Raw genomic sequence first — 57,671 nt, forward strand, 5'->3', positions numbered from 1 at the left:
GGTTAATTGCAAAATAAAAGGCTCTAAGTTTTGGGAACTTAGAGCCTTTATAAGCCATCTGTAGGATCGTTCAACCGATCATTTATCTCTTAACTGATCGGCATTAGCCGCGTGCTCTCTTTTTTTATGTGCAGTGTGCAAGCGAAGAACAAGCTCTTATCGGTTGTTGGCTCATCCTTCACTCAATCGTTAAAAATGAATGAAGGCGAATTTAGTCACGGATAAGAAAGAACATTTGGAGGATATGCTCTTGGCAGTGGAAGAACCCATTCTCGATATTGATAACATTCTTGATTCATTGTCAGGTGACGAGGCGGCCGTTCGCTTTTTGCTTGAACTTTTTATTCACGACCACTCCGGTGATGGAGGGAAGTTCAGGCAGTTAATGAATAATGACGACCGAGAGAGAGCTCAACGACTAGTGCATAGCCTGAGGGGCGTATCTGGTAACTTAGGGGCGATGGTTCTGTATAGCGTATCTAGCGATATTGAACACTTAATGAAGCAAGGTATTGAAGTTCCAAAGGCTCTGATTGCCAAGTTGAGCAATGAACTTAAACGAACGGTCGATTTTGCCCAGCAAGTTCTCAATCTTGAAAAGATGCGATAATTACTAACGGGTTGAACTCTCTCTGGCTTAAAATAGCCGCGATAGCCAAGTTACTTCTGTGACTTGGTTATTTCTTTTTTGTTCTGTAGATTTTGACCATAGGTAATTTCATGTCTATCCGCCGACTATCCTCATTGATGGTGGCTTGTTTCGTTTTGACGCTTTCAGGCTGCTCGCTGCTGGAAATCAAAATTGATAGCCAAACGGTTCCGCTGACCAAGCAAGAATTAAACATGCGTATTATGACACGGGAATACGCTCAACAGTTTTTTGCTCAAGTCGAGCAAGCCGCAGATGTGCTCCACGAACGTTACGAGCCGAGAGATAAAGTGCATCAGTCTTACATTTTACTTTGGAAAATTAACGCAGAAGAAGGCTTGCAAGCTGCGGCATACCAAGTTTCTCCTATGGCCGCGTTGATTGATACTTGGGTGTTTACACTGCAAATGAATCAGTTTTACTCTCAAGGCGCTGGGAAGGATTTGTTTGCCACCACAGAAGCCCAGCAAGTTTCCGCCCACCTTGCGAAAGAGGTCGATAAGCTAGCGCAATCGTTATTGAAGAAAGACGTATACAACAAGACCAAACTCTTTGTGGCAGACTTTGTTGCACAATACCCGTTTGCTGATTTAAGCATGATTCGTACACCGGCTTATCGAGCGTGGTTAGAGGCGAGCAAAATCAGTGAAGAGGAGGCGGTGACGACGTTAGGTACGATGCCAGAAGCGATTGGTGATGTATCTGACCGGCTAAGCCTCGTGTCTGAGCAAACGCCAAAAATTATGACGTGGAAAGCACAGTTATTAGCGTTGAACAGCGCGGCAAGTATTGAACACGTTAATGCCGCATTGAATAGCTTAAAAGTGACATCAGAGTCTCTTAAAGACTTTATCGACAACAATCCTGAGTACATGCGAAATCTGGCACAGCAAATGGCCGTGCAGTTGCAGCCACTGGTTGAAGATATTGATGAAAAAGCGGAAGAGCGTTTATCTCAGCTAAGTGAAGAGCGACAAGCACTAGAGAAAATGGTGGCGAGAGAGCGTCAAGAGATCGCACAAATCATCTCAAGTGAGCGTGCTCAGTTTGCTAAAAACTTGGACCATGTTTCACAGGAAGTGGTGAGTTTGGCGATGGACAAGCTGATTGAACTGGTGAAGAGCACCATTATCTACTTCATTTTATTCATCTTGGTGATCTTCTTTGCGCCTCTAGCATTAGGCTACATGTTAGGTAAACGCTCTGCGGTGAGAGTGAAACCAACGTCAGTCTAAAGAGAAACATTTAAACGTAAGATCAAAAAAGAGCGCACGAAGCGCTCTTTTTTTGTTTGGCTGACGAGATTAAGCGGTTTGCTGTTTTAGTTCGCTTTCTTCTTGTTCTGCCCTGTCCACAGTTGGTTCACATTTATCAACAAACCAACCCATGTAAGAAGTGAATATAGTTACGATGATACAAACAAAACTCAGCCACATGAATGGTGCGTAAGATAGGGTGGCCACACCAAGAATGCTTGCCATGTAGATACCGTTATCACTCCATGGCACCATACCTGATGTTAGCGTTCCACCGAATTCAGCGTTGCGTGATAGATTCTTACGTTTGTAGCCCAAGCGGTCATAGTTTTTCGCACAGATTTTTGGTGTCAGGATGAGCGATACGTACATTGCAGAGCCAAAAACGTTACCCATGAATGCTGTACCAATGGTGCTGGTAGCGAGTGAGCCCGCACTTTGGACTCGTTTCTCGCACAGTTTCGCAATGGTGTCCAAAACACCGACTTTATCGAGTAAGCCACCAAAACCCAGACCGAATACGATTACCGCAACCGAGCTAAGCATGGAAGACATCCCGCCACGGTTAAGAATCGAGTCAATGAACTCCACACCAGAAGAGATATCAAATGGAGCCCATGCGGTATTAAATGCGGTTAGGAAGTCGACATCCTGAATCATGACTGCCCAAATGATACCCAGCAGTGAGCCAAAGCTGATGACCGGGAAAGAAGGCATACGCATCGCAAGTAGACCTAACACGATGATGACAGGCACAAATGAATAAGGGGTGATATAAAACTGTTGCTCCATCGCCAGAATGACTGACTCCACTTGGCTCATGTCGAGTTTACCTGCGTAGTGGAATCCGAACGCAGTAAACATAATGCCAGTGATGATGTAGCTGATTAGGGCGATCGGCAGCATGCCTTTGATGTGCTCTACCACTTCAACGTTTGACATTGAAGAAGCGAGGATGACCGAGTCAGAGAGTGGCGACATCTTGTCACCAAAGTAACAACCTGAAAGCACCGCACCTGCAGTAATTGACGCGGGTACACCAAGACCTTGTCCAATCCCCATCATTGCGATACCAGCCGTACCAGCCGCGCCCCAAGACGTACCCGTAGCAAGAGCGGTCAAAGAACAAATGATCATGGTTGCGAGTAAAAAGATCGATGGGTGAATCGCATTTAAACCATAGTAAATAATGCTTGGCACAATGCCACCAGAAATCCATGTCCCCACGAGTGCGCCAACAGCCAAAAGAATAAGTACCGCACCTAAGCCATTAGAAATGCCGTTTAGTGCCGCTTTTTCTAGGTCTTTATACTGGTGACCAAGTTTTAGGCCCAATAGCATAATAATGAACCAACCAATATAGAGTGCGAGCTGAATTGGCAGGTTTAATTTGGCAGTAAATGAAAACGCCAAAAAAAGAAACAAACCTAGTGCGATCAATACCTGTATCAGACTAGGAAGGCGTGGTGTAACTTGCTTCATATGTGCCTCTGTCGTTCTTGGAGCAATAGAGGAAGGCGCTCCCTGTTGTAATCGGGCCTAACATACATTAACAAAAATTATATTTCGAACATTTGGTGATTTATCTTGCCTATCGTCCATATAAACGTTTGCTTGTAAAATATATACACTGTAATTATTAATCAAAATGGACTTAAATGTTTTGTAGTGTAAATGTAGCGTGCTTCATATGTTCATTTTCTCATTTAGTGGTAAGACCATAACCAAACACCCCTCGGCTTTTGTTCGTGAATGGCCGTTTTCATAGAGAACAAAAGAAAGGAATGCCTCTTTGGATGACATTTCTAAGCATAAGTGCCGAAAAGTTGTACTTATTTTCAAATTAGTGCTTGAGATTTTGTGTCGAAAATTGAACTATGGAGAAAGTTTCAAAAATATACATGGAGAGTTAATGCGATGAGAGTAGGTTTAGTTGGTTGGCGCGGCATGGTCGGATCGGTTTTGATGCAGCGTATGGTCGAAGAGAATGACTTCGATTTGATCGAGCCAGTTTTCTATAGCACGTCTCAAGTGGGTATTCCTGCACCGCTATTTGTAAACAGCAAAGATGCGGGCCTACTGCAAGATGCTTTCGATATTGACAGCTTAAAGCGGCTTGATGCCGTGATTACGTGTCAAGGTGGTGGTTACACAGAGAAAGTTTACCCGGCGTTACGTAAAGCGGGTTGGAAAGGCTACTGGATTGATGCCGCTTCTACACTGCGTATGGCAGAAGACTCCATCATCACGCTAGATCCGGTAAACTTAGCACAAATTCAGCAAGGCATTCACGGTGGTACCAATACGTTTGTTGGTGGTAACTGTACAGTGAGCTTGATGCTAATGGGCCTTGGTGGTCTGTTCGAGAAAGGCCTAGTTGAGTGGACAAGTGCAATGACGTATCAAGCGGCGTCTGGCGCAGGTGCACAAAATATGCGTGAGCTGATTTCTCAGATGGGTGTGATCAACGACGCGGTGAGTTCCGAGTTGGCGAATCCTTCTAGCTCTATTCTTGATATCGACAAGAAAGTGGCTGACATCATGCGCAGTTCTTCATTCCCTACTGATCAATTCGGCGTGCCGCTAGCGGGCTCTTTGATCCCTTGGATCGATGTGAAGCGTGATAATGGTCAAAGTAAAGAAGAGTGGAAAGCGGGCGTTGAAGCGAACAAAATTCTTGGTTTCCAAGATGCGCCAGTGCCAATTGATGGTACTTGTGTTCGTATTGGTGCAATGCGTTGTCATTCTCAAGCATTGACGATCAAGCTGAAGCAAAACGTGCCAATGGATGAAATCGAAGAGATCATTGCGACGCACAATGACTGGGTGAAAGTAATTCCAAATAATCGTGACATTACCGCTCAAGAGCTAACGCCAGCGAAAGTAACAGGCACGCTATCTATTCCGGTAGGGCGCTTACGTAAGATGGCTATGGGCGATGATTTCCTAAATGCCTTTACGGTCGGTGACCAACTACTATGGGGGGCGGCAGAGCCTCTACGCCGAACTCTACGAATTATCCTTGCTGAAAAGGCTTAATCTATCCCAGTTCTAAGATATCTATTTTGAATGCGCCCAATTGGGCGCTTTTTTATCATGACTGATTTTTAGTCTCTTCATTTCTGACAATGCGTTTATCAGGGTCGGCAAGTTCACTACCACAATGCTTACAGTGCATTGCATCTGAATCATGACCTGAGCGATTGCAGTTCGGACATTTTACTAGTTGTTTGTGAGCGTTCATTTCATTACTTAATTCTGCAGTAATAATACCGGTCGGTACGGCGAGAATTGAATAGCCCAGCAGCATGGTCAGTGCAGCTATCGCTTTACCTAAATCTGTTTGTGGCACCATATCCCCGTAACCAACAGTCGTGATGGTTACAATGGCCCAGTAAATACTCTTCGGAATGCTAGTAAAACCGTTGTGAGGACCTTCAATCACGAAGATCAGTGACCCCAAAATAGTAACGAGGATCCCCACGGTACTAAAGAATATGAGGATCTTGCGGCGCGCCATCAGCAGTGAGCGTAACAGGATATTTGAGTCTTGTAGGTAACGAACCAGTTTTAGAATACGGAAGATGCGCATCACGCGCAGTAAACGCACTACCCCCATAAAGGACGCACCAGGGAAGAAGATGGCCAGATAAGTGGGTAAAATCGCGAGCACGTCTACCACACCATAAAAGCTAGTGGCATATGACTTAGGTTTTGGTGAGCAGTAGAGTCTTAGTAGGTATTCAATGGTAAATAGGGCAGTGAACGTATATTCAATGTACCGAAGCTGTTGAGACCACTCTGTCATCACGCTTGGTAATGACTCAAGAATAAGAACCACAAGTGATGTAATGATGGCGATAATCAGCGCGATATCAAAGGCGCGCCCGGCACGGGTATGTGTACCGAAGATAACGACGTATAAATGATGCTTAATAAACTTGCGAGGCATGATGTTGCACTGTCATTTTTGAAAATGAAATCAATCACAACATCATACCAGAAGTTTATGAACTTACGCTAAGCCAGGGAATAGGTTTCTTAAACCGTTAGCAATGAACTCAATGCCCAGCGCACCAAGGATCAGACCCATGATACGTGTAATGACGTTGATGCCTGTTTGGCCAAGGAAGCGAACGATCAAAGGAGCGGAACGGAATAGCAACCAAGAGCATAAACAGAACAGCATAATAGTGATACTAATGCCGACAGTATCCATCATGCTCGGGTAACGCGCACCGTATACGATGGTTGAGCTGATTGCACCAGGACCAGCCATCAGCGGCATAGCCAGTGGCACAACACCAATCTGCTCACGGCTAACGTACTCGGTTTTTTCCTGCTTGTTCTGTTTATCTTCACCTAATTTACCGCTCATCATTGAGAAAGCGATACTTAAAAGCAGCAAACCGCCAGCCACACGAAATGAGTCTAGGGAAATGCTGAACATGTCTAGCAGTAACTGACCAGCAAAGAGTGAAATGATCAAAATAATCGCAACCGCTATGTTTGCTGTCGTTGCGGTTTTGTTCTTTTCTTCAGGTGTCATATGACCGGTTAATGAAACAAAAACAGGCATGATACCGACTGGGTTAACAGCGGCAACTAAGCCTAGGAAAAACTGCAGGAAAATCGCTAGCTCAAAAGTCTGCATATCGCGTACTCATAAAGGATCACAGTAGTGAAAAAGGGAAGGAGTAATTTAGTCGCTAAATGTAAGGCAAAAGTCTAGTAGGAAGAAATGAAAAAAACTAACGTATCTGGCCTACTATTTGTGAGAAAAACTAATTATTGAAGAAAACGTATGTAATCTGTAAGTGATTTGTTACGTAAAAAGATGGTGAGAGAATGAGCTGTTTTATACAAGCGTTAACATTCGCACACTTTTGATAAAAAAATAGAGGGATTGTAGAGAGATAAGGTAAAGCGGATATACTCTCAGTGGCACATAAACTTGGCACTACATGTAATTTTGTTGGCCGAAAATGAAACTTTTTTACACATTATTGTTGTTTCTTATAGTTTCAAATCTGTATGCTGTTTTTTTGTACTGAAGTTAAATTATTTTAATTTTTATATTTATCAGTTATTTAGCTTGCTTTGTTGTGGTTAACCACTACTTTTGAGGTATTTCGAGAGAGAGAAGTGATCCAAGTCAATTTTTTTCACACTCTGAAATATTATACTCAGTCCTGAAAGCAATTTACTAAGACGGTTGTTTGCTAAATAACTGATGAACAGTAAAAACGAAACACAATAGCCTTACTAAAAAGTTTTTAATATTTGTTAATTTTAGGAGATTCCCTATGCCTGTAACTAATTTGGCTGAACTAGATGCTCTAGTAGCTCGTGTTAAAGCGGCTCAAGAAGAATTCGCTACGTTCTCTCAAGAGAAAGTGGATGCAATTTTCCGTGCAGCATCTCTAGCAGCTAACCACGCTCGTATTCCGCTAGCACAACAAGCGGTTGCTGAGTCTGGTATGGGTATTGTTGAAGATAAAGTAATCAAGAACCACTTCGCGTCTGAGTTTATTTACAACAAATACAAAGACGAAAAAACGTGTGGCATCCTTGAAGAAGATGACAACCTAGGCACGATGACTATCGCTGAGCCTGTAGGTATTATTTGTGGTATCGTACCAACAACAAACCCTACTTCTACCGCGATCTTTAAATCTCTAATCTCTCTTAAGACTCGTAACGGTATCATCTTCTCACCACACCCACGCGCTAAAAACTCTACTAACGACGCAGCTAAACTTGTTCTAGATGCAGCAGTAGCAGCGGGTGCTCCAAAAGACATCATCGGTTGGATTGACCAACCATCTGTAGAGCTTTCTAACGCGCTAATGAAGCACGACGGTATTGCTCTTATCCTTGCAACTGGTGGTCCAGGCATGGTTAAAGCCGCTTACTCTTCTGGTAAGCCAGCAATCGGTGTAGGTGCAGGTAACGTTCCTGTCGTTATCGACGAAACCGCTGATATCAAACGAGCTGTTGCTTCTATCCTGATGTCTAAAACATTCGATAACGGTGTAGTATGTGCCTCTGAGCAAGCTGCAATCGTCGTTAGCGAAGTATACGACGAAGTGAAAGAGCGTTTCGCTTCTCACAAGGCTCACGTTCTATCTAAAGCTGACGCTGACAAAGTACGTAAAGTACTTCTTATCGATGGCGCGCTAAACGCGAAAATCGTAGGTCAACCTGCTCCAGCAATCGCTGAAATGGCTGGCGTTAAAGTTCCTGCTGACACGAAAGTGCTTGTAGGTGAAGGTCTAGGTAAAGTATCGATCGATGATGAGTTCGCTCACGAGAAACTATCTCCAACGCTAGGTCTATTCCGTGCTGACAGCTTCGAAGACGCGGTTGCTCAAGCGGTAACAATGGTTGAAATCGGTGGTATCGGTCACACCTCTGGTCTTTACACTAACCAAGACGTAAACGCTGACCGCATCCGTTACTTCGGTGACAAGATGAAGACTGCACGTATCCTTGTAAACATCCCGACTACTCACGGTGGTATCGGTGACCTTTACAACTTCAATGTAGCACCTTCTCTAACTCTAGGTTGTGGTTCATGGGGTGGTAACTCTATCTCTGAAAACGTTGGTCCTAAGCACCTTATCAACAAGAAAACTGTAGCTAAGCGAGCTGAAAACATGTTGTGGCACAAACTACCTAAGTCTATCTACTTCCGTCGTGGTAGCCTACCAATCGCAATGAGCGACCTAGAAGGTAAGAAACGCGCGTTCCTAGTAACTGACCGTTTCCTATTCAACAACGGTTACGCTGATGAAGTAGTTAAACTGCTTAAAGAGCAAGGCATCGAAGTTCAAACGTTCTTTGACGTAGAAGCGGATCCAACACTATCTGTTGTTGAGAAAGGTGCAGAAGCAATGAAGAGCTTCCAACCTGACGTAATCCTAGCTCTAGGTGGTGGTTCTCCAATGGACGCTGCTAAGATCATGTGGGTAATGTACGAGCACCCAGAAACTCACTTCGCGGAACTAGCAATGCGCTTTATGGACATCCGTAAACGTATCTACAAGTTCCCTAAAATGGGTAAGAAAGCTGAGCTTGTATGTATCACTACAACTTCAGGTACGGGTTCAGAAGTTACGCCATTCGCGGTTGTTACAGACGACAAGACTGGTGCTAAGTACCCACTAGCGGACTACGAAATCACGCCAAACATGGCTATCGTTGATGCTAACCTGGTAATGAACATGCCTAAGTCTCTAACAGCGTTTGGTGGTTACGATGCAGTAACTCACGCTCTAGAAGCTTACGTATCTGTTCTTGCGAACGAGTACTCAGATGGTCAAGCTCTACAAGCACTTAAGATGCTTAAAGAGTACCTACCTTCAAGCTACGCGAACGGTGCAAACGACCCAATCGCTCGTGAGAAAGTACACAACGCGGCAACTATCGCTGGTATCGCTTTTGCGAACGCATTCCTAGGTGTTTGTCACTCTATGGCGCACAAGATTGGTGCTGAGTTCCACCTACCACACGGTTTAGCGAATGCACTACTAATCTCGAACGTTGTTCGTTACAACGCGAACGACAACCCAACTAAGCAAACTGCGTTCTCTCAATACGACCGTCCACAAGCACGTCGTCGTTACGCTGAAGTTGCTGACCACCTAGGCCTAAGCCAAGAAGGTGACCGTACTGCTCAGAAGATTGAACGTCTACTAGCATGGTTGGACGAGCTGAAAGGCAACCTAGACATCCCAATGTCTATCCAAGCAGCAGGTGTTTCTGAAGCTGATTTCGTAGCGAAACTAGATGAACTAGCGGTTGAAGCGTTCGATGACCAGTGTACAGGTGCTAACCCACGTTACCCTCTAATCACTGAGCTAAAAGAAGTGTTACTTGCTTCTTACTACGGTAAAGCGTTCGTTGAAGGTGAAACTTTCGAAGGTACAACGGTTATCAAGAAGAAAGCAGACCAAGAAGCAGCGAAAACTGCGCCAAAAGCAAAAAAAGAAAAAGCTGACGCATAATTAAGCGTTGCTTATGAGATAAGGTTTTCGCTAGCACGAAATCTTAATCGGGAAACTTAAAGCCCCAACCTAAAGGTTGGGGCTTTTTTTTGTTCAGCGAGAATGACCTTGCTTAGCAGAAGAATTTCATATCACACTTCTGTCGTGACCACGCGACCACTAAAGTAATCGTTAGTCACGATATAAGCCGTATTCCTCACCAATTCGTCTTGGACCTCTGCCCAGTGACTTTCTTCCACGTTTTCACTGCTATGGCTCACCGAAGGGATGACACCACCGACCCGGATATTGAAAGGGGTGAGCTCTTTTGCCCAACTATAGGTAAACCCTGATACTAAGGCAGCTATGCTTTCTACACCTGACAGATTTACGTGGTTGTCATGTGAGATAACGTTGACGATGACGCCCTTCTTTTTTCTAGAACGAAAACGTTCTGCACTCACTTGGCCATAGGTATACAGGCATCGTGCCGCGGAGGAGAGATGATCAATGTAGGTGCTCATTGGCTCTGGCGCCATTAAACTGGGCAGCGTGGAGCAGGTCCAACAATTCACGACAACGTCCGGTGTCGTGCCTAGTAGCGACTCTATTTTATCAAACAGTAGGTTGACTGACGTTGTGTTAGCACTACAAACATTTATCTCGTATACCTTGTCAGAAAACACGCTAATTTGATGATAGGTTTCATTTAAGGAACTTAAGTCTTCGTCACACAGAACCACGGTCGCGCCAAGATGGGCGAAATGACTAGAGCAGGTTCGGCCAAGAACGGTTCCTGCAGAGGTAATGAGAATGACTGAGTGTTTAATATCCATAGCATCTTCAGTGTATGTGTATTTGTAAACAATACAAGAAAGGGTCGTGCTAACAGCATGGATGAAATTTATTGATTATGTGTGAATACGTTCAAACTACGCTTAGTCAATGGTAGGTAATGTTTAGGAATTAGTAAGCAGTCACATTTCTTACGTCCTTGAAATGCAATTTTTATGATAAACATTGAATCGCTACGCTTGTACTTGGATCTGATACTGGCGTTGTGCCGCAACCAATTGGTTATAGAGGCCTGCTTCAGGAATCAATTGCTTATTACGTTCACCTAAGCTGCGACGTTCATGACCGGATAAGTTGTGGTAGATCTCTTCTGGTAGGTTAAAGGTATCCTGAGGCATGTAGGTTAGCGCATCTGGCTTTAGGTAGTGACTGAGCTTTGCCGATGGCAGCCCAGCGTGATGAAACTGTTTTGTTTGCTCTGCGGCGATCTCATAACTGCTGCTGTCTGAACGCAATGCTTGTGGGTGAGATAAACCAAATTGATGACGAAGAATATCGTCGCTTGTTTTAATTTCTGGTACTTCTTCGACGGGAACGACATCACGCACGTCATTTGAAAACATCGACATTATTAGCGCAAAATCAGCACGACGACCATCATGTACAGCATGGTTAATCCCATTGCCGAACTGAAGCTCGTTGATGATTGCTGCTTTGTCTAAAGTATGAATTTGCATGATGCTCCCCGTTGATGCTTCTATAACGGCACTAAGAGGGAGAACTTTAGGGGGAATTACACGATAAGAGGGGGAATGAAAAATAAAAAAGCCCGCGAAATCGCGAGCTTTTGCATAAAACTAAATTGAACTTGGGAGAAGAGGTTACTTCGCTAGGTTCTCTGCTACGAAATCCCAGTTTACAAGTGCCCAGAAGCCGTTCATGTAATCAGGACGTACGTTGCGGTAATCGATGTAGTACGCGTGTTCCCATAGGTCAACAGTCAGAAGTGGAGTAGAACCTTCTTCTGTTAGTGGCGTCGCTGCGTTAGAAGTATTCACGATTTCTAGAGAACCGTCAGCTTTCTTAACGAGCCAAGTCCATGAAGAACCGAAGTTGTTGATCGCTGAATCAGTGAACTTTGCTTTAAACTCTTCGAAAGAGCCAAAAGCTGCATTGATTGCTTCCGCAACCGCGCCAGTTGGTTCACCGCCAGCGTTTGGCGCTAGACAGTGCCAGTAGAACGTGTGGTTCCAGATTTGTGCAGCGTTATTGAATACACCACCAGTAGAAGTTTTAACGATCTCTTCTAGTGTTTTGCCTTCGAACTCAGTACCAGGGATAAGGCCGTTTAGCTTAACAACGTAAGTGTTGTGGTGCTTACCGTGGTGGAAATCTAGCGTTTCTGCCGAGATGTGTGGTTCTAGCGCGTCTTTCGCGTAAGGAAGAGCTGGTAGTTCAAATGCCATTGATTGATTCTCCATAGATATGAAAGGATTACCTTTCGATTGCTTCCAATGTTCTTATTGATTTGTAGTCATGGCGACTGACTTGGAAAGTATCTTAGCAAGTTTTTACTTTATTAAAACCCCGATGTGAAAATATTTTGAGGTGGCTAAGTAAAAGGCGTATCAATTATGTGGTTTTTATTCTGCATTTATTGAGTAGAATGTGGCAATAATTAAAGTTCACATCCATGAATGAGGAAGCGATGGAAACTATCGACAAAATCAAACAACAGATTTCAGAAAACTCAATCCTGTTGTACATGAAAGGTTCACCGAAACTGCCTAGCTGTGGTTTCTCTTCTCAGGCAGCGCAAGCGTTGATGGCATGTGGTGAGAAGTTCGCTTACGTAGACATTCTACAAAACCCTGATATCCGCGCAGAGCTACCAAAATACGCGCAATGGCCAACATTCCCACAACTATGGGTTGAAGGCGAGTTGATCGGCGGCTGTGACATCATTTTGGAAATGTTCCAGAAAGGTGAGCTTCAGCCTCTAATCAAAGAAGCGGCAGCACGTGTTGAAGGTGACGCTGAGTAATTCGTCAATACTCACATTTAGCGATAGAATATCAAGGAGCCGAACTGGCTCCTTTTTCTTTTTTAGGTTAGTGGAATGAATATAAAGCTTTACTACGTACATGACCCGATGTGCAGTTGGTGTTGGGGATACAAGCCCACAATAGAAAAACTGAAACAACAACTGCCAGGTGTGATTCAATTTGAGTATGTGGTGGGCGGCCTTGCGCCAGATACTAATCTGCCAATGCCGCCAGAAATGCAGCAAAAAATTGAACAGGTTTGGAAGCAAATCGAGTGTCAGCTTGGTACCAAGTTTAACTACGATTTCTGGACGTTGTGCACACCAGTACGTAGCACTTACCAATCTTGCCGTGCCGTTATCGCTGCAGGCTTCCAAGATTCTTATGAACAGATGCTAGAGGCGATTCAACACGCTTACTACTTACGTGCGATGCCACCTCATGAAGAAGCAACCCATCTGCAACTTGCAAGAGAGATTGGTTTAAACGTTCAGCAGTTCAAGAACGATATGGACGGCTCTTTGCTAGAAGGCGTATTCCAAGATCAGCTAAGTTTAGCTAAGAGCTTAGGAGTCAGTTCTTACCCTAGTTTGGTATTGCAGATTAACGATGCTTACTTCCCTATCGATGTTGATTACTTGTCGACGGAGTCAACCCTTAAGTTGATCCGTGAACGTATTATCGACAACATGCCAGCACAATAAGCTGTCATCTAAAGTCAGATAACAAAAAGCCGCTGAATTCAGCGGCTTTATCGTAACTAAGTGCATCAATGTATAGGCAATACTAAAGCACCATTGCGGCAATCCAACCGAAGATGATCAGTGGAATGTTGTAGTGGATAAAGGTTGGCACAACCGTTTCCCAAATATGCTCGTGTTGGCCATCTGCATTTAGGCCTGATGTTGGGCCTAATGTTGAGTCAGAAGCTGGAGAGCCTGCATCACCCAGTGCCGCAGCAGTACCGACTAGCGAAATCGTTGCCATCGGTGAGAAGCCAAACGCCAATGCAAGTGGGACATAGATAGTGGCTAGGATTGGAATGGTTGAGAACGACGAACCGATACCCATTGTGACCAATAGACCAACGACAAGCATAAGCAGTGCAGCAAGCGGTTTATTGTCACCAATACTAGTTGATAGCGATTGAACGAGCGTTTCTACGCCTCCGGTTTGCTTCATTACTGCAGCAAAACCCGCCGCCGCAATCATGATGAAGCCGATCATCGCCATCATGTGAACACCTTTAGTGAACACGTCATGCGTTTCTTTCCACGCAATCACACCACCAAACGTAAACACCATGAATCCAGCAAGCGCACCGATGATCATCGAGCCAGTGTAAAGCTGAACACTAAGAGCCGCGATAATACCGATCGCCGCAACAATAATGTGTTGCTTGTTAATGGCGTGTTCCGTTTCATGTACAACAGTCAATTCATTTTCTTTGTATTCTCTAGGCTTGCGGTAGCTAAAGAAAATTGCCATGAATAAGCCAAATAGCATACCTAAGCCAGGCAATAACATAGCCGTAGGAACTTGGCTCGCGACCACGCTCTCCAAACCATTTTCATGAAGGTTTTTTAGCAAGATATTGTTCAAAAATATACCGCCAAAGCCGACGGGTAGAACCATATACGGTGTGATCAAACCAAACGTCAGTACACAAGCGATCAGACGACGGTCAAGCTTGAGCTTGGCGAAGACACCAAGAAGAGGCGGGATCAAAATGGGAATAAAGGCGATGTGGACAGGAATTACGTTCTGAGAAGACATGGTGACTAATACCAGCGCCACCAATACTGCGTATTTCAAACCAGTGGTCGATGTCGAACTGTCTTTACCATTTATGCGTTTGATAACGTCCTTAGCCAGTAAGTCGGTGATACCAGATTTGGATATCGCAACGGCAAATGCACCGAGCATTGCGTAGCTTAGTGCAATCGTCGCACCACCACCAAGGCCACTTTCAAATGCAGCAACGGTGTCCCCAAGGCTCATTCCAGCAACAAGGCCACCAATAATGGCACTAAACGTGAGGGCGACCACCACGTTTACGCGCATCAATGCTAATACCAACATGACGCACACAGATATAACGACAGGATTCATACTTTTCCCAATATGTTGTGTTTATTTATTATTTTTCGTCAACAAGCGGCCAACCGCCTAGGGCCTTCCATTTATTGACAATGCCACAGAATAACTCTGCTGTCTTTTGTGTATCGTAAAGTGCTGAGTGCGCTTCACGATTATCGAATTCCATCTCAGCGGTTTTACAAGCTTTAGCGAGAACGGTTTGGCCATAAGCTAGTCCACTTAACGTTGCGGTGTCAAAAGTGGCAAATGGATGGAAAGGGATTCTTTTTAGTTTGCAACGCTCGTTTGCGGCATTAACAAAGCTTAAGTCGAACGCGGCATTATGAGCGACCATGATTGCACGAGAGCAATCTGCCGTTTTTTGCTCTTTACGGATCAACTTATAAATTTCTTTCAGTGCTTCTTGTTCAGAAACGGCACCACGAAGTGGGCTGAATGGGTCACGGATGCCATTGAATTCCAGCGCTTCTTTTTCTAAATTCGCGCCTTCGAAAGGTTCGATATGAAAATGAATGGTGGAGGCCGGATGTAGAACACCGTCTTCATCCATGCGAAGTGTTACTGCGCAGATTTCTAAAAGTGCGTCAGTTTGAGCATTGAAACCTGCGGTCTCAACATCAACTACCACTGGGAAATAACCACGAAAACGTTTTTTCAAGGTTAGAGCTTCATTTTCTATTGTCATGTTGGCTTATTTTAGTGTGACGAAGGCTGCATTATTGCAGATTCTGACGATGAGAAAAACTGCAATGTAGGAGAAAAATTGAATTCTGTATTGCTATTTGCCAATTACTGTTATGACCAAAAGAAGGCAATGGTCTCCTGCTATTCCTGTGATGTTATCTACCATTTTACACGCTTGCCATATCTTTATAACCAAGCATTTCGAGGTTACTTGGGTGTATCTAAGGCTATTAATCATGATGAAATCGGTATGTTGGCGGGTTTTTTGCATCTGTTCGCTTGTTTTTAATTGATTCAGAATAGCGGCAATTGACTGCCGTTTGAGAGATAGTACCTAGATGAATAAATGGCTAATAACCAGCGGTGTCATACTGTCATTACTTAGTGCAAGCAGTTTTGCGACAATGAGTAAGCGTTATGTCGCGATGCCGCAGCAGTCACAATGGGAAATGGTGGTAAACACGCCGCTTGAGTGTCAACTTGTACACCCAATCCCAAGTTTTGGTGACGCGGTATTTTTATCTCGTGCAAATAAGAAGATCAATTTGGATTTTGAGTTGAAAATGCGTCGCCCGATGGGAGAGACCCGTGATGTCAGTTTGGTGTCTATGCCACCACCTTGGCGCCCAGGTGATAATGCTGATCGTATTACTAATCTTAAGTTCTTCAAGCAGTTTGATGGCTACGTTGGCGGTCAAACCGCTTGGGGTATTTTATCTGAATTAGAAAAGGGACGTTACCCAACGTTCAGTTATCAAGATTGGCAGAGTCGCGATCAACGAATAGAAGTGGCACTTTCATCGGTACTGTTTCAGAGTAAGTTCAATGCATTTAGTGACTGCATTGCGAATCTACTGAAATACAGCTTTGAAGATATTGCATTTACGATTCTGCATTATGAACGACAAAGTGATCAATTGACAAAAGCGTCAAAGAAGCGCTTATCCCAAATTGCTGATTACGTTCGCCATAATCAAGACATTGATTTGGTGTTAGTGGCGACTTACACCGATTCCACTGACAGTAAGAGTGCAAGTCAAAGTTTGTCAGAGCGAAGAGCGGAGTCGCTTCGAACTTATTTTGAGTCGTTAGGTTTGCCTGAAGATCGTATTCAAGTGCAAGGATATGGCAAGCGCAGACCAATAGCGGATAACGGTTCACCAATTGGCAAAGATAAGAACCGACGAGTGGTGATTTCGCTTGGGCGCTCTCAGGTTTAATCTGAGAGGATTGATTGATAAACAAAAGGCAGGTATCAGACCTGCCTACAATAAAATGGCCTGTTTCAGAGGAGAGGAAGTACCTAGCCTTCTAGGCCCGAAGAAGCTTGCTTGTTCTGAATTAGCTCAATCATGTAACCATCTGGGTCTTTAACAAAGGCGATGTGAGTTGTCCCGCCTTTGACAGGACCTGGTTCACGAGTTACGTTACCACCTGCCGCTTTGATCGTGTCACAAGTCGAGTAGATGTTATCGACGCCAATCGCAATATGACCAAATGCAGAACCTAGGTCATACGCCGTGGTTCCCCAGTTGTACGTGAGTTCGATCACTGAGCCTTGAGACTCGTCACCGTAGCCAAGAAACGCGAGTGTGTATTTGTACTCTTTGTTTTCGTTAGTACGAAGTAGCTGCATGCCCATGACTTCAGTGTAGAACTTGATGGATTTGTCTAGATCACCCACGCGCAGCATGGTGTGAAGAATTCGACCGTTTGACATTTTTTGCTCCTAGCTATTGTTTCAGAAGAGGTTATTCGTCTGGATACACTTTTTCTTTAAATTCACATAGATCTTCAATAATGCAGCTACCGCAGCGTGGTTTTCTTGCCACACAGGTGTAGCGACCATGAAGGATCAGCCAGTGGTGTACATCAAGCTTAAACTCTTTTGGCACCACTTTAAGAAGTTTTTCTTCAACGTCGTCGACGGTTTTACCCATCGCAAACTTTGTACGGTTAGAAACACGGTAGATGTGCGTATCTACCGCGATGGTTGGCCATCCGAATGCGGTATTCAGTACCACGTTTGCGGTTTTACGACCCACACCTGGTAAGGCTTCTAGTGCGGCACGATCTTCTGGTACCTCACCGTTGTGTTTCTCTAGCAAGATTTTACAAGTTTTAATGGTGTTTTCTGCTTTTGAATTAAACAGACCGATGGTTTTGATGTATTCCTTTAAGCCATCCACACCCAAGTCAAGAATGCTTTGTGGCGTATTGGCAACGGGGTAGAGCTTGTCTGTTGCTTTGTTTACGCTGACATCCGTTGCCTGCGCTGAAAGCAGGACGGCTATGAGTAATTCAAACGGTGTGCTCCAGTTAAGCTCCGTCTGAGGATTGGGATTGTTTTCTCGTAGTCGTTCGAGAATTTCAATTCTTTTGACTTTGTTCATTGCTGACTTCCAAACCCGTCTTTGCGGTTTATGAAAAAGGCCCTACGAGTGGTAGAGCCTTGATTTTAGGATTCTTATATTATGCGTTAGTGACGCGAGCGCGCTCAATGGCTGGTTTTTCTTCTTTTGGCTGACGTGCCTGAATTGAGCTGTCGATAACGTTTTTCAACGCAATCAAAAGCCCGACGCCAATGAAAGCACCCGGTGGCAACAATGCCAATAAGAAGCTGCTATCGAAGTGGAAAACTTGAATACGCAGTGCGGCAGCCCAGTCGCCTAAGAGTAGGTCTGCACCATCAAACAGCGTACCGTTACCGACAAGTTCACGCATGGCACCAAGTACAACCAATACGGTTGTCATACCAAGGCCCATCCAGAAACCATCTAGCGCTGCTGGCAGTGGATCATTCTTAGACGCGTAAGCTTCTGCTCGGCCGATGATAATACAGTTGGTCACGATCAGTGGAATGAAGATACCTAATGATAGGTACAAGCCGTACGCGTAAGCGTTCATCAAGAGTTGAACACAAGTTACCAAGGCTGCGATGATCATAACGAAAACCGGAATACGAATTTCTTTAGGTACGTAGTTACGGATCAGTGAAACCGTCACGTTTGAGCCCACGAGAACCAACAAAGTCGCGATACCTAAGCCGAGCGCGTTAGTGATGGTGGAAGAAACCGCAAGTAGAGGACACAAACCCAGAAGTTGCACTAGGGCAGGGTTGTTGCTCCACATACCGTTTTTCATTAGCAGTTTATTGTCACTCATGGTTGCCTCCGGCACAGTCTAGGGGCTGATTCAAAATCTCATCACGAGACTTGTTTACATAGTTTACTGTGTTTTTGACCGCTTTCACTACCGCTCGAGGGGTAATGGTTGCGCCAGTGAACTGATCGAAATCGCCGCCGTCTTTGCGTACGCGCCAAGAATTCCAGTTATCTTCGGTGACTTGCTTATCTGTGAAGCTTAAGATCCAGTCTGTCACGCGCAAATCAATCTTATCACCTAAGCCTGGTGTTTCTTGATGGCTTAAGATACGAGTGCCCAGAATTTTCCCTTGGTTGTCGATACCTGTGATGATTTTGATTTCACCGTTGTAGCCATCTGGGGCGATGGACTCAATCGCCATTGCGGTCGGTTGACCATTTTTGGTCGCGATGTAAGTTGGCATTGAGCGAACCGTACCGAGGTCAGGAGCCGTTACCATAGTACACGCCGCAACAAGGTTGTTGTCATGCATTTCTTCAGGAATTACTTGGTTAAGAACCGACAGCAATTGTTTTTGTTCCTGAAGTTTAATTTGATCTTTTGTTAGGTACTGAGTCAGTGCCACAAGACCGGTTGTTGCACAGGCGAAGATCGCCAGTGTCAGACCATTTTTTCTAATAGCGGTTAACATGTTTACCTCAGTGACCGTAAGTTCTTGGTTTGGTGTAGTAGTCGATCAACGGTACACACATATTGGCAAGCAGAACAGCGAACGCAACGCCATCTGGGAATCCACCCCAACTACGAATAATGAATACCAACGCACCAATCACAGCGCCGAAAATCAAGCGACCTTTTACAGTCGTTGACGCTGAAACAGGATCGGTAGCGATAAAGAACGCGCCTAACATCGTTGCACCTGAAAGTAGGTGGAAGATTGGTGATGCGGTTTCTCCCGGCATGATCAAGTTAAATACGGTGCTAAACAGTGCCAAGCTACCTAGGAAACCAACAGGAATGTACCATTGGATGATGCGTTTCTTGATCATCACTAGGCCACCAACCAAGTAAGCTAGGTTTACCCATTGCCAACCGATACCTGCAAGTCCACCAAACATTGGTAACGCCAGCACCTCACTTGGCGTTGTACCGGTATGAATACCGGTTTTGAATGCATCTAATGGGGTTGCCATTGTCACGCCATCCACGCCGGCACGAACTTGTTGCAGCGACAAACCATCAAAATCATAACCAGTGAAGATCAAAGACAACGCGTCTGCAAAAGTAACGTGCTCAGACATCAATGAAACAGGCGCGCTCCAACTTGTCATCTGGACAGGGAAGGAGATGAGCAATACAACGTAAGCGACCATCGCTGGGTTAAATAAGTTTTGACCAATACCACCGTATAAGTGCTTCGCAATAACGATGGCAAAAATTAAACCGATGACCATGATCCACCAAGGGGACCATGGTGGGATCGCAACGGCTAATAGCCATGCGGTCACGATGGCACTGTTATCACGCAGTGCACGCATTGGTGAACGCTTACGCACAAGCATGACTAATGCTTCAAGTGACACTGCGATCGCAATCGCGAATACGAGTTGAATGATGGTGCCCCAACCAAAGAAGTAGGTTTGAGCCACTAAGCCAGGAATAGCACACAGGGCTACCCATTTCATCAAATCAGGCGTGCTGCGACGGCTGTGCGCGTGTGGTGAACTGGCAATAAAAAACGACATTACTCGTTCTCCTCAGTATTGTTCTTATTCGCTTCTTGCTGAGCTTTACGTGCTTTAGCGCGAGCAATGGCTGCGGCAACAGCGGCTTTCTTTGGATCCACTTCTGGTTCTTCAGAGGGTGCTTCCGCTTCTACAGATTCTGTTTGCGCTTCTTGCTGATCTTTGCGTGCTTTGGCGCGAGCAATCGCAGCAGCCACAGCGGCTTTCTTTGGATCCACTTCTGGCTCTTCAGTAGGCGCTTCTTCAACAGATTCTGTTAGTGCTTCTTGCTGAGCTTTACGCGCTTTGGCACGAGCAATGGCAGCGGCAACAGCGGCTTTCTTTGGATCTTCAGTTTGCTCAGCAGGTGTTTCCGTTTCTACAGATTCTGTTAGTGCTTCTTGCTGAGCTTTACGTGCTTTGGCAAGAGCAATGGCAGCGGCAACAGCGGCTTTCTTTGGATCTTCAGTTTGCTCAGCAGGAGTTTTCGCTTCTACAGGTTCGCATGAGCCTTCTTGCTGAGCTTTACGTGCTTTGGCACGAGCAATGGCAGCGGCAACAGCGGCTTTCTTTGAATCTTCAGTTTGCTCAGCAGGTGTTTCCGCTTCTACAGGTTCAGATGAGTCTTCTTGCTGAGCTTTGCGCGCTTTGGCACGAGCAATCGCAGCAGCGACCGCAGCTTTCTTTGGATCGTCAGCTTGCTGTGTAGACGTTTCTGATTCGATAGATTCGGTTGAATCTTCTTGTTGAGCTTTCTTCGCCTTAGCACGGGCAATCGCTGCTGCCACTGTTGATTTTTTATCATCAGCATTATCCGCAGAACCATCGCCTTGTTCTTTTTGCGTTTTGCGCTCGCGAGCAAGACGTTTACGCTCTTCGCGTAGTTTAGCCATTTCTGAGTTATCAGGCTCGGCTGCACCAGATTGAGCCGCAGCAGCTTGTTTGGCTTTTGCTTTGGCAATCGCGGCCGCAACCGCTGGTTTCACTGTTGGCTCGGTTTTCGCTTCAGCATTCTCTTTTTGTGCTTTCACACGAGCGATCGCTGCGGCAATCGCATCGTCACCGCCAGATGCTTTCATGTCTTTACGACGCTCATCCGCGGCTTTCTTAAAGCGATTCTCACGTTCTGCTTTTTCGCGTTCCATACGCGCTTTCTTCTCTTCAAAGCGCAGCTTAGCTCGTTCAGCTGCTGCCGCTTCTTGAGCGCGAGTACGGATTTCAGCTTTCGCTTGACGGTAGTATTGAACCAGTGGAATTTCGCTTGGACACACAAATGCGCACGCGCCACATTCAATACAGTCTTTTAGGTTCAGCTCTTCTAGCTTTTCGTATTCTTGGCTTTTCGCGTACCACTGAAGTTGCTGCGGCAATAGCGATGCGGGACACGCTTCCGCACATTGGCTACAACGGATACATTCCATTTCGTATTGGTCAGAAGCGATCTCACGACGCTTCGGTGCCAAAATACAGTTTGTCGTTTTAGTGATAGGGACCTGAGCGTGGGGTAGGGTAAAGCCCATCATTGGACCACCCATGATTAGGCGTTGCAGTTTCTTATCTGCTTTGTAGCCAAACTCATCCAAAAGCGCTTGTACAGGCGTACCAAGTAGCGCCCAAACGTTGCGCGGTTGCTTGAAGGTTTTACCCGTCAGAGTCACGATGCGATTCACCATAGGTTCGCCGTCGATCACTGCCCGTTTAATTGAGTAGAGAGAACCAACGTTTTGGACCAAGATGCCAATATCCGCAGGGATAGCGCCGCTTGGAACTTCTTTATTGGTCAAAATCTTGATGAGCTGCTTCTCACCACCTGAAGGGTATTTGGTTGGGATAACGCGGATCACGATGTCTTTGTTCATCGCCGCTTGTTCCAGTGCTTTGATTGCTGCTGGCTTGTTATCTTCAATACCGATGATGGTCAGTTTTGGCTTGAGGATATGCTCAACAATCTCGATCCCTTGGAGCAGTTCGTCCGCATGCTCCTGCATGAGTTTGTCATCGGCGGTGATGTAAGGTTCACATTCTGCCGCGTTAACGATAAGAATTTCGGTGCGCGCAATACCCGATTGGATCTTCTTCGCCGTTGGGAAGCCTGCGCCACCCATGCCGGAAATGCCAGCAAGGCGAATCACATCGATCAATGCATCAGCGGATTCTTGAGTGTAATCGGCAACCGGCGTTTTTTCACACCAAGTATCGTTACCATCAGGCGTAATCACTGCGCACAGTTCGCTTAAACCCGATGGGTGAGCAACGGTTCGTGGTTCAATAGCCGTCACTTGACCAGAAGTTGGTGCATGAACAGGAACGGTGAAACCACTGTCTGAAGCTGTTAGCTGTTGACCTTTCAACACAGTGTCACCAACAGCAATCAATAAATTACCCGCTTTGCCAATGTGTTGTTTCAGAGGTAGGACGATTTCCGACGGAATGGCGGCATGAACCAATTCAGTTTTGTTGGATTGCTTTTTGTTTTCTGCCGGATGCACGCCGCCTGGGAAATCCCATAGCGAACCAGTACGAATTTGTTCAATCAAAGACAACATACGAAACCTTATTTAATTGAATCAGTCACGTTCGCTGCGTTGGCAGCATCCGTAATGTTAACTACTGGAATAGCGTTAAGCTTCCACTTCCAGCTCTCTGTGGTGGTTTCCACAGGAATCATCTCAATACAGTCAGTTGGACAAGGAGCAACACACAAGTCACAACCGGTACACTCGTCTTTGATAACGGTATGAAGTGCTTTGGTACCACCGACAATCGCATCCACCGGACACGCTTGAATACACTTGGTACATCCGATACACATGTCTTCATGGATGAAAGCAACGGTTTTGACTTTGTTATCGAGATCGTGTGCTGATTCTTCCGCTTCAACGCCCATCAGATCCGCCAGTTTTTCAATGGTTGCTTGACCACCAGGAGGACACTTATTGATTTTATCGCCGTTAGCGATCGCTTCAGCGTATGGACGACAGCCTGGGTAGCCACATTGACCACACTGAGTTTGCGGAAGAATAGAGTCAATTTGATCGACAATCGGATCCGCTTCGACTTTGAAGCGAATCGATGCAAAACCAAGGATGGCTCCGAAGACAGCGGCAAGAGCAGCAAGAACGATGATCGCAATTAAAATGGTACTCATCGTTTACTTCACCAAACCTGTAAAGCCCATAAAGGCAAGAGACATAAGGCCTGCGGTGATCATCGCAATCGACGCGCCTTTAAAAGGCACAGGCACATCAGCGGCCGCAATACGTTCGCGCATTGATGCAAATAGGATCAGTACGAAAGAGAAGCCAACGGCAGCGCCAAAGCCGTAAATGATCGATTCGATAAAGTTGTGGTTCTCGTTGATGTTAAGCAGAGCAACACCCAGAACCGCACAGTTTGTGGTGATCAATGGCAGGAAGATACCCAACAGACGGTAAAGTGTCGGGCTGGTTTTGTGCACAACCATTTCGGTGAACTGTACAACAACAGCGATCACCAAAATAAAGCTCATGGTTCGTAAATATTCGATGCCTAGTGGACGCAATACATAGCTTTCCACTAGGTATGCACACACAGACGCGAGCGTTAGTACAAAAGTTGTCGCTAAGCCCATGCCAATGGCTGTTTCCAGTTTTTTAGACACGCCCATAAAAGGACACAAGCCTAAAAACTTTACCAGTACAAAGTTGTTCACCAACACAGTGCCGACTAACAACAAAATATATTCGGTCATAGTTCATACGTTCTTAAAATCCGATCTCAATATTATCGTGTTTTGTGACACCAATAACAACCAGTGAACGATGTGGTTTTATGCACACGATGGAAAATTATACGTGTATGTGATGTGAGCGGATGAATTAATAAGAAATTGAAAAGTCTGATGAATGATTGTTAACAAAGAAAAACGCCATTACCACTGCTGATTTAACACGTAATTGTTTTGGTGTATTTGATAGGAAGAGCTAATGAAGTAAGTAAGACGGTGTGACAATTCGGTCTGCAGTCGTCTCTTGGAAAAGTCAGCCACAGCTAGATACGAAAAAAGCCGTGTCATATGACACGGCTCTATCGGGAATTTGGCTCCTCCTGCTGGGCTCGAACCAGCGACCTGCGGATTAACAGTCCGTCGCTCTACCAACTGAGCTAAGGAGGAATTGCTTTGCTTGAAAGCGGGACGAATCTTACCGAGGTGATACTAGGGTGTCAATACTAAAAAACATAATTTGATGAGAAAAAAATGAATTTCGGTCTTTACTTTTTCGCACTCATTGGCAGTAAAGGGCTAGTGATAGTTATCCACTAAAATTGTGGATAACTATGTTGATGAATTCTGAGTAACCTTGCTTATTATGCAGCTTGTTTTATTTACTCTGATGTTTCAGGTAAATGAATGTGTATAATAACTAGCTAAAACAATGATTTATTTTAATTGTGTCAAATTTATTCGAAGTGAATAAAAAACAGTTTTTTGGGGATAAAGATAGTTTTTGGGTATTTCTGGGGAAAAGGTGTGGACACTATAATGTGATGAGTTTGGGGATTCATCAACTAGGGCGGAGGACTATATCAGAGCCGCATGAAGAAGGCTAGAATAAAGTCAACAAAGTGCAAAATTTCATAACAATTGGCGATAAAACATAGCCTGGAATGGATTTCGCCTACAAAGGTGTATATATACAGACCAAGTGCAGTAGTTTCGAGGAAGGGTATGAGTAAAGTGTATGAACTGGTTTCTGATTATCAGCCATCAGGTGATCAACCAGCTGCCATTAAGCAGTTGCTAGAAGGGATAGATGCGGGCCTCGCTCACCAAACCCTTTTGGGTGTAACGGGGTCGGGCAAAACGTTCACGTTAGCAAATGTGATTGCTGAGTCTCAGCGACCGGTCATCTTGCTTGCCCCCAACAAAACGCTTGCTGCACAGCTGTATGGAGAAATGAAGTCATTCTTTCCTAATAACGCCGTGGAGTACTTCGTCTCTTACTACGACTATTATCAACCAGAAGCTTATGTTCCGACCACCGACACCTTCATTGAGAAAGATGCGTCGGTTAATGCACATATAGAGCAGATGCGCTTGTCGGCAACCAAAGCACTATTAGAACGTAAAGACGCCATTATTGTTGCTTCTGTTTCTGCTATCTATGGTCTGGGTGACCCAGAAGCTTACTTGCAGATGATGCTTCATTTGCGTCGTGGTGATGTGATCGATCAGCGTGATATGTTACGTCGTCTCGCAGAGCTACAATACTCGCGCAATGACGTGGCGTTTGAGCGCGGTCAGTTCCGTGTTCGAGGGGAAGTGATTGATATCTTCCCGGCAGAATCAGATCAAGATGCAGTACGTATTGAGATGTTTGATGATGAGGTGGATTGTATCAGCGTATTCGATCCACTGACTGGCGTGGTCAAACAGCGTGATTTACCGCGTTATACGATTTATCCCAAAACGCACTATGTTACTCCACGAGATCGCGTACTTGAAGCGATCGAAAAAATCAAAGTTGAACTTGAAATGCGTAAAAAGCAATTGTTGGATAACAACAAGCTTTTGGAAGAACAACGGATTAGCCAGCGTACCCAATTTGATATTGAAATGATGAACGAACTCGGCTTTTGTTCGGGCATTGAGAACTACTCTCGTTATTTGAGTGGGCGTGCTGAGGGTGAGCCGCCACCGACACTGTTTGATTATTTACCTCACGATGGCTTACTTATCATTGATGAGTCCCACGTGACCGTACCGCAGATTGGCGCGATGTATAAAGGGGATCGTTCACGTAAAGAGACGCTGGTGGAATTTGGTTTTCGTCTTCCGTCTGCGCTTGATAACCGCCCAATGAAATTTGAAGAATTTGAGTCAATCTCCCCACAGACCATATTCGTTTCTGCGACGCCGGGGAATTATGAACTTGAAAAGTCTGCGGGTGAAATTGCTGATCAGGTGGTTCGTCCGACAGGCCTGTTGGATCCTGAGCTGGAAGTTCGCTCCGTGACTACACAGGTCGATGACTTGTTGTCAGAGATCCGCATTCGTGCCGCGAAAGATGAGCGTGTTCTAGTCACTACATTAACTAAACGCATGGCGGAGGATTTAACTGAATACCTGCATGAGCATGATGTTCGTGTGCGTTACCTCCACTCTGATATTGATACAGTTGAACGTGTAGAAATCATCCGCGATCTACGTTTGGGTGAATTTGATGTGTTGGTGGGTATTAACTTGCTACGAGAAGGTTTGGATATGCCAGAAGTCTCGCTAGTAGCGATTCTTGATGCGGATAAAGAGGGCTTTTTACGTTCTGAACGTTCGCTGATTCAGACCATTGGCCGTGCAGCGCGAAACATTAGTGGTAAGGCAATTCTTTATGCCGATTCGATTACCAAATCAATGAAGAAAGCAATGGAGGAAACTGATCGTCGTCGTGAAAAACAAAAAGCCTATAACGCAGAGATGGGGATTGAGCCACAGGCGCTGAAACGGAATATTAAAGACATCCTGGAGCTGGGTGATATCACTAAGTCCAAGCGTCAGCGCAACAACAAGCAAGTGCCATTGTCAAAAGTGGCAGAGGATGCTCAGAATTACGAGGTCATGTCGCCCCAGCAACTTGAAAAAGAGATCAGTCGTTTGGAAGCCGCCATGTACCAGCATGCTCAGGATCTTGAGTTTGAACTAGCGGCACAAAAACGCGATGAGATAGAGAAGCTTCGCGCGCAGTTTATTGCAAATAGTTAACCCAATAGCTCACTCTTTGCCCAAGCGCTAAGATGTGCTTGGGTATTTTCCACCAATAAAGTAGATAAAAAATAAGCCAATAGGGAGTAAGCTCTATTGGCTTGTTTTGTGAACAGCTTGTTGCGTTCACGAACAACGTCAGTTGGCGAGGTGACCCGAAGGGTCAATATTCGCTCAGCATCGACTGTACCAGTTTATAAGCGCTTGATACTTAGATTCTTATGTTGATGTAGCCATATTATGACTTACGTGGATTTGCAAAATGCAATGCGTAATGCGATTATTGTGTGAAACACAACAAAAAGTTAGCTAGCATATGCAACAAAACCAACCTGGTCCGAAGTCACGTTACCTTTTGATGGTTGAAGATACCGCATCCGTTGCGGCACTGTACCGCTCTTACCTAACGCCATTAGGTATAGATATCCACATTGTTGGAACAGGTAGAGACGCAATTGAAAGCCTAAAACACCGGATTCCCGATCTCATTCTGCTTGACCTTCGTTTACCTGACATGACGGGCATGAACGTATTACATGAGGTCAAGGAAAGTCATCCAGACGTCCCGATCATTTTCATGACGGCTCATGGATCTATTGATACAGCAGTAGAGGCGATGCGTCATGGTTCACAAGATTTCCTTATCAAACCTTGTGAAGCGGATCGTCTACGCGTTACTGTAAATAATGCGATTCGTAAAGCAACAAAAATGAAAAATGAATCGGATAATCCGGGCAACCTGAACTATCAAGGCTTCATTGGCAGTAGCCAAACGATGCAACAGGTTTATCGTACTATTGATTCAGCGGCCAGCAGTAAAGCGAGTATTTTTATTACTGGTGAAAGTGGCACTGGTAAAGAGGTGTGTGCAGAAGCGATTCATGCAGCAAGCAAGCGCGGAGATAAACCGTTTATCGCCATTAACTGTGCCGCTATCCCTAAAGATCTGATAGAGAGTGAGTTGTTTGGCCATGTGAAAGGTGCGTTTACGGGCGCCGCGAATGATCGCCAAGGGGCGGCTGAGTTGGCCGACGGTGGCACTCTGTTTCTGGATGAATTATGTGAAATGGATTTGGAACTGCAAACCAAATTGTTACGTTTCATCCAGACTGGTACATTTCAAAAAGTAGGCTCTTCGAAAATGAAGAGTGTGGATGTTCGCTTTGTGTGTGCCACCAATCGTGACCCATGGAAGGAAGTTCAAGAAGGTCGTTTTCGTGAGGACCTATACTATCGCCTGTATGTGATTCCATTACATTTACCACCATTGCGTGAGCGTGGGGAAGACGTGATTGAGATTGCTTATTCGTTATTAGGGTACATGTCTCACGAAGAGGGGAAGAGTTTTGCTCGTTTCTCGCCAGATGTCATCGATAAATTTAATCGTTACGAGTGGCCGGGTAACGTTCGTCAGTTACAAAACGTGTTGCGTAATATTGTGGTGTTGAACAACGGTAAAGAAATTACGCTGGACATGCTGCCACCACCATTGAACCAACCATTTGTAAGTCAATCGATGATAAGTGCTGTTCATCCAAAATCAATGACGACCTCAGATATTATGCCGTTATGGATGAGTGAAAAAATGGCAATTGAACAAGCGATACAAGCTTGTGATGGAAATATTCCCCGAGCTGCTGGTTATTTGGATGTCAGCCCATCAACCATTTATCGTAAGTTGCAAGCTTGGAATAGCAAGGTGGAAAGACAAAACGCATGAGCACGGGCGTATTAAATCAGCAAAAGATAGACGAACTTGCAGCCGAAATTGGTAGAGATAACGTCCCGGTATTGCTTGAAATTTTCCTAGGGGAAATGGATAGCTATATCGTTCATTTATCTCAAAATCACCATACAGAACAGTTGGTGTATTTGAAAGAGATCAGTCATGCGTTGAAAAGCAGCGCTGCGAGTTTTGGTGCGGATCGGTTATGCGCTTTAGCCACTGATATCGATAAGAAAGCGAAAGCTGATGAACTAGGTGAAGACTGTGAAGAGATAGCGATGATGTTAGATTTGTTGCGCGTTACACGTGATGCTTATTGCTTGTGGACGTAATCATTTCGGATCCTCGCGTATAAAAATTCGAAGCCCTTCACGTTGGTGAAAGGCTTTTGCATGCAAGGAGAGGGCTTATTTTGCAAGTAATTGATTTTCAATCGCCAACTTCAGTTTTTCGCGGTCATGGCGCCAATCGCGATTGGTTGACGCTAGAGATTCAGTGACCACGTTCCACTTATCTAAGACTTGTGGTTCGGCTTCTTCTGCAAGTACGACATCGATTTTTCTTCCTTGGCACGCGCGTTCACACCACTCCAGTTTTTGCTTCATGGTCATACGACCTGCCGGACCGTATTCAGGGCTGAGATTGGCAACAAAAATCACTTTTGCTCTCTGATTTGCGGCAATCGCTTTTCCCAACTCTGGTAATAGTAATGGAGGCATAATGCTGGTTAGAAAGCTACCAGGACCAAGAATAATCGCATCGGCTTCGGCGAGCGCAGTTATTGCTTCTTTCGTAGCGGGCACTTCTGGAGAAAGGTCCAAACGGCGTAAATCGGTATCCATATCATCAATGTTGGTTTCACCGGTGACTAACTGACCGTTAACGGAAAGTGCAGTCAGATCCGATGGGTGCTCAGACATTGGCAGAATATTCACATCAACTTTCAACATATTGCGGATCAGGTTAATGGCGTCGAGTGGGCGGACCGATAGGTTGTCTAGCGCAGTGAGCATCAAGTTACCAAGGTTATGCCCGTCTAGTTCACCTGCTCCCTTAAAGCGATATTCGAACATCATGGAGCTGATCGAAGGGTCAGTAATGAGCTGGTTAATACAGTTACGAGTGTCTCCCCACGCAATACCACCTTGGCAGTGGCGAATACGCCCAGTAGAGCCACCATTGTCGGTTGTTGCGACAATGCCAGTTGCGTTACCAGAAAAATCTTTGAGGGCCGCCAACATTCGGCCCAAACCGTGACCACCGCCAACGGCGACGAGTTTCTTATCGGTGTAGATATTCATTACGTTCTTCTAATCATTTGCTATAAAACGGCTACAATTTAACTTAATGATGGCGGTAAGGGTACTTAATAAGCGGTAAATTGTGTTTATAAAGCGTTTTTTTATGGCTTAAGTCTGGATTCCATTACGAATATTAAGTATTTTACTCAGCAAAGCTATCAGAGAGGCTTCTCTCTGGTTGCCATAACTCCGAGCTCACTATGCTAAGTCGAAGGATAGGCGTTTTGAGCCAGTGACATACTGTCACAAGGGCATGATTGGAAATGAGCATGCCTCCCGTGTTTGGAAAGGTGTTCCGTGGCGCAACAATTCGAAGACAAATTTCATCGTAAGTTCTATTACTTGCGTCTGTCTGTGACTGATGTATGTAATTTCAAATGTACCTATTGTCTTCCTGATGGTTATAAACCTTCGGGCAGTAAAAACTCGTCTTTTTTATCGCTTCCAGAGATCAAACGCGTCGTGAGAGCGTTTGCCGATTGTGGTACCTCAAAAGTACGTATTACAGGCGGTGAGCCGAGTTTGCGTAAGGACTTTACTGACATTATCCACTCTGTCGCAACCACGCCAGGTATCAAAAAAGTCGCAACAACGACCAATGGTTACCGCATGGCGAAGCAAGTTGCTGATTGGCGTGACGCTGGTCTGACACACATTAATGTCAGTGTGGATAGCCTTGACCCTCGCATGTTCCACCAAATCACTGGTGAAAATAAGTTCAAGGAAGTGATGAATGGTATCGAGCGCGCATTTGAAGTGGGTTATGAACAAGTCAAAGTTAACGTGGTACTGATGAAAGATCTCAACCACAACGAGCTGCCTGCTTTTCTTCACTGGATTAAAAATCGTCCAATCCAATTGCGTTTTATCGAATTAATGCAGACGGGAGAAATGGATGAGTTGTTTGCGAAGCACCATGTCTCTGGTGTCGCTATCCGAAATCAATTAATCGCTAACGGTTGGTTACTTAAAGTTCGCTCTCACAACGATGGCCCGGCACAGGTCTTCGTTCATCCGGATTACAAGGGTGAAATTGGCTTGATCATGCCGTATGAAAAAGACTTCTGTGAGAGCTGTAACCGACTTCGTGTATCGGCTATGGGTAAACTGCATTTATGTCTGTTCGGTGAACATGGCGTGGAATTACGTGATCTATTAGAACGTGACGAGCAAGAGAATGAATTGATTGAGCGTATTCAAGCGCAACTGCAAACGAAATCCGTTAGTCACTTCTTGCACGACGGCAATACCGGTATGACGCCTCATCTTGCGTCTATCGGCGGTTAATTCCAATCAGATTTTACACCGGGAGCTGACGTGGCTTCTAGTGATTTTTCCAGAATTGATACCTTGCGTATCAAAGCAAATTAGAGAATAGGTGAACAAATGGGTCACGCTGAAAGCAAATTCCAAGCTGCAAACATTGCCGTTCTTACGGTATCTGACACTCGTACTGAAGAAAACGATACTTCGGGTGGCTATTTAGTTGAGCATGCGAAAGAAGCGGGTCATAACGTAGTAGACAAGCAGATCGTGATTGATGATATGTACAAGATCCGTGCGATTGTTTCTCAGTGGATTGCGGACGAAAACGTACAAGCAATCATGATCACTGGCGGTACGGGTTTTACTTCACGTGACAGCACGCCAGAAGCTCTTAAGCCTCTATTCGACAAAGAAGTGGAAGGTTTTGGTGAACTATTCCGTATGGTTTCTTTTGAGGAGATCGGTACTTCAACGATTCAATCTCGCGCGATTGCCGGTTTTGCTAACCACACGGTTATCTTTGCTATGCCTGGTTCTACAGGTGCATGCCGCACAGGTTGGACGAAAATCATCAAGCAGCAGTTGGATGCAAGCCACCGCCCTTGTAACTTTATGCCACATCTATCTGTATAACCTTTCCTAAAAGCGAAGGAAAAACAATGACCCAATTTACACATATCAATGCGTCTGGCGAAGCAAACATGGTCGACGTATCTGCCAAAGCGGAAACCGTTCGTGAAGCACGTGCCGAAGCATTTGTACACATGGCGCCAGCAACACTGCAACTGATCGTATCTGGTCAACACCACAAAGGTGATGTGTTTGCGACTGCTCGTATCGCGGGTATCCAAGCGGCGAAGAAAACATGGGATTTGATCCCACTTTGCCACCCACTATTGCTTTCTAAAGTTGAAGTACAATTGGAAGCGATCAAAGCGGAAAACAAAATACGTATCGAGTCTGTGTGTAAACTGGCAGGCAAAACCGGAGTTGAGATGGAAGCGCTAACGGCTGCTTCTGTGGCGGCGCTAACGATTTACGATATGTGTAAAGCCGTGCAAAAAGACATGGTTATTGGTCAAGTTCGTCTGCTTGAGAAGACAGGCGGTAAATCGGGTCACTTCAAGGCGGAATAATGATTAAAGTACTTTTCTTTGCCCAAACACGTGAGCTTGTTGGTATTGATGGTCTTGAGCTAGAAGGTCAGTTCAACAGTGTTGAAGCGATTCGTGCTCATCTTGTAGAGAATGGCGCGGCTAAAGAAGGCAAGTGGGACTTAGCGCTTGAGCCAGGCAAGTTACTGGCTGCGGTAAATCAATCTATCGTTCCGCTAGACACTGAAGTGAAAGCGGGTGATGAAGTCGCATTTTTTCCGCCAGTAACGGGAGGCTAAAATGGATCCTCGCGTATCTGTGCAGGCAGAAGATTTCTCTGTTGATCAAGAATACCTACGTCTATCAGAAGGGACGGCTTCGGGGGCAGTGGTGACTTTTATCGGTAAAGTTCGTGACATGAACCTTGGCGATAATGTGATTGGACTGCATCTGGAACATTATCCTGGAATGACAGAGAAAAGCCTGATTGATATCTGCAATGAAGCAGAATCTCGTTGGCCATTACTGGGTATTCGTGTGATTCACCGTGTAGGCGATCTCGATACTGGCGATCAAATTGTTTTCGTTGGTGTCTCTAGTGCACACCGTGGTGCGGCATTTGATGCTTGTGAGTTCATCATGGACTTCCTAAAGACCAAGGCGCCATTCTGGAAAAAAGAACGCACGACCAGTGAAAATCGCTGGATTGAATCACGTGATACCGATCACCAAGCGGCACAGCGTTGGGAAAAGTAGGGCAGTTTTTTATTCTGCTAACCAATCTTCCAAAGCTAGGTGTTAATAGCGCCTGGCTTTTTTTAAGGGCAAAAAATGCCTGTATTTGTTCCATGATTCCCCTTCAAAATCAACATCTTTTCTTTGTTTCTCCTCTCGATGATCTTGTTCACAATAAAAAATATCTAACGGAATATATGCAAGCATTTATTAGATTCAATGTGTCATAAATGTTAACTTTTTTACATGTATCTAGCATAAGATGCTATTGACAGGTTTGAAGTTAGATTTATCGAAAGTTTCACCTGCCAAATAAGAGTTCGTATCCGTATTTCTCTATTTAATACTTTTATGGTGGTATTTATTACTAGTTTTGCGTGCTATTTACAAAATTATTGTTTTTTTTGCTGCCTCTTTGTGGCAAATTACTTCAATGGTTGCTAATGTGTGCTGCAGTCTTTGTAAGGCTTTAGAATTTTGTGCTCAAAAAGTGCACTAAAAACTTCTAAAATACTGACCGTACCAGTCCCTTGCAGAGAAGTCATGGATGCTAATGAAAAACTTGGAGTTTTACGCATGTACAAGAATAAAATCACCAAAGCCCTTCTTTTAGGCGCTGGTCTGGCAGTGGCTGCCTCTTCTACTACCGCTTTCGCTGCTGACGTTCCAGCAGGCACTAAACTAGCTGACAAACAAGAAATCGTTCGTGGTAACGGTACTGAAGTTGCAACAATTGACCCGCATAAATCTCAAGGTGTTCCAGAATCACATGTGATTCGTGATCTTCTTGAAGGCTTAGTGAACCAAAATGCAGACGGCGACACTATCCCTGGTGTAGCAGAGAGCTGGGAAACCTCAGACAACAAAACTTTCACTTTCCACCTACGTAAAGACGCTAAATGGTCTAACGGCGATCCTGTAACAGCACAAGACTTCGTATACAGCTGGCAGCGTGCCGTCGATCCTGCAACCGCTTCGCCATACTCTTGGTACATGGAATACACCAAGATGAAAAACGCGAAAGACATCGTTGCAGGTAAGAAAGACAAGAGCGAGCTAGGTGTTAAAGCGACTGACGACCACACATTAGTGGTTGAACTAGACACAGCGGTTCCTTACTTTGTAATGATGGCTGGTCACACAACAATGAAACCAGTACACAAAGCGACAGTTGAGAAGTTTGGTGATCAATGGACGAAACCAGAAAACTTTGTAGGTAACGGCGCTTATGTGGTAAACAACTGGGTTGTGAACGAGCGTCTAGAGCTTGTTCGTAACAACGAATACTGGGATAACGATAAGACAGTTATCAACAAAGTAACGTACCTTCCAATCGAGAACGGCGTTGCTGAAATGAACCGTTTCTTATCTGGTGAAATCGACTTCACGTCTAAACTGCCGACTGAGCACTTTAAGCGTCTGAAGAAAGAATACCCTGAGTCAGTATCGGTTGAAGGCAGCCTATGCACTTACTACTACTCATTCAACACTAATAAAGAGCCGTTCAACGACGTTCGCATTCGTAAAGCGATTTCTTACGCGATTGACCGTAACATCGTAGCAAATGCAATTCTTGGCCAAGGCCAAAAACCAGCTTACTTCCTAACGCCTGAAATCACAGCGCACTTTAACCCTGAGCTTCCAACTTACGGTAAGATGACGCAAAAAGAGCGTAACGAAGAGGCGGCACGCCTATTGGCAGAAGCAGGTTACGGTAAAGACAACCCGCTTAAGTTCTCTCTTCTATACAACACAGATGAGAACCACAAGAAACTAGCGGTAGCGCTGGGTTCTATGTGGAAGAAAACTCTAGGTCTAGACGTAACGCTAGAAAACCAAGAGTGGAAAACTTACCTATCTACTAAAGACCAAGGTGATTTCGAAGTCGCGCGTGCTGGTTGGTGTGGCGACTACAACGAAGCATCTTCATTCCTAACCCTTATGGTTAGCTCGAACACCACTGGTGGCCAGCACTGGGGTAACAAAGAGTACGATGCTCTGATCGACAAAGCGATCAAATCGACTTCAGAAGAAGAGCGTACCAAGATCTACCTAGAAGCTGAGCAACTGATGGCGAAAGATATGCCTATCGCGCCTATTTACCAGTATGTTCGTTCTCGTCTACTAAACCCGCACGTTGGTGGTTTCCCTGCTAACAACGCGGAAGAAAAGATCTACACCAAAGATCTTTACATCAAAGCAGACTAATTAAAGTCGCTTCAAGACTATAAGAATAAGGCCCACACGTCCCATTAAGGGACGTGCGGTGCCTATCATCAATTTTTTTTAACTGTCACAGACTGAAAGAGTGAGTTTATGCTTAAATTCATCGCAAAAAGGATATTTGAGGCGATCCCAACAATGTTGGTTTTGATCACCGTATCTTTCTTTCTTATGCGTTTCGCACCGGGTAACCCATTCTCGAGCGAGCGTCCATTACCGCCAGAAGTTATGGCCAACATTGAAGCTAAATACGGCCTAGATAAGCCAGTGTTTGAGCAGTACACCACGTACTTGACTAACGTTATCCAAGGTGACTTTGGTCCTTCATTTAAATACTTAGATTACACAGTAAACGAGCTAATCTCGGTAGCGCTACCCGTATCGGCGAAGGTGGGTTTCATTGCCTTTATCTTCACGGTAATTCTGGGGGTGACGATCGGGACTATAGCCGCGCTCAAACAAAACTCGTGGCTTGATTACACCATTATGTCGACGGCGATGCTCGGGGTCGTAATGCCATCGTTTGTGTTGGCACCAGCTTTGATTTACTTGTTCTCGCTCCACTGGAATTTATTCCCTGCGGGTGGTTGGCATGATGGCTCATGGCAATATTTGGTGCTTCCTGTGATTGCTATGTCACTGCTTTATGTCGCCACGTTTGCTCGTATCACTCGTGGTTCAATGATTGAGACATTGAACAGTAACTTTATCCGTACAGCTCGTGCGAAAGGTCTAAGTTACCGTTACATCATCCTGAAGCACGCATTAAAACCAGCTCTACTTCCAGTTGTGTCCTACATGGGACCAGCGTTTGTCGGCATTATTACCGGTTCGGTGGTTGTTGAGACCATCTTTGGTCTACCTGGCATCGGTAAGCTGTTCGTAAATGCAGCCTTTAACCGTGACTATTCGTTAGTAATGGGAGTCACCATCCTTATTGGTTTCCTATTCATTCTGTTCAATGCGATCGTTGATATTCTGCTAGCAATGATTGACCCGAAAATTCGCTACTAACAGGGAAGTATGGTTATGTTAACGAAAAAAGAGAATCTTCAAGCGGTCGAGCAATTTGCAGAAAGCCTAGAAGTTGAAGGTCGTAGCTTATGGCAAGATGCCCGCATCCGCTTTATGCGCAACAAAGCGGCAATGGTTAGCTTGTTTATCCTTACATTGATGACCCTTGCGGTTATCTTCTTGCCGATGATGGCTTCTTACGCATTTGATGATACCGATTGGTACGCGATGCACGTTGGTCCAAACGCGGATCACTGGTTTGGTACGGACAGTTTAGGTCGTGATCTTTACGTTCGTACGCTGATTGGCGGCCGTATCTCTCTGATGGTCGGTGTTTTGGGTGCATTGGTTGCGGTTGTGATTGGTACGCTTTACGGTGCAGCTTCTGGCTTCATTGGCGGTAAAGTTGACCGTATCATGATGCGTATTCTTGAAATCCTATACGCCGTTCCGTTCATGTTCCTGGTTATCGTGCTGGTAACATTCTTCGGCCGTAACATCGTTCTTATCTTCGTCGCTATCGGTGCTATCGCATGGCTAGATATGGCTCGTATCGTACGTGGTCAAACGCTAAGCCTACGTAGTAAAGAGTTTATTGAAGCGGCACACGTTTGTGGTGTGAGCAAGTGGAAGATCATCACTCGCCATATCGTGCCAAACGTACTGGGCATCGTAGCGGTTTACTCAACCCTACTTATCCCAAGCATGATTCTGACTGAATCATTCCTTTCATTCCTTGGTCTTGGTGTACAGGAACCAATGACAAGTTGGGGCGCACTTCTACAAGAAGGTTCGCAAACAATGGAAGTGGCAATCTGGCAGCTGGCTTTCCCAGCAGCATTCATGGTTGTGACTCTATTCTGCTTCAACTACGTTGGTGACGGTCTGCGCGATGCGCTGGATCCAAAAGACAGATAATTAAAAAATAGAAAGAATAAAGGAAGCAATGATGAGTTTATTAGATGTCAAAGATCTGCGCGTCGAATTTACCACGCAAGATGGTATCGTAACCGCAGTAAACGATTTGAACTTCGCTCTGAATCAAGGTGAGACACTAGGTATCGTAGGCGAGTCTGGTTCAGGTAAGTCACAAACTGTATTCGCGATCATGGGTCTACTGGCTAAGAACGGTATTATCTCTGGTAGCGCGAAATTTGAAGGTCGAGAAATCCTTAACCTTCCAGAAAAAGAGCTGAACAAGGTTCGTGCTGAACAGATCGCAATGATCTTCCAAGACCCGATGACGTCTCTTAACCCATACATGAAAGTCAGTGATCAGTTGATGGAAGTACTGATGCTGCACAAAGGTATGGGCAAAGCAGAAGCGTTCGAAGAGTCTGTTCGCATGCTTGAAGCGGTAAAAATCCCAGAAGCTCGTAAGCGTATCACCATGTACCCACACGAGTTCTCAGGCGGTATGCGTCAGCGTGTAATGATCGCAATGGCGCTGCTGTGTCGTCCAAAGCTGCTTATTGCGGATGAGCCAACGACGGCATTGGACGTAACGGTTCAAGCGCAGATCATGGACCTGCTGAACGAACTTAAATCTGAGTTCAACACGGCAATCATCATGATCACGCATGATCTTGGTGTCGTAGCGGGTTCTTGTGACAAAGTACTTGTCATGTACGCGGGTCGTACCATGGAGTACGGCACAGTGAACGAAATCTTCTACAACCCAAGTCACCCTTACGCGGAAGGTCTGTTGAAGGCTATCCCTCGTCTGGATACAGAAGGCGAGATTCTGCCAACGATTCCAGGCAATCCACCAAACTTGCTTCGCCTACCACCTGGCTGTCCTTACCAAGATCGCTGCCACCGTGTGATGGATCGTTGTAAACGTGAAGCACCAATTCTGACACCATTTGGTGATGGCCGTCAGCGTGCATGTTTTTCTGAATGGGAGGCTTGGAGCAAATGAGTACAGATAAAAAACTAATTCTGGATGTATCTGATCTGAAAGTTCACTTCAGTATTGCATCAAAATCCGCATGGCCGTGGTCAAAGCCTTCCAGCCTAAAAGCAGTTGATGGCGTAAACGTACGCCTGTACGAAGGTGAAACGCTGGGGGTAGTAGGTGAGTCTGGCTGTGGTAAGTCGACGTTCGCTCGTGCCATTATCGGTCTAGTTGAAGCGACGGATGGCCAAGTAGTTTGGATGGGACAAGATCTCACCAAGATGAAAGAAGTGCAACGCCGTGAAACGCGCAAAGAAATCCAAATGATTTTCCAAGATCCTTTGGCTTCTTTGAACCCGCGTATGACAGTGGGCGACATCATCGCAGAGCCACTAGAAACGTTCTTCCCAGAACTGACTAAGCAAGAAGTGAAAGACCGCGTTAAAGAGATGATGGCGAAGGTAGGTCTACTGCCAAACGTTATCAACCGCTACCCACACGAGTTCTCTGGTGGTCAGTGTCAACGTATTGGTATTGCACGTGCCCTGATTTTAAAGCCTAAGATGGTCATCTGTGACGAACCGGTATCAGCACTGGACGTATCGATTCAGGCTCAGGTTGTTAACCTTCTGAAAGAGCTGCAAAAAGAGTTGGGTCTTTCACTGGTATTTATCGCGCACGATTTGTCAGTCGTGAAACACATCTCTGACCGTGTACTGGTTATGTACCTAGGTAACGCGGTTGAACTGGGGGAAGCGGAAGCGCTGTTTGCGGATCCAAAGCACCCATACACACGTGCATTGATGTCTGCTGTTCCGATCCCAGATCCGGAAATTGAACGCAGCAAGAAGATTCAGATGTTAGAAGGTGATCTGCCTTCTCCAATCAGCCCACCATCGGGTTGTGTATTCCGTACTCGCTGTCCTCAAGCAACGGATGAGTGTGCAAAGACAAAACCAAATATCCAAGGTTCTGATATTCATGCAGTCTCTTGTTTGCACGTAGCGGTGTAATTAAATTCGGCCTGTGACGGGCTTAAGCGCGGCTCCTTTTATAGGGTTGCGCTTTTTTTATGCCTGCGATTTCTGTTTGCTTTGGTTCATTCAAAATTCTTGAACAAGATGGACTAAATGCTCGGATTCTAAGCTGTGCATGAATCTCTAATATACTTATATAGTTGAAAACAGAATATCAGGGGAGCAGCCATGGGTAAGTTAGTTGAAGGTGTTTGGCACGATGTATGGTACGAAACAAAATCAAACGGTGGTAAGTTCGTTCGTGAAAACGCAGGTTTTCGCAACTGGATAAAGAACAAACCCGATGCGACGTTCCAGCCTGAGTCGGGTCGCTACCATTTATATGTTTCACTCGCTTGTCCGTGGGCGCATCGCACACTGATCTTCCGTAAACTCAAAGGCCTAGAAAAACACATCGATGTTACCGTGGTATGCCCAGATATGCTAAGTGAAGGCTGGCAGATGTTACCAGAACCACTACTCGGCCACACCCGCATGCACCAAATCTACACTCAAGCCAAGTCCGATTACACAGGTCGCGTTACCGTTCCTGTTCTATGGGATAAGAAGACCAATACGATTGTGTCGAATGAGTCCTCAGAGATCATCCGCATGTTCAACTCTGAGTTTAACGACCTAACGGGCAATCATGACGATTACTACCCAGGGAAACTTCAGAGCGTGATAGATGAATGGAACGACTACATTTATCCGAACATCAATAATGGTGTGTACCGTTGTGGTTTTGCAACCACGCAAGATGCGTACGAGGAAGCGTTTGACTCTCTCTTTGCTGCGTTAGATAAAGTCGACGTACATTTGGCTACGCATCGCTACTTGGCAGGTAATCAAATCACTGAGGCAGATTGGCGTTTGTTTACGACGCTTGTGCGTTTTGATGCCGTGTACGTAGGCCATTTCAAGTGTAATAAACAGCGTATTGCCGATTACCCAAACATACAGGGCTATTTGAAAGAGTTGTACCAAGTAGAAGGGGTGGCAGAGACAACCGACTTCTATCATATAAAGCGTCATTATTACTTTAGCCACACTGGTATTAATCCAACTCAGATTGTGCCCAAAGGTCCAGATTTGGATTTAGAGTCGTCGCATGGTCGAGAATCTATCTAAGTTTGAAACCTCTGAGAAGCGCCAATTGATGTGGCGCTTTTCTTTTTTCTCAATATCTTCTCACCATCACAGCTTCTTCCTACCGATAACATAAACTAATGATATAACAACCGATCTTGAACTGAGGTGGGGTATGGATATCAATGAGTTCGTCAGTGGTGAGCACCTTATTTGGAATCTGCTCATTGCTTTGTTACTCGGTGCGATCGTAGGTACTCAGCGTGGTTGGGTGATGCGCAATAGTGTGGAAGGGAGCCGTGTTGCGGGGATTCGGACTTTTTCACTGGTAGGTTTACTTGGTGGATTGGTTGGGATACTCGCGGAGCGCTATTCTCCCTTATTGCTTGGGTTTGCTCTGATTGCGCTTGTGGTGCTGGCCTGTATTGCTTTTGTCATCCAACAGAAGAAGAGTGAAGACATCAGTATTACTGGTGTTGTAAGCCTTCTCATCACTTTTGTTTTAGGTAGCCTCGCTGTCTTCGGTGATATAGTACTTGCGGCAGCAGCAGCAGTGATCACCGCGATTGTGTTGGATAATAAAAAAGAACTTCACCAAGCCCTGCAGCGGTTGCAAGAGTATGAATTGGATGCCGCTTTGCGTTTGCTACTGATTTCAATTGTTCTACTGCCATTGCTTCCAAACCAAGCCTATGGCCCTTGGAAAGCCCTCAACCCCTATGAGATTTGGTGGATGGTGGTATTGATTGCCAGTATCTCTTTTGTCGGCTATTTCGCGATTAAAATTGGTGGTGCGAAGCGAGGTATTTTGTTTACCTCGGTTTTTGCAGGCTTGAGCTCTTCTACTGCGTTAACCCTGCAGTTTTCTCACCTCTCTCGTGAGCAAGCCAATATAAGCCCGCTATTGGCGAGTGGAATTTTACTTAGCTGTGGCACGATGTTTCCACGTTTACTAATTGTCTTATCGGTGATTAATCCTCAATTAGTGGCACTGCTTTGGCCGATTGTGATTGCGATGATGGTTGCACTGTACTTACCCGCATGGTGGATTTGGCGTAAGAGTGACGTCGAGAAAGTGGAACAGTCCAATAAGCAGACCAACCCATTAGCGCTCCAATCTGCGTTATTATTTGGTGTCGTACTCGCCGTGATCATGTTGCTCTCCCATGCGCTTTCAGGTTGGTTAGGTAACACGGGGGTATTAATTTTGGCCGCCTTGTCGGGGATCACTGATGTTGATGCCATCTCATTGGCGCTCGGGCGTCAAAGTACGCAGACGTTGAGTGTTACTACTGCCGCTCTGGGAATTTTGATTGCCGCTTCCGTTAATACCATTGTGAAGATGGGGATGGTGGTGGCGATTGGAGATAAAGCGTTGTGGTCTAAAGTTGCGCCTGTTATGACTGGGTGTGTGCTGTTAGGTGCCAGTTTGTTCTTTGCTTTTTACTGATTCGAAAATAAAAAAAACCCTCGCAATCGCAAGGGTTTTGAATTTATTGGGAAGCGAGGTTATTAGTTAACCACTTTCTCACGAGCTTGATCAGCTTGATCCGCCTGGATCGCAGTTAGAGCAACGGTGTACACGATATCGTCTACTAGTGCACCACGAGATAGGTCGTTTACAGGCTTACGCATGCCCTGAAGCATTGGACCGATAGATACTAGATCTGCAGAACGCTGTACCGCTTTGTAAGTCGTGTTACCCGTGTTTAGGTCTGGGAATACGAATACTGTCGCTTTACCTGCAACTGGAGAGTTTGGCGCTTTAGAAGCCGCAACGTTTTCCATGATAGCCGCATCGTACTGCAGAGGACCGTCGATGATGAGATCTGGACGTTTCTCTTGAGCAATCTTAGTGGCTTCACGTACTTTATCTACGTCTGCACCCTTACCAGATTCACCAGTAGAGTAAGAGATCATCGCTACACGTGGTTCAATACCGAATGCTGCAGCAGAATCTGCAGATTGGATAGCGATTTCAGCGAGCTGTTCTGCCGTTGGATCTGGGTTGATCGCACAGTCACCGTAAACCAGTACTTGGTCAGGTAATAGCATGAAGAATACAGATGATACGATAGACGCATCAGGTGCAGTCTTGATGATTTGGAACGGAGGAACGATGGTGTTTGCTGTTGTGTGAACCGCACCAGAAACGAGACCGTCAACTTCGTCGTTCTCAAGCATCATTGTGCCTAGGAATACTGAATCTTGTAGCTTCTCACGAGCAACAACTTCAGTCATGCCTTTCGCGCCACGTAGCTCAACTAGACGAGCAACGTAGTTTTCTCGAACTTCATCAGAGTTGATGATCGTTACACCAGCACCTAACTCAACGCCTTGTTGTGCTGCAACGCGACGGATTTCTTCAGGGTTACCTAGAAGCACACATTCCGCGATGCCACGCTCAGCACAGATAGCCGCCGCTTTCACTGTACGTGGCTCATCGCCTTCAGGAAGAACGATACGCTTAGCCGCTTTACGAGCAAACTCAGTTAGTTGGTAACGGAATGCTGGTGGGCTTAGACGACGAGATTTCTCAGTACCTTCTGTCATTGACTCGATCCAGTTACCGTCGATGTGACCCGCAACATGCTCGTTGATGAACTCGATACGCTCTTTATCGTCAGCTGGCACTTCTAGGCTGAAGCTTTGCAGGTTCAGAGAAGTCTGCCAAGTGTTTCCTTGCGCTTTGAAGATTGGTAAACCAGTATCAAATGCTGGCTTACATAGGCCTTCAATCTCTTTAGGGATATCGTAACCGCCAGTCAGAAGAACTGCGCCGATTTCAACACCGTTCATTGCCGCAAGTGCCGCTGCAACGATAACGTCTGGGCGATCTGCTGAAGTAACAAGTAGAGAACCTGGTTTGAAGTGCTCAATCATGTTTGGCAGAGAACGTGCACAGAACGTGATGCTCTTAATACGACGAGTCGCGATGTCACCTTCATTGATGATGGCAGCGTTTAGGTGCTGAGCCATGTCAACAGCACGAGTAGCGATTAGATCGATGCTCCATGGCACACAACCTAGTACACGAATTGGAGAAGTGTTGAAGATTTCCATCACTTTCATTTCGTTTTGCTTCGCGCTATCTGCATCATCAAAGATTTCAGATAGGTCAGGACGAGTACGACCAGCTTCATCAACAGGTGCGTTTAGCTTGTTGATGATAACGCCAGAGATGTTCTTGTTCTTAGTACCACCGAAGTTAGAACATGCTACTTCGATGCGTTCTTTAAGCTGGGCAGGGTTATCGGTGCCAGGCGTCGCAACAAGAACGATTTCCGCACCGAGTGTTGCTGCGATTTCTGCGTTCACTTGGTTAGCGAATGGGTGCTTACGAGTCGGTACTAGACCTTCGATAAGTGTTACGTCAGCATCTTTGTTGATTTGGTTGTAACGCTCAACAATAGTTTCTAGCAGTTCGTCCATGTTGTCGTTACCGATTAGGCTTTCAGCAACAGACATCGCTAATGGATGACCGATCTTCATATCGCTGTTGTAGCCAACGATAGTTGAAGTTAGATCAGGTTGATCACCGCCAGAACGTGGCTGTGCAATTGGTTTGTAGAAAGAAACCTTAACGCCTTTGCGCTCCATTGCGCGAAGAACACCCATGCTTACGCTAGTTAGACCAACACCAGCACTTGCAGGGATAAGCATAATAGTACGAGACATTCGTAGAGTACCTTTAGCTATTGGGGGATAAAAGCTCAATTCTTATTCCATGAGGTTCAGAGAATAGGAGTTGAGCCCTAATGAATTCTTTGGAAGAAAAACTGGCTAGCCGATCGGCTAGCCAGTTTAATCATTAAAGACCTGCTAGACGTGCAGTGTCTTCAGCGATAACTAGCTCTTCGTTAGTAGAGATAACCATTGCTGGGATACGGCTGTTTGCAGTAGTGATAGTACCTTCACCACCGAAACGCGCTTTAAGGTTAGCTTCACCATCAACTTCGATGCCGAAGATAGCTAGACGGTTAAGAACCATTTCACGGATAGGGCCAGAGTTCTCACCGATACCGCCAGTGAAAGTGATTGCGTCTAGACGACCTTCCATAGAAGCTGTGTAACCTGCTACGTATTTAGCTAGACGGTGACAGAACACATCCATTGCACGCGTTGCTTCTTCTTTCTCACCGTAGTGGTCTTCAACGAAACGACAGTCAGAAGTCACTTCAGTTAGACCAGCAAGACCAGACTCTTTAGTTAGCATGTTGTTGATTTGCTCAACAGAGTAACCTAGAGCGTCGTGCAGGTGGAAGATGATAGCAGGGTCGATATCGCCACAACGAGTACCCATTACTAGGCCTTCAAGAGGAGTTAGACCCATAGAAGTGTCTACAGATTTACCGTTCTTGATTGCACATACAGAAGCGCCATTACCTAGGTGACAGTTGATGATGTTTACTTCTTCAACAGGCTTGTCTAGTAGGTTAGCAACTTCACGAGTGATGAATAGGTGTGAAGTACCGTGCATGCCGTAGCGACGGATGCCGTGCTCTTTGTATAGGTTGTATGGAAGAGCGTATAGGTAAGACTCTTCTGGCATTGTTTGGTGGAATGCCGTGTCAAATACTGCAACGTTCTTAAGCTCTGGGAAGTTGTGCTTAGCAGCTTCGATACCGATTAGGTGAGCTGGGTTGTGAAGCGGTGCGAAAGTCGCAGCGTCTTTGATACCTTTAAGAACTTCATCACAGATAAGAGCTGATTGAGTGAAGTGCTCGCCACCGTGTACGATACGATGACCGATAGCGCCAAGGTTAGCTTTAAGCTCTGGCTTAGAAGCAAGAATAGTTTCAACCATGAACGCTAGAGCTTCTTCGTGAGCTGCGCCTGCGCCTAGTTGAGCTTCGTGCTTGCCATCCAATTTCCATTTGATGCGAGCTTCTGGAAGGTGAAGACACTCAGCAAGACCGGTTAGATGCTCTGCACCTGTTTCCGCATCAACAATAGCGAACTTAAGAGAAGAACTACCACAGTTTAAAACTAAAACTAGCTTAGACATGTATGACTACCTGTTATTCGTCTGATAAAAATCAGTTAAGGATGAAAATTAATCACAAGAATAGACGATAGCAGCGAGGCTGCGTACTATTCCTGGTCAAAAATTGTTCTAAATCCATATAAAGAAATAGTGATGAACCCATTCATCACTAAGCAGCGATCCGTGCAGATAGGTCATCTCGGAGTTGCTTAAATTGTAAATAACGGCAACAATGAGATTGAGGGTCTGCAAAGGATAGCGATAATGGGCAATGATAACAAAAATATTTTGAAAGAATATTAACTTTCATCAATTTTTTGCGCCTTCAGTTGATATGTTCAACTATTTTTTAGTGAGAGAGTGGTATGAGTAATAAAGTCGGATTGTTCCATAGCCTGAAAGATGGTCAAATTTACATGGAGATCTGGCCGGTTCGCAAAGAGCTGAACGCCATTTTTCCCGAACAACGCATTATCAAGGCTACGCGTTTTGGTATTAAGGTGATGCCAGCGGTGGCGGCGATCAGCGTACTTACTCAAATGGCTTTTAATAATTACGATGCGCTACCTCAAGCCATTGTGGTTGCACTGTTTGCGGTCAGTATGCCGCTACAAGGTATGTGGTGGTTAGGAAGCCGTTCTAATACCAAGCTTCCACCAACATTAGCGTCTTGGTATCGTGAGTTGCATCAGAAGATCGTTGAAACTGGCTTCGCACTGGAGCCTGCAAAAGCGAAACCTAGATATAAAGAACTGGCTGTGATTTTGAACCGCGCGTTCCGTCAGTTAGACAAAAGCGCATTGGAGCGTTGGCTCTAATTCGTCAATTTTTAAATGTAACCCTTGTGAGAATGGAGTGAGTGTTAAGCCACTCCATTTTTTATCAAGCTATTTGGCTTTAACGGCTTATCTTGCTCGTTCCAACACTTTTCTTTTCCTCTTCTACTTCATACGTTGTGCGCAAAAAATAGCGACTGCGCGATCACAAATGTTGCCTTGATGTTAACTCTGCCTTTTCTTTTCTAAAAAATCACGGTAATAATGACAAAGAGATGCACAAAAAATGCACAAATAATCAAGCTGTTCTCTTATGGTTCTGGAGGGTGTTTCGGCACTTTTAAGGCGCTCGGGCAGCAAGGATGAAGACACATCAAGGAGTCATGATGAATACTAAACGTTTACTCGCTACTGCCGTATTAACCGCTACTACTGCTTTTTTACCTACCACTGTTCTCGCTAGCACGGCAACGGTTGCGGTTTCTCAAATCGTTGAGCACCCAGCACTCGATGCGGCAAGGCAAGGCCTACTAGATGGTTTGAAAGCCAAGGGCTACGAAGAGGGCAAGAACCTAGAGTTTGATTATAAGACTGCGCAAGGGAACCCCGCTATTGCGGTGCAAATCGCACGCCAGTACGTGGGTGAAAACCCTGATGTGTTGGTAGGAATAGCGACGCCATCAGCCCAGGCTTTGGTCTCTGCGACTCGTTCCATTCCCGTGGTGTTTACAGCGGTAACGGATCCCGTGGGTGCAAAATTGATTCAATCCATGGAACAGCCTGGTAAAAACGTGACGGGCTTGTCTGATTTATCGCCTGTCGCGCAACACGTCGATTTAATTAAAGAAATTCTGCCAGCGGCTAAAACGATTGGTGTTGTTTATAACCCTGGTGAAGCAAACGCTGTAACGTTAGTTCAGTTGCTTAAAGAGAGTGCTCAAGCAAAAGGACTGCAAGTGGTAGAAGCAACGGCGCTTAAAAGTGCGGATGTTCAATCTGCAACGCAAGCTATTTCAGAAAAATCGGATGTCATTTATGCGCCGACAGACAATACAGTAGCAAGTGCGATTGAAGGTATGATCGTCGCCGCTAATCAAGCTAAGAAGCCTGTATTTGGTGGTGCGACGTCGTACGTTGAAAAAGGTGCAATTGCAGGTTTAGGTTTTGATTATTATCAAGTGGGTGTGCAGACGGCTGACTATGTAGCGGCGATTTTAGAAGGGCAAGACCCGGGTAAGTTAGACGCTAAAGTCGCGACTGGGTCTGACTTAGTGGTAAACGAAAAGGCGGCAAGCAAGCTTGGTATTGCATTACCAAGCTCTGTAGTGAAACGTGCGACGAGCATGCAGTAAGAGTGGTTTTTAGGTCGGCATAATGTCGACCTAATTTGTGCAGAAAGGAGCAGTTATGTCTGCATTTGCATTTTTTGGTGCGCTCGAGATAGGCCTTATCTATGGTTTGGTTGCCTTGGGCGTTTACCTTACGTTTCGTGTTCTCGATTTCCCTGACTTAAGTGTCGATGGCAGTTTCCCTATGGGGGCTGCGGTCGCGGCTACGGCCATTATCGCGGGCATCAATCCTTGGCTTGCAACCGGTATGGCGATTATTGCTGGTGGCATGACAGGGTGGGTAACGGCTTTCCTTGCCGTCCGTTGTGGCATTTTACATCTACTGGCATCCATTCTTACTATGATTGCGGCGTTCTCCATCAACATTCGCATCATGGGGAAACCCAACGTGGCGCTTTTGGGCGAAGAGACGATCCTAACACCATTTGAAGCTATAGGAGATCCTATCTACATCCGACCTCTGGTCGTGGGGGTGTTGATTTTACTTTCCGCACTGTTTGTTGTACGTCTTCTAAACAGCGACTTCGGCTTGGGTTTAAGAGCGACCGGGGTGAACGCTCGAATGGTGGCAGCGCAAGGTGCGAGTACAGGCATTTATACCTACTTTGGTTTGGCGCTATCCAACGGTTTTGTTGGTTTTGCTGGTGCTTTGTTTGCTCAAACCAACAGTTTTGCTGATGTGACCTCCGGCGTTGGCACCATTGTCGTTGGTCTTGCTGCGGTTATTTTAGGGCAGACTTTAATTCCTGGCAGAAAGATTTGGGTTGCGGTATGCGCCGTAATTATCGGCTCGATCTTATACCGACTCGCTGTCGCATTTGCGTTGAGTTCGGGTATGTTTGGCTTGCAAGCATCCGACCTTAATCTAGTGACTGCTGTGTTGGTTGCGGTGGCGTTGATTGTCCCCAAACTTAAACAGAGTATGAAAGCCAGACAACGAGTGTCGGATGCGAAACAATCGGCATCTAAAAACGAGTCCGGGGAGGCACTATGATCGAGCTTAACAATATTCAAGTGACTTTCAATCCAGGCACCATTTTGGAAAATCGTGCATTAAAAGGCGTATCATTGGTAGTGCCTGAGCATCAGTTTTTGACCGTGATTGGTTCAAATGGTGCGGGTAAATCTACCTTGCTAGGCGCGGTCACAGGTGAAACGCCGATGATTGGCGGGCAGGTGATCATTGATGGTCAAGATGTGACGCGAAGAACCGTGTTTCAACGAGCCACCCAATGCGCTCGTGTTTTTCAAGACCCACTTGCAGGAACCTGTGGTGATTTATCCATCGAAGAGAACATGGCGCTGGCTTATATGCGAGGTAAACATCGTGGCTGGGGGATGGCATTGTCGGCTAAACGACGCAAAGTGTTCCAAGAACGAATTAGCATTCTTGGGCTTGGTTTAGAAGATCGATTAGGCGACAGTATTGGTTTACTTTCTGGTGGTCAACGACAAGCGGTAAGCCTAGTCATGGCGACCTTATCAGATAGTAAACTTTTACTGCTTGATGAGCACACAGCGGCACTCGATCCTCGTATGGCAGCATTTGTTATCGATCTAACCAAGCGCATAGTGAATGAGTTCGACCTGACGGTGATGATGGTGACGCACTCGATGAAAGACGCGTTAGCATGTGGAGACCGAACCGTGATGCTCCACCAAGGCGAAATTGTGCTCGATGTGGCGGGAGAGTCACGAGCCAATATGGAAGTCTCGGACTTGTTGGAAATGTTCTCTAAAGTCCGAGGGGAAGAGCTCGCTGACGACAGTCTGTTGTTAAACTAGGCCGAGTCAAAACACGAACGACACCTACCAAGTGATCCTCCTTAAGAAAAGTTCTGATACGGTAATTTCGTAAGGAGGATTTATCGGCAAAAGATCCCATGACAGGGTTGCTTAACCGACGAGGAATGCAAACCGTCTGGCGCAACAAAATAACCAAGAAAAATATTGCTCTGGCTGTCTCAATCGATTGTATCGAGTTCAACAAAGGTTATCGAGCTAGGTTTTACGGTTTCTGGTGGTGTTGCCTTTAAGTCATCTAGCAAGCTTGAGCATTTTGATGAACTGTTCAAAATTGCGGACAAAAAACTTTATCAAGCCAAAACGACGGGTAAGAATAAAATTTGTTTCTAAGTAAAACTGTTCAGTAAAAGGGCGATTAAATCGCCCTTTTTTATGTATTCAATTACGCCGTGCAGTTTACGCTAGCATGGAGACGATCACGGTAATGTTGGATGTGTTCTACAATAGGTGCGGCTTTGTTGAAAATGCGAATTTCACGGAACAGTTCATTGGCTTCTGGGTACGCTTGACGTAAGTAAGAGAACCACTGTTTTACGCGATTCGGATAATACAAGCCTTTGTCGCCTTTCATTTCAAACTGAGAGTAGTAAATCAGCAAATCAACGACTTCTGACCAAGGCATTGGCTGGTGGTTGTATTTCACTATATTGCCAAGGTTAGGAATGTTGAATGCACCACGGCATACCATCAAAGAATCGACACCTGTGGTTTCAATACAGCGTTGACCATCTTCGTAGCTCCAAATCTCGCCATTCGCAATCAGTGGGATACTGAAGCGTTCGCGGATCTGCGTAATGTATTCCCACTTGATTTCAGATGCTTTATACCCACCTTGCTTAGTACGAGCATGGACAGTTAGCTCATTCGCACCAGCGGATTGAATGGCATCGACAATCTCAAAACAGTCGTCAGGATTTTCCCAACCTAAGCGGATTTTAGCCGTAACTGGGATATCACTTGGCACCGCATCACGGCACGCTTTTACGATGTTATGAATGAGTGCTGGATGTTGCAATAGCGCAGCACCCCCCTTGCTTTTATTTACCAAGCGGGCTGGGCAACCAAAGTTCAGGTCAACACCACGAGCACCAAGTTCGGCTGCTTTGATGGCGTTCTCTGCCATCCAGTTCGGGTCTTGACCAAGCAGTTGAACATGCACGGGAACACCTGGTAAAGTTTGCGAGCCTTGCAGGAGTTCTGGGCATAAACGATGAAATACGTGATCAGGCAGAAGTTGGTCAACTACTCGAACAAATTCTGTCACACACAGGTCATAGTCGTTTATTTCGGTCAGGATTTGGCGCATCAAATGATCCAAAACGCCTTCCATCGGGCCTAATACAACTCGCATAGCTTGCCTAATACCGTTTGATAATTAAAGAGGGGGGCGATTGTAGCGATGTCCACTAAGTTTGTCATTAACTACAGGTGACGCCTTCAGAATCTGGTATCTGAAATCGACTGAGGTATAATGCCGCCAAATTCAGGGGAAACCAGACGTCATGCAATACACATTGATTGAGAAAAGAGAAGTTCAACTAGAGGTATCTTCACTGTTTATGGAAGGTGCAGTACTTGCTGCTAATCTGACAACGAAGCCTTTGACTCCGGAAACTTGGTTAGAGCCACTGTTAGGTGACCGTTTTAAAGCGATTCAGCCTGCGGTGGAAGCGCAGATTCACAAACAGCATAACTATATTTTATGCAATGAATACTCGATTCTTGCTTTGACGGAAAGCCGTACGGACCAATTGGCAGACTTTGCTGAAGGCTTTATGTCGGTTTGGTCAATGATTGAAGAACAGTGGCAAGGCGTCGAGCTTAATGATGGATTGCAACGCATGCTGCAAGCGCTGTTGACGACCATGATGCTGGCTATCGATGAAGACCAGACTCAACAGCAGATGCGAGATGCAGGCATTGAAATACCGCCAACGCTAGCTGATTTGGTTGACCAGCTGGATTTGATGATTAATGAAGTTGCACTCGGTGCCGATGAGTTGATGGTAGGCAAAAAATCAAAGAGCTTGAATCCATTTAAAGAGGTCGGTCGCAACGACCTTTGTCCTTGCGAAAGTGGCAAGAAGTTCAAGCAGTGTTGCGGTAAGTGACCGAATACAAAATAAAAAGCCGACCTAGTGGTCGGCTTTTGCTATTCTTTGGTTGGCGTTTTATCGTCAACGGCTGATTTACTGAATTGGATTTTTACGTTTGTTACTAAAGAACTGAGCAATCAAAATAAACGCAAGAGCAACCAAGTTACCAGCAAAGATCACAACTAACCATTGAGGCATCGAAAGACCTAAGAATTGCCAAACGATCTTCGAACAGTCACCGTAGGCTTCAAACATCCAAGGAACCCATTGGTTGAGAGGAGCCCAGCTTGGGAAAGTTACGAACAGGTCACAAGTCGCGAACGGGGATGGGTTAAACTGATAGTCCACATGCTGTAATGCTAGCTGTAGGCCTTTGTATGCGCTTGCTCCCCATGCCGCTAATCCCAACCAACGGATTATTGGATTGTTAGGTGCGATAAGACCAATCAGCGCTGCTGCGCTAATTCCCATCATTGCCACGCGCTCATAAATACACATCACGCATGGTGATAACATCATCACATGTTGGAAAAACAGGGCGCAGACTTCGAAAAATAAGATAGCGAGAAGAAGGAGCAACCAAGATAAGCGTCTCTTTGAAAACTGATTCAGTGCTGTAAAAATCGTCACGGTTTTATTCCTGTTTGAAATAGAAAAAAGCTCTGATTACTCAGAGCTTTTTATCGTGGATAAGTTTCCTTATCAACTTATATTTTAGTGACCGCCTGACAAAGCGGGCGTTAGATCACCTGTGCTCGGCATAATCCAACCTGCTTCGTAGAAGAAAGCAGTGGCAGGTTCAAGGAAGAAAATGATGCCCATCATGCCAACGAGTGCCAGTACGATCGTATATGGTAGCGCCATGATGACCATGCGTCCGTAAGATAGACGAACCAGAGGAGCCAACGTTGACGTTAGTAGGAATAGGAATGCCGCTTGACCGTTTGGCGTTGCAACCGATGGTAGGTTTGTTCCTGTATTGATTGCTACTGCCAGCAAGTCAAACTGATTACGTGTAATTTGACCTTCAATTAGCGCCGTTTTCACTTCGTTGATGTAAACCGTACCAACGAATACGTTGTCAGATACCATTGAAAGTAAGCCGTTAGCCACATAGAACATCGCTAACTGAGTACCTTTGTCCTCTACGGCAAGTACCGCATCGATAACCGGTTTAAACAGTTCCTGGTCGATGATCACTGCAACGATAGCAAAGAATACGGCAAGAAGTGCGGTAAATGGCAGAGCTTCTTCAAATGCTTTGCCCATTGAATGCTCTTCGATGATTCCAGTAAAGGCTGTCGCCAGTACGATAACCGATAGACCGATCAACCCAACGGCAGCCAGGTGAAGTGCTAATGCCGTAATCAACCAAACAGCGATGATGCCTTGTACCCACAGTTTAGCGACGTCTTGGTTAGTACGCGTCGTGCGTTCTTCAAGGTCAAAGTCCATTAGGATCTTGCGTACGTTATCAGGCAATTTTGCACCGTAACCAAATACATTAAGTTTCTCAACGAAAGCACAAGTAAGTAGGCCACAGAAGAATACAGGCAGTGTTACTGGTGACATTCGAATTAGGAACTCACCAAAGTTCCAACCTGCTTGGCTAGCGATGATCAAGTTTTGTGGTTCACCAACCATGGTGGTTACCCCACCTAGAGCAGTACCTACACCCGCATGCATAAGCAATGAACGTAGAAACGCACGGTAGTTTTCTAAATCGTCGCGAGTCAGTTCAGTGATGGTGTCATCTTTAGTGTGGTCGTGATCGCCTATAGGGTTACCAGAAGCAACCTTGTGGTAAATTGCATAAAAGCCTACCGCTACGCTGATCACAACGGCAATCACTGTCAACGCATCTAAAAAGGCGGACAAAAATGCAGCAGCAAAACAGAATGCAAGTGAAAGCAGAGTTTTTGAACGAATGCCAAGCAGAATTTTTGTGAAGATAAATAGCAAGAGGTTCTTCATGAAGTAGATGCCGGCTACCATGAATACCAACAATAGTAAGACTTCAATGTTGGCAACAAGCTCGTGCTTTACCTGCTCCGCACTTGTCATACCAATTGCTACGGCTTCAATCGCCAGCAGGCCACCTGGCTGAAGTGGATAACATTTCAGCGCCATTGCCAGTGTGAAGATGAATTCAGCAACAAGCAACCAACCCGCCAAAAATGGGTCAATTAGGAAGAAAACAATCGGGTTAACAATAAGAAAGGCGATAATGGCAACTTTGTACCAATCAGGCGCTTTACCAAGGAAATTCTTGATAAAGGCATTTCCGAGCGATATCGGCATGATAATTCTCTTTATAACAAAATTATGAATAGACACTAAAAAATAGTGCTCAAGCATCTGTTTATTAGACTTATTGGTTAGTCCTTTAAAACAATAACTTAGAAAAACAACAATTCATTGAATTTTTGTAGTCTTGCCAAGTTACTTCCCCTGAACCTGAGCACCGCTCATTTTTGACCGCAACTCTACACTCGGACGCTTATTAGTCAATAACAAACCTTAATGCAACAGACTAAACTGGTTTTTCATTGTAATAACGCGATCAAAACGGCGTTACTATACCATGAAAAGGTGGGAATTAAGCACTTTGAATTGCAAACGCAACCCAATTGCGAAAAATGATAAATTAAAAAATAATATTAATCGTTTTACACAATTTTATTTTGCAAATGGTGAGTATTAAAATGTGACAGAGTAAACTCTATTTTTCTTGAGATTGTAGCTTGTGTTGAGTTGGTAAAATATAGATTTTGCCAACTTGGTTCCAAATAGGCGGAATTTCAATTCGAACTAATATATAGAGCATTAACTCTATATTGGCAAAGCGTTTCATTAATGGATCGTTAATTTTCTCAAATCGTTAAGTAGTGGTATGATGAGTCGTATCGACCCTTAGAAATCAATACTGGATAAATATAGAATGGTCATTAAGGCTAAGAGCCCTGCAGGATTCGCAGAAAAATACATAATCGAGAGCATTTGGAACGGCCGTTTTCCTCCTGGCTCAATTTTACCCGCTGAACGTGAGCTGTCTGAACTTATTGGTGTTACACGTACGACTCTACGTGAAGTATTACAGCGTCTAGCACGTGATGGATGGCTGACAATCCAACACGGAAAACCAACAAAAGTGAATCAATTTATGGAGACCTCTGGTCTGCACATTTTGGATACACTGATGACTTTGGATGTCGACAACGCAACCAACATTGTAGAGGACCTACTTGCTGCGCGTACTAACATCAGTCCTATTTTTATGCGCTATGCGTTTAAAGCAAACAAAGAGAGCTCAGAGCGTACCATTAAGAACGTTATCGAGTCTTGTGAAGCTTTGGTTAATGCTTCGTCTTGGGAAGCGTTTATCGCGAGCTCACCTTATGCAGACAAAATTCTGCAAACAGTGAAAGAAGACAACGAAAAGGACGAAGCAAAGCGCGAAGAAATTCTGATTGCTAAAACGTTTAACTACTACGATTATATGTTGTTTCAACGCTTAGCGTTTCATTCTGGAAACCAGATCTACGGTTTGATCTTTAATGGATTGAGAAAACTGTACGATCGTGTCGGTAGTTACTACTTCTCAAACCCGATATCTCGTGAACTCGCGTTGAAGTTTTATCGTCAATTACTGGAGACGTGCGAAACCGGTGAGCGTGATCAGCTACCAATCGTCATTCGCCACTACGGAATGGAAAGTGCGCAAATCTGGAATGAGATGAAAATGCAACTGCCAACCAACTTTACAGAAGACGACTGTTAAGTTTCTCTTATTTAGTTTTCAGAAACCGCAGGTGTGAAAGCCTGCGGTTTTTTATTTCGTGTTTATGCTAAGGACAGCTTGGGTAACGGTAGATATAGGGTTTCGATGATATCTGAAAGCATCTGTTCGTAAGCATTAAATATAACCAAGGATAGTTCGGACGTTATGTCGTATAACGCTTCTTCATTGAGTGATACTTCTTCGCTGTTCAGATGATCAGTGAGTACTTGTATGGATTTTGTCGATTTAGGTGAACCGATGATTAACGGACTAATGACTGCAAGCTGATTGAGCCTTCTGACCATTATTGACGCATCGTTTTTTATTCTCATTGCGCCCCCTGGAGTATGAATATCTTGAATGCTGATACGCATCTGGGTGAGCGTCTCTAAACTGTCCATGACCGTTTGCCAATTCATCTGATATTCGTCGTAGAGGTCATCTCTTTGCAAGACAGCAAGCCAGGCTATAGTGACCTCATCCATCAAAAATAAGGTGTGGCGAATGAGTTTTCCATGCTCTAATTGATTGCGAGCTAACGAGTATCCTTGCCATTGTTTCAGCAACTGCTCAATTTTTATCTGAAGCATTCGATAGATAGGTTTATTTTCAAAACGAGCAGTCTCTATTAATTGATGCAGCTTGCTATTTAATTCTTGATTGATCGCAGCGATCTCATTGTGATGATTTTGCTGACCTTGGAAAGAGTAGTGGGTCACCGCTCGGTGGCGACGAAGTAGACAAGTGACATCCCGTAATAGAATGAGTAATCGGTACTTGCGAACCTGCTGCTTTTCTCGCTTATTAGCTAAGTGGTAGATTCCCGCCAGAATAGCAACGGAGATCAAAGTAGAAATCAAAACAAACATAACCAACTCCTTGTTAGTGCTTTTGACCTAGCAATTAAGTAAGAGCAGCTTTAATGCCAGAAATAGAAGCCATAAAAAACAGTAGGTTATGTTATTTTCCTTGGGCTAAGCGTACAAATTTGGTGCGGGGTTTCCCCAAAAGTGTGAACGTAAAAAAATCCCCGCCATATTTGGCAGGGATTTTTTGGAAAGCGTAAATAACGAATTACATTACACGCATGCCTGGTTGAGCACCTTCGTGTGGTTCAAGAATCCAAAGGTCTTTCCCGCCAGGGCCTGCAGCTAGGATCATGCCTTCAGACATGCCGAATTTCATCTTGCGTGGTTTCAAGTTTGCTACTACGACAGTGTATTTACCGACAAGATCTTCAGGCTGGTACGCTGCTTTGATACCAGAGAATACTTGGCGCATTTCACCACCGATATCCAGTTGGAATTTCAGCAGTTTGTCTGCTTTTGGCACTGATTCGCAAGACACGATCTTAGCGATACGTAGATCCACTTTTGCGAAATCATCGAATTCGATCTCGTCAGCGATTGGGTCTTTGCTTAGCTCGGTTTCGTTCGATGCGGCTTCAGCTTTCTCTTTTGCTGCCATTTCTGCTGCAGCATCTTCTTTCGATGCTTCGATCATAGCTTCGATGTTCTTAGGATCGATACGGTTGAACAGCGCCTTGAACTTAGTGATCTCGTGACCAGTAAGTGGTGCAGCGATGCTTTCCCAAGTTAGCTCTCCGTTAAGGAACGCTTCAGTACGCGCAGCTAATGCAGGCATCACTGGTTTCAGGTAAGTCATCAGAACGCGGAACAGGTTAATACCGACAGAACAGATTTCTTGCAGTTCCTGATCTTTGCCTTCTTCTTTTGCTACGACCCACGGTGCTTTTTCGTCAACGTATTGGTTTGCTTTGTCTGCGAGTGCCGTGATTTCACGGATAGCACGGCCAAACTCGCGAGTTTCGTAAAGCTCTGCAATACGCTCTGCTGCTGCAACGAATTCGTTGTATAGCTCAGGTTCTGCAAAGTTTTCAGCGAGCTTGCCGTCAAAACGCTTAGAGATGAAGCCTGCGTTACGAGACGCTAGGTTAACGATTTTGTTCACTACATCGGCGTTGACACGTTGCGTGAAGTCCTCAAGATTTAGGTCTAGGTCGTCGATACGGCTATTTAGCTTAGCGGCATAGTAGTAACGAAGACATTCAGGATCTAGGTGGTCTAGGTAAGTGCTTGCTTTAACAAACGTACCTTTAGATTTAGACATCTTCGCGCCGTTTACCGTTACGTAACCGTGTACGAATACGTTGTTTGGCTTACGGAAGCCAGAGCCTTCTAACATTGCAGGCCAGAATAGAGAGTGGAAGTAAACGATGTCTTTACCGATGAAGTGGTAAAGCTCTGTCGAGCTGTCTTTCTTCCAGTACTCTTCGAAGTCTAGACCTTCAGTTTTGTCACATAGGTTCTTGAACGAAGCCATGTAGCCAACGGGTGCGTCTAGCCAAACGTAGAAGAATTTGTTCTTCTCGCCAGGGATCTCGAAACCGAAGTAAGGCGCATCACGTGA

General features: G+C 45.2%; 52 protein-coding genes, 1 tRNA gene, 1 pseudogene and 1 riboswitch (1 of these 55 running past the window's edge). Of the genes and pseudogenes, 29 read left to right on the forward strand and 25 right to left on the reverse strand.

Annotated elements, in window-relative coordinates; all coding sequences use genetic code 11:
- The first annotated feature begins 256 nt into the window (after positions 1 to 256).
- Positions 257 to 610 (forward strand): Hpt domain-containing protein, encoded by a 354-nt coding sequence (locus AK965_RS10005; protein ID WP_253252687.1) that lies wholly within the window; start codon positions 257 to 259, stop codon positions 608 to 610.
- Positions 611 to 720: 110 nt separating this feature from the next.
- Positions 721 to 1,884 carry a chemotaxis protein gene (locus tag AK965_RS10010; protein ID WP_099079474.1) on the forward strand — a complete coding sequence of 388 codons (1,164 nt, stop codon included), beginning with the start codon at positions 721 to 723 and terminating at the stop codon, positions 1,882 to 1,884.
- 69 nt (positions 1,885 to 1,953) lie between these two features.
- Here AK965_RS10010 and nhaC read toward each other — a convergent pair whose 3' ends face one another.
- Positions 1,954 to 3,387 carry a Na+/H+ antiporter NhaC gene (gene nhaC / locus AK965_RS10015; RefSeq protein WP_099079475.1) on the reverse strand — a complete coding sequence of 478 codons (1,434 nt, stop codon included), beginning with the start codon at positions 3,385 to 3,387 and terminating at the stop codon, positions 1,954 to 1,956.
- A 435-nt stretch (positions 3,388 to 3,822) separates the two neighbouring features.
- On the opposite strand from nhaC, the gene asd reads away from it, so the two are divergent.
- On the forward strand, positions 3,823 to 4,944 hold the full coding sequence (asd, locus tag AK965_RS10020; protein WP_099079476.1) for an aspartate-semialdehyde dehydrogenase: 1,122 nt from the start codon (positions 3,823 to 3,825) through the stop codon (positions 4,942 to 4,944).
- A gap of 55 nt (positions 4,945 to 4,999) precedes the next feature.
- On the opposite strand, the gene AK965_RS10025 is transcribed toward asd, so the two are convergent.
- Together AK965_RS10025 and AK965_RS10030 are read right to left on the reverse strand one after the other, a co-directional pair.
- Entirely contained in the window at positions 5,000 to 5,857 is an 858-nt protein-coding gene (locus AK965_RS10025) for an ion transporter (protein WP_099079477.1), read from the reverse strand.
- 63 nt (positions 5,858 to 5,920) lie between these two features.
- Entirely contained in the window at positions 5,921 to 6,559 is a 639-nt protein-coding gene (locus AK965_RS10030) for a YchE family NAAT transporter (protein WP_099079478.1), read from the reverse strand.
- A 652-nt stretch (positions 6,560 to 7,211) separates the two neighbouring features.
- Between AK965_RS10030 and adhE the strand changes: the two genes are divergently transcribed.
- The gene (gene adhE, locus AK965_RS10035) at positions 7,212 to 9,914 is read left to right on the forward strand and encodes a bifunctional acetaldehyde-CoA/alcohol dehydrogenase (RefSeq protein WP_099079479.1); all 2,703 of its coding nucleotides are present in this window, start codon (positions 7,212 to 7,214) and stop codon (positions 9,912 to 9,914) included.
- Between the two features lie 131 nt (positions 9,915 to 10,045).
- Here the strand turns inward: adhE and AK965_RS10040 are convergent, their stop codons facing one another.
- The 3 genes from AK965_RS10040 to sodB all read right to left on the reverse strand — a co-directional run bounded on the left by AK965_RS10040 (position 10,046) and on the right by sodB (position 12,154).
- The gene (locus AK965_RS10040; RefSeq protein WP_099079480.1) at positions 10,046 to 10,729 is read right to left on the reverse strand and encodes an SDR family oxidoreductase; all 684 of its coding nucleotides are present in this window, start codon (positions 10,727 to 10,729) and stop codon (positions 10,046 to 10,048) included.
- Positions 10,730 to 10,921: 192 nt separating this feature from the next.
- The gene (locus AK965_RS10045) at positions 10,922 to 11,425 is read right to left on the reverse strand and encodes a VC2046/SO_2500 family protein (protein WP_099079481.1); all 504 of its coding nucleotides are present in this window, start codon (positions 11,423 to 11,425) and stop codon (positions 10,922 to 10,924) included.
- Between the two features lie 144 nt (positions 11,426 to 11,569).
- The gene (sodB, locus tag AK965_RS10050; protein WP_099079482.1) at positions 11,570 to 12,154 is read right to left on the reverse strand and encodes a superoxide dismutase [Fe]; all 585 of its coding nucleotides are present in this window, start codon (positions 12,152 to 12,154) and stop codon (positions 11,570 to 11,572) included.
- 242 nt (positions 12,155 to 12,396) lie between these two features.
- Here sodB and AK965_RS10055 point away from each other — a divergent pair, with 242 nt between their 5' ends.
- Positions 12,397 to 12,732, forward strand: a complete 336-nt coding sequence (locus AK965_RS10055; protein ID WP_099079483.1) for a Grx4 family monothiol glutaredoxin — start codon at positions 12,397 to 12,399, stop codon at positions 12,730 to 12,732.
- A 75-nt stretch (positions 12,733 to 12,807) separates the two neighbouring features.
- Positions 12,808 to 13,437, forward strand: coding sequence for a DsbA family protein (locus tag AK965_RS10060; protein ID WP_099079484.1), 630 nt, complete (start codon positions 12,808 to 12,810; stop codon positions 13,435 to 13,437).
- A gap of 82 nt (positions 13,438 to 13,519) precedes the next feature.
- Here AK965_RS10060 and AK965_RS10065 read toward each other — a convergent pair whose 3' ends face one another.
- Positions 13,520 to 14,845, reverse strand: coding sequence for a Na+/H+ antiporter family protein (locus tag AK965_RS10065; protein ID WP_099079485.1), 1,326 nt, complete (start codon positions 14,843 to 14,845; stop codon positions 13,520 to 13,522).
- Positions 14,846 to 14,873: 28 nt separating this feature from the next.
- Positions 14,874 to 15,518, reverse strand: coding sequence for a ribonuclease T (gene rnt, locus AK965_RS10070; RefSeq protein WP_099079486.1), 645 nt, complete (start codon positions 15,516 to 15,518; stop codon positions 14,874 to 14,876).
- A 337-nt stretch (positions 15,519 to 15,855) separates the two neighbouring features.
- On the opposite strand from rnt, the gene AK965_RS10075 reads away from it, so the two are divergent.
- Entirely contained in the window at positions 15,856 to 16,737 is an 882-nt protein-coding gene (locus tag AK965_RS10075; protein WP_099079487.1) for an OmpA family protein, read from the forward strand.
- Positions 16,738 to 16,820: 83 nt separating this feature from the next.
- Here AK965_RS10075 and gloA read toward each other — a convergent pair whose 3' ends face one another.
- The 9 genes from gloA to AK965_RS10120 all read right to left on the reverse strand — a co-directional run bounded on the left by gloA (position 16,821) and on the right by AK965_RS10120 (position 24,499).
- Entirely contained in the window at positions 16,821 to 17,237 is a 417-nt protein-coding gene (gene gloA, locus AK965_RS10080; protein ID WP_099079488.1) for a lactoylglutathione lyase, read from the reverse strand.
- A gap of 31 nt (positions 17,238 to 17,268) precedes the next feature.
- Positions 17,269 to 17,910 carry an endonuclease III gene (gene nth / locus AK965_RS10085; protein WP_099079489.1) on the reverse strand — a complete coding sequence of 214 codons (642 nt, stop codon included), beginning with the start codon at positions 17,908 to 17,910 and terminating at the stop codon, positions 17,269 to 17,271.
- Between the two features lie 79 nt (positions 17,911 to 17,989).
- On the reverse strand, positions 17,990 to 18,682 hold the full coding sequence (locus AK965_RS10090; protein ID WP_099079490.1) for an electron transport complex subunit E: 693 nt from the start codon (positions 18,680 to 18,682) through the stop codon (positions 17,990 to 17,992).
- Complete coding sequence (gene rsxG / locus AK965_RS10095) at positions 18,675 to 19,313, reverse strand: electron transport complex subunit RsxG (RefSeq protein ID WP_099079491.1); 639 nt, start codon at positions 19,311 to 19,313, stop codon at positions 18,675 to 18,677. Before rsxG ends, AK965_RS10090 begins: the two co-directional genes overlap by 8 nt.
- A gap of 7 nt (positions 19,314 to 19,320) precedes the next feature.
- Positions 19,321 to 20,367 (reverse strand): electron transport complex subunit RsxD, encoded by a 1,047-nt coding sequence (gene rsxD, locus AK965_RS10100; RefSeq protein WP_099079492.1) that lies wholly within the window; start codon positions 20,365 to 20,367, stop codon positions 19,321 to 19,323.
- Positions 20,367 to 22,892 (reverse strand): electron transport complex subunit RsxC, encoded by a 2,526-nt coding sequence (rsxC, locus tag AK965_RS10105; protein WP_099079493.1) that lies wholly within the window; start codon positions 22,890 to 22,892, stop codon positions 20,367 to 20,369. The genes rsxD and rsxC overlap by 1 nt, the downstream gene beginning before the upstream one ends.
- An 8-nt stretch (positions 22,893 to 22,900) precedes the next feature.
- Positions 22,901 to 23,494 carry an electron transport complex subunit RsxB gene (rsxB, locus tag AK965_RS10110; RefSeq protein ID WP_099079494.1) on the reverse strand — a complete coding sequence of 198 codons (594 nt, stop codon included), beginning with the start codon at positions 23,492 to 23,494 and terminating at the stop codon, positions 22,901 to 22,903.
- Positions 23,495 to 23,497: 3 nt separating this feature from the next.
- Positions 23,498 to 24,076, reverse strand: a complete 579-nt coding sequence (gene rsxA / locus AK965_RS10115; protein WP_099079495.1) for an electron transport complex subunit RsxA — start codon at positions 24,074 to 24,076, stop codon at positions 23,498 to 23,500.
- A gap of 347 nt (positions 24,077 to 24,423) precedes the next feature.
- A tRNA-Asn gene (locus tag AK965_RS10120) sits at positions 24,424 to 24,499 on the reverse strand.
- Positions 24,500 to 25,054: 555 nt separating this feature from the next.
- Here AK965_RS10120 and uvrB point away from each other — a divergent pair.
- The 3 genes from uvrB (at position 25,055) to luxU (ending at position 29,143) form a co-directional block, all read left to right on the forward strand.
- A complete protein-coding gene (gene uvrB / locus AK965_RS10125; RefSeq protein WP_099079496.1) occupies positions 25,055 to 27,085 on the forward strand; it encodes an excinuclease ABC subunit UvrB in 2,031 nt (676 codons plus the stop codon).
- 316 nt (positions 27,086 to 27,401) lie between these two features.
- Entirely contained in the window at positions 27,402 to 28,805 is a 1,404-nt protein-coding gene (gene luxO, locus AK965_RS10130; RefSeq protein WP_172438121.1) for a quorum-sensing sigma-54 dependent transcriptional regulator LuxO, read from the forward strand.
- On the forward strand, positions 28,802 to 29,143 hold the full coding sequence (gene luxU / locus AK965_RS10135; protein ID WP_099079497.1) for a quorum-sensing phosphorelay protein LuxU: 342 nt from the start codon (positions 28,802 to 28,804) through the stop codon (positions 29,141 to 29,143). Before luxO ends, luxU begins: the two co-directional genes overlap by 4 nt.
- 75 nt (positions 29,144 to 29,218) lie before the next feature.
- Here luxU and AK965_RS10140 read toward each other — a convergent pair whose 3' ends face one another.
- The gene (locus AK965_RS10140) at positions 29,219 to 30,112 is read right to left on the reverse strand and encodes a YvcK family protein (protein ID WP_099079498.1); all 894 of its coding nucleotides are present in this window, start codon (positions 30,110 to 30,112) and stop codon (positions 29,219 to 29,221) included.
- Between the two features lie 175 nt (positions 30,113 to 30,287).
- Positions 30,288 to 30,421, forward strand: a riboswitch (molybdenum cofactor riboswitch).
- Here AK965_RS10140 and moaA point away from each other — a divergent pair.
- The 12 genes from moaA (at position 30,410) to AK965_RS10200 (ending at position 41,896) form a co-directional block, all read left to right on the forward strand.
- A complete protein-coding gene (moaA, locus tag AK965_RS10145; protein WP_099079499.1) occupies positions 30,410 to 31,399 on the forward strand; it encodes a GTP 3',8-cyclase MoaA in 990 nt (329 codons plus the stop codon). Its footprint overlaps the riboswitch before it by 12 nt.
- Positions 31,400 to 31,498: 99 nt before the next feature.
- On the forward strand, positions 31,499 to 32,011 hold the full coding sequence (moaB, locus tag AK965_RS10150; protein WP_099079500.1) for a molybdenum cofactor biosynthesis protein B: 513 nt from the start codon (positions 31,499 to 31,501) through the stop codon (positions 32,009 to 32,011).
- A gap of 26 nt (positions 32,012 to 32,037) precedes the next feature.
- Complete coding sequence (gene moaC, locus AK965_RS10155) at positions 32,038 to 32,514, forward strand: cyclic pyranopterin monophosphate synthase MoaC (protein ID WP_099079501.1); 477 nt, start codon at positions 32,038 to 32,040, stop codon at positions 32,512 to 32,514.
- On the forward strand, positions 32,514 to 32,771 hold the full coding sequence (moaD, locus tag AK965_RS10160) for a molybdopterin synthase sulfur carrier subunit (RefSeq protein ID WP_099079502.1): 258 nt from the start codon (positions 32,514 to 32,516) through the stop codon (positions 32,769 to 32,771). The genes moaC and moaD overlap by 1 nt, the downstream gene beginning before the upstream one ends.
- 1 nt (position 32,772) lies before the next feature.
- Entirely contained in the window at positions 32,773 to 33,228 is a 456-nt protein-coding gene (gene moaE, locus AK965_RS10165) for a molybdopterin synthase catalytic subunit MoaE (RefSeq protein ID WP_099079503.1), read from the forward strand.
- 555 nt (positions 33,229 to 33,783) lie between these two features.
- Positions 33,784 to 35,415: an ABC transporter substrate-binding protein gene (locus AK965_RS10170; protein ID WP_099079504.1), complete on the forward strand. Its 1,632-nt coding sequence runs from the start codon at positions 33,784 to 33,786 to the stop codon at positions 35,413 to 35,415.
- A 108-nt stretch (positions 35,416 to 35,523) separates the two neighbouring features.
- On the forward strand, positions 35,524 to 36,444 hold the full coding sequence (oppB, locus tag AK965_RS10175; RefSeq protein ID WP_010449365.1) for an oligopeptide ABC transporter permease OppB: 921 nt from the start codon (positions 35,524 to 35,526) through the stop codon (positions 36,442 to 36,444).
- A 15-nt stretch (positions 36,445 to 36,459) separates the two neighbouring features.
- A complete protein-coding gene (gene oppC, locus AK965_RS10180; RefSeq protein ID WP_099079505.1) occupies positions 36,460 to 37,362 on the forward strand; it encodes an oligopeptide ABC transporter permease OppC in 903 nt (300 codons plus the stop codon).
- Positions 37,363 to 37,393: 31 nt separating this feature from the next.
- Positions 37,394 to 38,365 (forward strand): ABC transporter ATP-binding protein, encoded by a 972-nt coding sequence (locus AK965_RS10185; protein ID WP_172438122.1) that lies wholly within the window; start codon positions 37,394 to 37,396, stop codon positions 38,363 to 38,365.
- Positions 38,362 to 39,354, forward strand: a complete 993-nt coding sequence (oppF, locus tag AK965_RS10190; protein ID WP_301182227.1) for a murein tripeptide/oligopeptide ABC transporter ATP binding protein OppF — start codon at positions 38,362 to 38,364, stop codon at positions 39,352 to 39,354. The genes AK965_RS10185 and oppF overlap by 4 nt, the downstream gene beginning before the upstream one ends.
- 192 nt (positions 39,355 to 39,546) lie before the next feature.
- Positions 39,547 to 40,488, forward strand: coding sequence for a glutathione S-transferase family protein (locus tag AK965_RS10195; protein WP_099079508.1), 942 nt, complete (start codon positions 39,547 to 39,549; stop codon positions 40,486 to 40,488).
- A gap of 133 nt (positions 40,489 to 40,621) precedes the next feature.
- Positions 40,622 to 41,896: a DUF4010 domain-containing protein gene (locus tag AK965_RS10200; RefSeq protein WP_099079509.1), complete on the forward strand. Its 1,275-nt coding sequence runs from the start codon at positions 40,622 to 40,624 to the stop codon at positions 41,894 to 41,896.
- 62 nt (positions 41,897 to 41,958) lie between these two features.
- Here the strand turns inward: AK965_RS10200 and pta are convergent, their stop codons facing one another.
- Together pta and AK965_RS10210 are read right to left on the reverse strand one after the other, a co-directional pair.
- Complete coding sequence (pta, locus tag AK965_RS10205; RefSeq protein WP_099079510.1) at positions 41,959 to 44,124, reverse strand: phosphate acetyltransferase; 2,166 nt, start codon at positions 44,122 to 44,124, stop codon at positions 41,959 to 41,961.
- A gap of 133 nt (positions 44,125 to 44,257) precedes the next feature.
- A complete protein-coding gene (locus AK965_RS10210; protein ID WP_099079511.1) occupies positions 44,258 to 45,454 on the reverse strand; it encodes an acetate kinase in 1,197 nt (398 codons plus the stop codon).
- A 344-nt stretch (positions 45,455 to 45,798) separates the two neighbouring features.
- Between AK965_RS10210 and yfbV the strand changes: the two genes are divergently transcribed.
- The 5 genes and pseudogenes from yfbV to AK965_RS10235 all read left to right on the forward strand — a co-directional run.
- Positions 45,799 to 46,251 carry a terminus macrodomain insulation protein YfbV gene (yfbV, locus tag AK965_RS10215; protein ID WP_099079512.1) on the forward strand — a complete coding sequence of 151 codons (453 nt, stop codon included), beginning with the start codon at positions 45,799 to 45,801 and terminating at the stop codon, positions 46,249 to 46,251.
- A 344-nt stretch (positions 46,252 to 46,595) separates the two neighbouring features.
- The gene (locus AK965_RS10220; protein ID WP_099079513.1) at positions 46,596 to 47,561 is read left to right on the forward strand and encodes an ABC transporter substrate-binding protein; all 966 of its coding nucleotides are present in this window, start codon (positions 46,596 to 46,598) and stop codon (positions 47,559 to 47,561) included.
- Between the two features lie 55 nt (positions 47,562 to 47,616).
- Positions 47,617 to 48,552: an ABC transporter permease gene (locus tag AK965_RS10225; RefSeq protein ID WP_099079514.1), complete on the forward strand. Its 936-nt coding sequence runs from the start codon at positions 47,617 to 47,619 to the stop codon at positions 48,550 to 48,552.
- Positions 48,549 to 49,343, forward strand: a complete 795-nt coding sequence (locus AK965_RS10230) for an ABC transporter ATP-binding protein (protein WP_099079515.1) — start codon at positions 48,549 to 48,551, stop codon at positions 49,341 to 49,343. The genes AK965_RS10225 and AK965_RS10230 overlap by 4 nt, the downstream gene beginning before the upstream one ends.
- Before the next feature lie 74 nt (positions 49,344 to 49,417).
- Positions 49,418 to 49,694: pseudogene (locus AK965_RS10235) on the forward strand (hypothetical protein); the annotation flags it as partial.
- A gap of 52 nt (positions 49,695 to 49,746) precedes the next feature.
- Here AK965_RS10235 and dusC read toward each other — a convergent pair.
- On the reverse strand, positions 49,747 to 50,715 hold the full coding sequence (gene dusC, locus AK965_RS10240; protein ID WP_099079516.1) for a tRNA dihydrouridine(16) synthase DusC: 969 nt from the start codon (positions 50,713 to 50,715) through the stop codon (positions 49,747 to 49,749).
- 151 nt (positions 50,716 to 50,866) lie between these two features.
- On the opposite strand from dusC, the gene AK965_RS10245 reads away from it, so the two are divergent.
- Positions 50,867 to 51,475 (forward strand): SEC-C metal-binding domain-containing protein, encoded by a 609-nt coding sequence (locus tag AK965_RS10245; RefSeq protein ID WP_099079517.1) that lies wholly within the window; start codon positions 50,867 to 50,869, stop codon positions 51,473 to 51,475.
- A 78-nt stretch (positions 51,476 to 51,553) separates the two neighbouring features.
- Here AK965_RS10245 and dsbB read toward each other — a convergent pair whose 3' ends face one another.
- Together dsbB and nhaB are read right to left on the reverse strand one after the other, a co-directional pair.
- On the reverse strand, positions 51,554 to 52,090 hold the full coding sequence (gene dsbB, locus AK965_RS10250) for a disulfide bond formation protein DsbB (RefSeq protein WP_099079518.1): 537 nt from the start codon (positions 52,088 to 52,090) through the stop codon (positions 51,554 to 51,556).
- Positions 52,091 to 52,174: 84 nt separating this feature from the next.
- The gene (nhaB, locus tag AK965_RS10255; protein WP_099079519.1) at positions 52,175 to 53,761 is read right to left on the reverse strand and encodes a Na(+)/H(+) antiporter NhaB; all 1,587 of its coding nucleotides are present in this window, start codon (positions 53,759 to 53,761) and stop codon (positions 52,175 to 52,177) included.
- Between the two features lie 640 nt (positions 53,762 to 54,401).
- On the opposite strand from nhaB, the gene fadR reads away from it, so the two are divergent.
- A complete protein-coding gene (gene fadR, locus AK965_RS10260; protein ID WP_099079520.1) occupies positions 54,402 to 55,241 on the forward strand; it encodes a fatty acid metabolism transcriptional regulator FadR in 840 nt (279 codons plus the stop codon).
- A gap of 62 nt (positions 55,242 to 55,303) precedes the next feature.
- On the opposite strand, the gene AK965_RS10265 is transcribed toward fadR, so the two are convergent.
- Both AK965_RS10265 and metG read right to left on the reverse strand, forming a co-directional pair.
- Entirely contained in the window at positions 55,304 to 56,110 is an 807-nt protein-coding gene (locus tag AK965_RS10265) for a hypothetical protein (RefSeq protein ID WP_099079521.1), read from the reverse strand.
- Positions 56,111 to 56,315: 205 nt separating this feature from the next.
- Positions 56,316 to 57,671, reverse strand: partial view of a methionine--tRNA ligase gene (gene metG / locus AK965_RS10270; protein WP_099079522.1) — the 3' portion only. The gene runs 696 nt beyond the window's last position; only the last 1,356 of its 2,052 coding nucleotides appear in the window; the start codon falls outside the window, past its right edge; its stop codon occupies positions 56,316 to 56,318.

It is taken from the genome of Vibrio sp. PID17_43, assembly GCF_002608565.1.
Lineage (GTDB): Bacteria > Pseudomonadota > Gammaproteobacteria > Enterobacterales > Vibrionaceae > Vibrio.

What these genes read in the sequence shown, in the direction of transcription:
- AK965_RS10010 (WP_099079474.1), top strand. Translation starts at nt 721, where the DNA reads ATGTCTATCCGCCGACTATCCTCATTGATGGTGGCTTGTTTCGTTTTG.
- nhaC (WP_099079475.1), bottom strand. Translation starts at nt 3,387, where the DNA reads ATGAAGCAAGTTACACCACGCCTTCCTAGTCTGATACAGGTATTGATC.
- asd (WP_099079476.1), top strand. Translation starts at nt 3,823, where the DNA reads ATGAGAGTAGGTTTAGTTGGTTGGCGCGGCATGGTCGGATCGGTTTTG.
- AK965_RS10025 (WP_099079477.1), bottom strand. Translation starts at nt 5,857, where the DNA reads ATGCCTCGCAAGTTTATTAAGCATCATTTATACGTCGTTATCTTCGGT.
- AK965_RS10030 (WP_099079478.1), bottom strand. Translation starts at nt 6,559, where the DNA reads ATGCAGACTTTTGAGCTAGCGATTTTCCTGCAGTTTTTCCTAGGCTTA.
- adhE (WP_099079479.1), top strand. Translation starts at nt 7,212, where the DNA reads ATGCCTGTAACTAATTTGGCTGAACTAGATGCTCTAGTAGCTCGTGTT.
- AK965_RS10040 (WP_099079480.1), bottom strand. Translation starts at nt 10,729, where the DNA reads ATGGATATTAAACACTCAGTCATTCTCATTACCTCTGCAGGAACCGTT.
- AK965_RS10045 (WP_099079481.1), bottom strand. Translation starts at nt 11,425, where the DNA reads ATGCAAATTCATACTTTAGACAAAGCAGCAATCATCAACGAGCTTCAG.
- sodB (WP_099079482.1), bottom strand. Translation starts at nt 12,154, where the DNA reads ATGGCATTTGAACTACCAGCTCTTCCTTACGCGAAAGACGCGCTAGAA.
- AK965_RS10055 (WP_099079483.1), top strand. Translation starts at nt 12,397, where the DNA reads ATGGAAACTATCGACAAAATCAAACAACAGATTTCAGAAAACTCAATC.
- AK965_RS10060 (WP_099079484.1), top strand. Translation starts at nt 12,808, where the DNA reads ATGAATATAAAGCTTTACTACGTACATGACCCGATGTGCAGTTGGTGT.
- AK965_RS10065 (WP_099079485.1), bottom strand. Translation starts at nt 14,845, where the DNA reads ATGAATCCTGTCGTTATATCTGTGTGCGTCATGTTGGTATTAGCATTG.
- rnt (WP_099079486.1), bottom strand. Translation starts at nt 15,518, where the DNA reads ATGACAATAGAAAATGAAGCTCTAACCTTGAAAAAACGTTTTCGTGGT.
- AK965_RS10075 (WP_099079487.1), top strand. Translation starts at nt 15,856, where the DNA reads ATGAATAAATGGCTAATAACCAGCGGTGTCATACTGTCATTACTTAGT.
- gloA (WP_099079488.1), bottom strand. Translation starts at nt 17,237, where the DNA reads ATGTCAAACGGTCGAATTCTTCACACCATGCTGCGCGTGGGTGATCTA.
- nth (WP_099079489.1), bottom strand. Translation starts at nt 17,910, where the DNA reads ATGAACAAAGTCAAAAGAATTGAAATTCTCGAACGACTACGAGAAAAC.
- AK965_RS10090 (WP_099079490.1), bottom strand. Translation starts at nt 18,682, where the DNA reads ATGAGTGACAATAAACTGCTAATGAAAAACGGTATGTGGAGCAACAAC.
- rsxG (WP_099079491.1), bottom strand. Translation starts at nt 19,313, where the DNA reads ATGTTAACCGCTATTAGAAAAAATGGTCTGACACTGGCGATCTTCGCC.
- rsxD (WP_099079492.1), bottom strand. Translation starts at nt 20,367, where the DNA reads ATGTCGTTTTTTATTGCCAGTTCACCACACGCGCACAGCCGTCGCAGC.
- rsxC (WP_099079493.1), bottom strand. Translation starts at nt 22,892, where the DNA reads ATGTTGTCTTTGATTGAACAAATTCGTACTGGTTCGCTATGGGATTTC.
- rsxB (WP_099079494.1), bottom strand. Translation starts at nt 23,494, where the DNA reads ATGAGTACCATTTTAATTGCGATCATCGTTCTTGCTGCTCTTGCCGCT.
- rsxA (WP_099079495.1), bottom strand. Translation starts at nt 24,076, where the DNA reads ATGACCGAATATATTTTGTTGTTAGTCGGCACTGTGTTGGTGAACAAC.
- uvrB (WP_099079496.1), top strand. Translation starts at nt 25,055, where the DNA reads ATGAGTAAAGTGTATGAACTGGTTTCTGATTATCAGCCATCAGGTGAT.
- luxO (WP_172438121.1), top strand. Translation starts at nt 27,402, where the DNA reads ATGCAACAAAACCAACCTGGTCCGAAGTCACGTTACCTTTTGATGGTT.
- luxU (WP_099079497.1), top strand. Translation starts at nt 28,802, where the DNA reads ATGAGCACGGGCGTATTAAATCAGCAAAAGATAGACGAACTTGCAGCC.
- AK965_RS10140 (WP_099079498.1), bottom strand. Translation starts at nt 30,112, where the DNA reads ATGAATATCTACACCGATAAGAAACTCGTCGCCGTTGGCGGTGGTCAC.
- moaB (WP_099079500.1), top strand. Translation starts at nt 31,499, where the DNA reads ATGGGTCACGCTGAAAGCAAATTCCAAGCTGCAAACATTGCCGTTCTT.
- moaC (WP_099079501.1), top strand. Translation starts at nt 32,038, where the DNA reads ATGACCCAATTTACACATATCAATGCGTCTGGCGAAGCAAACATGGTC.
- moaD (WP_099079502.1), top strand. Translation starts at nt 32,514, where the DNA reads ATGATTAAAGTACTTTTCTTTGCCCAAACACGTGAGCTTGTTGGTATT.
- moaE (WP_099079503.1), top strand. Translation starts at nt 32,773, where the DNA reads ATGGATCCTCGCGTATCTGTGCAGGCAGAAGATTTCTCTGTTGATCAA.
- AK965_RS10170 (WP_099079504.1), top strand. Translation starts at nt 33,784, where the DNA reads ATGTACAAGAATAAAATCACCAAAGCCCTTCTTTTAGGCGCTGGTCTG.
- oppB (WP_010449365.1), top strand. Translation starts at nt 35,524, where the DNA reads ATGCTTAAATTCATCGCAAAAAGGATATTTGAGGCGATCCCAACAATG.
- oppC (WP_099079505.1), top strand. Translation starts at nt 36,460, where the DNA reads ATGTTAACGAAAAAAGAGAATCTTCAAGCGGTCGAGCAATTTGCAGAA.
- AK965_RS10185 (WP_172438122.1), top strand. Translation starts at nt 37,394, where the DNA reads ATGAGTTTATTAGATGTCAAAGATCTGCGCGTCGAATTTACCACGCAA.
- oppF (WP_301182227.1), top strand. Translation starts at nt 38,362, where the DNA reads ATGAGTACAGATAAAAAACTAATTCTGGATGTATCTGATCTGAAAGTT.
- AK965_RS10195 (WP_099079508.1), top strand. Translation starts at nt 39,547, where the DNA reads ATGGGTAAGTTAGTTGAAGGTGTTTGGCACGATGTATGGTACGAAACA.
- AK965_RS10200 (WP_099079509.1), top strand. Translation starts at nt 40,622, where the DNA reads ATGGATATCAATGAGTTCGTCAGTGGTGAGCACCTTATTTGGAATCTG.
- pta (WP_099079510.1), bottom strand. Translation starts at nt 44,124, where the DNA reads ATGTCTCGTACTATTATGCTTATCCCTGCAAGTGCTGGTGTTGGTCTA.
- AK965_RS10210 (WP_099079511.1), bottom strand. Translation starts at nt 45,454, where the DNA reads ATGTCTAAGCTAGTTTTAGTTTTAAACTGTGGTAGTTCTTCTCTTAAG.
- yfbV (WP_099079512.1), top strand. Translation starts at nt 45,799, where the DNA reads ATGAGTAATAAAGTCGGATTGTTCCATAGCCTGAAAGATGGTCAAATT.
- AK965_RS10220 (WP_099079513.1), top strand. Translation starts at nt 46,596, where the DNA reads ATGAATACTAAACGTTTACTCGCTACTGCCGTATTAACCGCTACTACT.
- AK965_RS10225 (WP_099079514.1), top strand. Translation starts at nt 47,617, where the DNA reads ATGTCTGCATTTGCATTTTTTGGTGCGCTCGAGATAGGCCTTATCTAT.
- AK965_RS10230 (WP_099079515.1), top strand. Translation starts at nt 48,549, where the DNA reads ATGATCGAGCTTAACAATATTCAAGTGACTTTCAATCCAGGCACCATT.
- dusC (WP_099079516.1), bottom strand. Translation starts at nt 50,715, where the DNA reads ATGCGAGTTGTATTAGGCCCGATGGAAGGCGTTTTGGATCATTTGATG.
- AK965_RS10245 (WP_099079517.1), top strand. Translation starts at nt 50,867, where the DNA reads ATGCAATACACATTGATTGAGAAAAGAGAAGTTCAACTAGAGGTATCT.
- nhaB (WP_099079519.1), bottom strand. Translation starts at nt 53,761, where the DNA reads ATGCCGATATCGCTCGGAAATGCCTTTATCAAGAATTTCCTTGGTAAA.
- fadR (WP_099079520.1), top strand. Translation starts at nt 54,402, where the DNA reads ATGGTCATTAAGGCTAAGAGCCCTGCAGGATTCGCAGAAAAATACATA.
- AK965_RS10265 (WP_099079521.1), bottom strand. Translation starts at nt 56,110, where the DNA reads ATGTTTGTTTTGATTTCTACTTTGATCTCCGTTGCTATTCTGGCGGGA.